Here is a 53,767-nt window from a genome sequence, read left to right on the forward strand (position 1 = left end):
TCTATGGAGTATGCTTTCATTAGTGACAAATTTTACTTCTTTGATCTCTATAGTACATTTGATTGTCTCTCACTCAAGTGAAAACCGCTATAGTAGTAGTAGTAAGGGACTGGATTGTTTGATACTGAGGATTTAGCATATAATATCTAGAGATTTTCATTTAGACAAAATATGCGTTCGTGGTCATTGCTTTAGCGATTAAGTACTTGGTTTTATATAAAACAACAAAATACTATAACTGCGATTACAACTAGAATTAATTACATGCCATTTACCAAAGCTGAGACCAGTTTTTTAGTGGTGTATGCATGTATTATATTCTTAATAATCGTCAAACCTACTCCTTCACCAAGAGTCATTATTGATTCTGGATGGAACTGAACACCTGCAATTGGCAGTTTTTGATGTTCGATACCCATAATCACACCATCGTCAGAGATGGCTGTAACTTCAAGTTCTTTAGGAAGGTTTTCAGGCAGAGCAAATAACGAGTGGTATCTACCAACTTCAAACGATGGCGGTAAATCTTTAAAAGCTTTAGAGTCTGGTGCTACAACAGAAACGCGAGATACTTTGCCATGTTGGGGATAGTCGAGAACTCCCAGTTTGCCTCCGAAAGCTTCAACAATTGACTGTAATCCCAAACAAACACCAAAGATGGGGATTCGCCGTCTTGTGCAAGCTGCAATTGTCTGTGCTATACGGAAGTCAGTAGGTCTACCTGGACCAGGAGATAAGACAACAAGGTCTGGACTTTCTGTATCAAACAATGATTCCGAAAAGCCATGTCGTAGCGTTTTGACTGTAGCACCAGTTTGACGGATATAGTTTGCTAATGTGTGTACAAAAGAGTCTTCATAATCAATTAATAAGATGCGTTTACCTTCCCCTAAATTGGTTGCCTGATGATTAATGTTGTAGTAGCTTGCAAAATTACTACTTCTGTGATTTGTCTGGTCAATTGTTTGAAACAGGGCAGCAGCTTTAGTGAGAGTTTCCTGGGCTTCAGCTGTTGGGTCAGAGTCATAAAGAACTGTTGCACCCACTCGCACTTCTGCAATGGAGTCCTGAAGTCGGATAGTCCGCAGGGTTAGACCCGTATTGAAATCGCCTTTAAAAGTTAAGTATCCAACTGCTCCACCATACCAACGTCGGGGGCTATGCTCATACTGCTCAATAAACTGGATTGCTGCCCGTTTTGGCGCACCTGTCACTGTAACCGCCCAAAGATGACTCAAAAATGCATCTAAGGCATCATACTCTGGTCGCAATAACCCTTCGACGTGATCTACTGTATGGATTAAGTGACTATATAACTCAATTTGGCGGCGACCGATTACTCTTACAGACCCAGGCTCACTAATCCGCGACTTATCGTTGCGGTCAACATCAGTACACATGGTTAACTCAGATTCATCCTTGCGTGAGTTGAGCAGCTTCAGGATTTGAGCAGCATCATCAATCGCATCCTTTCCCCGGCGAACTGTACCACTGATTGGGCAGGTTTCAATACGTCTGCCTTCAACACGCACAAACATTTCTGGAGATGCACCGATCAGATATTCACCACCTAAATTAAAGATGAATCCATAGGGGCTGGGATTAATTTCCTGTAGCGTTCGGAACAGTAGGCTAGGAGAGCTTTCGCAGGTTTTAAAGAAGTTTTGACTGGGAACAACTTCAAATAAATCACCACGACGGAAATAATTGAGTGCCTTGTTAACTTGTTCTTCATACTCACCAGGTGCATGGTCAGAGGCTTGAGTAGCGGTATGGCCCTTACCTTTGTAATCAATAATTTCCCCACTGCGAGGCAGACCCCTAGTGCTACCGTATTTGGTATCAAATTCATACTGCAAATGAAACGCCCGTTGTTGGTAGTAGTCAATAATTACCAGTTCATCAGGTAAATACAGCACTAAATCTCTCTGATTTTCTGCACGAGTAAGATACTTTGGCATTTGCTCGAACTGAAAAACTAAGTCGTAGCCAAATGCACCATAAAGTCCCAGATGCTCATCTTGTGAGCTTTCAAAAGCATATAGAATTTCGCGAACAATACTAAAGACAGATGGTTGCCTACTTCTTTCTTCTTCTGAAAATAAACGTTCTATTGGTCGGATAGAGCCAGTTACAGAAACATTCTCTAAGTTAACTGCAACTAGTTGTGGATGCTTGCATAGACGCTCTGCCAAATATACAAGCAGCACTATACCTCGTTCGTTATGTGCCTTGATTGTAAATGAGTTGGAGCTAGTAACAAGTTCTAGAGGTGGATTGACAAAACCTATTCCCCATCTCTTGTAACGTCCTGGATATTCGTAGCTGCTTTTTAGTAAACCTCCGCGTTGAAAATCCAACCGTGACAGAATATCCTCAATGGCAGTCTCTATCGAAGTCTTGGTCACGGTGCGAGACACAATAATTTCACCTTTAGTTGTGTAGTTATGATTATCTAAATACATTTGCTATTCCTCTCAAAATTCTCTAATGTGAATTCGACAGAGATAGAGCTGATTCGTAAAGAAAATCTTAAGGATACCCAATTCATTGTTGGGTATGACTTTCAGGGAATCAACGCTCTTATGGCTCAAATTCCTGAAACCCTGACGAGACAAAGACTTTACTTTAGTTTACAAATTAGCTCTTAAACCCGCAAAAGCTTGTTATTCAAATCCTCAATTAAGATGAAAATTCCTCAATTGAGGGTGTTAAGGATTAATTTTGGATGCCGCAAGTCGCCATTTTTTCTTGATTATTTTGGTTTGAATAGTTTTGTGTAGTTTTAGGGACAACTGTTGTAACCTTACTAACTGATTTGTGTTTGCGCTTCAAGATTGAAATTGCACAAAAAATACTAAATACTAACACGCCCCCTAGAGAAGAAGGTTCGGGTACTTGTCTAGTATCATTAGATAACAATGCTATTAATTCGTCAGCATGGTTGTCCTTAACCATTTCATCTGGATAATTAGAATCTACTGTCTGTACGAATTCATTAAAATTAGAACTAAGTGTTAATCCGTAATTAGGGCCTGTTGATATAGCTGAAGCAAGTTTGCTAGGGTCAAGGGCTGGCGGATTAGACGAGTCTGTAATTGGCAGACCTGCTGCCTGGAACCACTTGTCAGTATCAGCAGAAGGTGACAAAACCACCAGTTCTCTTGCTGGCGTCGTTCCAGTATTTTGGTGTGCATGGATGTGATCTCTAGGACCATAAAATAAAGTTCCAGGCTTTGCATTTATGGCGTGAATATTTGCTTTGGGAGTATCAATTCCAGGAATTACACCATCAGGATAAGTCTCATCCCCCATGTATAGCGTAAACCCCGGATCAATGAAGTAGAACCACTCATCTGACCTATGGTGGATGTGTGGGGGCGGACCGCCCCCCGGTGGAATTATAATATCCATTAAGACGTACTTTCCGCCAGTATCTTCACTTGTTTTTAGAAAGGAAATCTGTTCGCCCTCCGCAAACAATATCCGCTGCGGATTTGGATCTGATTTTACCTCTGGGAAATCAAAAGCTTCCCCACTAGGAGGCGATGTTATTTTTGGGAAATTAACAGCTGGGGCATCAACAGCTTCTCCTTTAGAAGTACTCACCAAAAGGGAAAACACTGCTCCAGTAACCGCCACAGATAACTTTTTTACAGTAGCCATAGACAAAGATGTTGCTATAGGTTTATTCTGGCTGATCATAAGCATTTCCTCCTGCAATACTTTATTTCAATTCAGTTAATTTTCACGGTAGACTTCGTTTCTAAAACTGTCCGGGAGTAGCGATTTAGACCTTAACCGCCTTGCCGATGTACATCACAGATGTATCTTCGTCTACTCTGACTCGGATTTCCCCCGTTTTTTTGTCTCTTCCTTTAAAATTGAAGCCTTTGATTGCAACATCAGTAAATCCATGCGTTTTTAGTAAATCAAGTAGCTCTTTTGGCTTAATAAACTTTCGCCAATCATGGCTTCCACAGGCAATATCCTTCGTGATATTTTCTAGAAGCCAAATCATTATAGCTCTAGACTTAAAATTCCTATTTATCGTATCAAACAAAAACAAACCGTTGGGTTTTAGAACCCGATTTATTTCCAAAATAACTTTGTTTAAATCGGCGACATGCTCTAGAACATCAACACATGTAACAATGTCAAATGAATTGTCATCATAGGGTAAATCCTCAGCGAAACCATGCTTGTAGTCAATTTTTAGCCCACTTTTGCTAGCGTGCTCTTGAGCTACTTGAATGGAGTTTAGAGATGGATCTATGCCTGATACAATCACACCTCTGTTTGCCATAAATTCACACGTAAAGCCTCCTCCACAACCAACATCCAATGCCTTCAAACCCTGCCAATTCGAGACATAACTGTCAAAGAAATCGAATCTGGGCTTGTTAAAATAGTATAGGGTGTGGAGATTTGTATCTTCTTTCCACCATTGATCGGCATTCAAGTTGTAGTCGTAGTAATCAAACCGTTTTTTCGGTATTTGCATGTCTTTATCCTCCTAGATTAATCTGTGAACTAGCTGAACCTTGTAGCATAGAAATAGAAAGTCACAAACAGATGACCGAATTGGAGCGACTTGACGAGAATGATAGATTGTAATCCTTACTTTGTGTAAATAGTAAAGTTCATCATGAAAGTAGTACAATGGTGGCGCATGTTTTGAAACCTCAACAGTGGAGCGAGACACGCGTATGGTCTCTGTCGACACCAACTGCTGCTGCACCGATGATGCGTTGGATGTTTTCAGGTGAATAAAAGTCTTGAAATGGCACGGTGCCCGCTTCGACACCCCAGAAGCGGTCTATATCTTTCTGGCTGCCTTGAAGAGCAGCTAATAACTGCATAGCCTCTGGAGACGGTGGCTCAAGAGTAGCACGTTCGCAGACAAGTTTATACAGTGGCATGACGGCTTGGTTACGCTGCCGTTCGTACTCGGCGAGCGCTTCTTTGAGTGGTCTACGTCCAGACAAACCGATATCAATTGCGTTTGCTAAAAGCTCAGCACTCAAGAAAGCATCCTTAATTCCCTGTGCGAGCATTGGGTCTCTGTAGTAGCCAGCATCGCCCACTAGCGCCCAGCCATTCCCGTATGGCTTACGGAAGAAGTTCGGAACGTGACTTGTGCCATAGTATGCTTCTTCGCGCTTGCCACTCCGGACACGTTCAGCTAGTTCGGGAATAAGATCAAGCGTTGCTAGGAAGTTTGCTTCGACGTCAGCGCGGAATGCCCGAAATTCCCTGTTAGGCCATCCAATAATGATGCTCAAGAGGTTGTCGTTTGTAGGACAAGTGACAACCATTCGATGGTCTCGAATGTAGGCTTCCGTCCCTTCCATGGAAACGCCACTCCAGTAGCTGTAGTAATAGCAGGCGAGGGAGGGTAGTGTGTTGTACTCAGGGGCATGAACACTACGAGCAACAAGCGAGTTAATTCCATCCGCTCCGATGACGATATGCGCCTTCTCGGTTACGGTTGATCCGCTACTTGTCCGACCACGGATGCCAGTAACCCGATCGCCATCCATGCAGACTTCCTGCAATATAAAACCTTCCCGTAGCTCGACCCCAGCTTCTACAGCAGCGTCAACGAGAATTTTGTCGAGTACGGTGCGCCTTGGGCTGTACCCCTCTGCGATGCCATCTACCGACAGTCCCCAAGCAGTAGAGACAATGGAACCGAAGTTGTAAGTGAGCTTTTGGATCGGTGGGCAGCCTGAATTCACGAGTTTGTCCAGGAGACCCCAGCGCTTGAGCTGAATAACGCCAGACTGCTGAATATAGTGGCTTGAGATGGTGTCCCTTGGGAAAGTGAATTTGTCCACTAGCAATACCCGATAGCCCTTGCGGGCGAGTAGCATGGCTGTTGGCGAACCGGCACAGCGAGCGCCAACCACAATAACATCGTACATAAGGCTCTTCCCGTCTAAGTACAGAACAAAACTGTTAAATGATTGAATGGAAACGATTGTGTGAGATTGAAACACTAAAGAATTTGGAAACTTTCAGCTAACTATTAGCAAAGCGATATTCCAAGATAGCTTTCAAGTTCTTTGCTTCGATTCGGTGGATTGCATCAAAATCTGGCCAAATATCGCCGACCCAACTCCGATCCGTGCGCTCACGAGCACTGGAGATATAGTCTGGAACATTAGTAACGTTACGGTCGTAATAAGGATGTTTGCAGTTAGTCCAGAGCATGACAGTTCCTGGCTTGCGAAGCGTGGGCATTGCATCAATGAAGCGGAAGTAGTATCGCATCCAAAGTTCTTCTCCCTGATCCCAAGCACAGGGGTAGTCAACCACTCGACTGTCGGGGTAAGCTTCGGCGCGAACGTAGATAGAGGTGTCCTTGGCTAAATACTCTATACCCTTGTAAAGACCACCGCCAATATGTTTGAGGTGGCGCATGCTGAATGTCCACTCCTCCAAGCTATAAACGTTCGCAGCGTATTCAAAAGCTATATCTACTGGACAATGAATGTACTCACCAAGGTGACAGTAGCTGCCGAATATATCCTCATGTGAATAAGTTTCCTTGGTCATCTCATTCAGCTTTGCCATGACCTCTGGGATATCATGATCTTCGCAGCTGTACAAACCTGGTATCTTTATTGACGGAATATCATTTGTGACAAGACTATCCTTATTCCAAGGTCCTAGATTATCACGTACTAACATGGTTGCCTCCTATGTGGTAAATGGTTTCAAATTTTGTAAATCTTGCTAACTTGACACATCTATTGCATAGTGCTATGCCCAACGTATGACCATAGAACTAACAAAATCTCCCCCATTTGAGAATGTTCCAAGAGCAAGCAAGTCACCAGATTGCACTTTGTTCTTCTCAATAGCATCAGCAAGGGTGATCGGAATCGATCCATGAAAAACGTTTCCATAGTATTCGAGAGTGTCATGAACTCGCGGCTCCCCGATTCCGATCCGGTCACGCCACTCTTTGATCAAGAAGGTATTGGGCTGATGAGTGATCAGCAATGAGACATCATCTGTCGATAACCCAGCTTTAAAGAGACATTTTGAAACCGCGTCAGGTACTAATTCAACAGCATTAGAACGTATAGCCGTGACCATATCTGGTGAGAAGTTGACAGTAATCGGTCCACACCCACGTTCCCAATAGTTCAAAAACCGACCATCAACCATATCGGGTTCAAAGACGAACAGCCCATAGTGTTCTCCATGAGAGCGTTCATAACTAGCCACGAAGCTAGACTTACCGTCAACTAACAGAGTTGCTGATGCTCCATCGCCAAGCACCCAAGACTTCTTCGACTTTTGAAATTCTGGGAGGCGCGAGACGAAGTTTGTTACGGTGACAATGGCAATTGTCTTGTACAGCCCTGACTCGATGAATGCCCGGGCAGTATTTAGCATCGACAGGTAGGAACTGCAACTTGTGTCCAGATTCAAAATCGTTGCCTGACTTGCCCCAACCTGATTTTGGATGGCAGATCCAATACCGGGCCAGAAATAATCGCTAAACATGCACGAACACAGAATCAGGTCAAGGGCTTCCGGTTTTGTACCAGTTCGTTGAAGCAGGAGCTTCAAAGCTTTGCTACCGAGATCTGAGGACTGGTATTCTGGTGAAGCAAAGCGTCTCTCCTTGACACCCTTGAAAAAAGCGTTTTCTTCTAATTCGTTATCGTCTTCGCCATCCAGTGCCAGCTTGGTATTATCGACGACACGTTCCGGCATAAAACTGACAACGTTTACAATCTGTGCACCAGGCATTGTTCTACCTCCTTTTAATATGCCGTGAGTGTTTAATATCAAGTCGCATCGTCAAATACAATGCTTAATGAGGAGAGGGAACTAAAAAAGGTAAGTTTTCTGGGAAATTAGATGGCAACTTGGTATGAGAGATTCCCTTTGACTTACCTTTACCAACAGGAATTGTTGGTGCATATTCGGGCAGAAAAGGTGTAAACGGTGGCACCTCTTCGTGCAAGAGGCGAAGTTCTAGAACGCCGGGAAGGTCTGGGTGGTTGCTATAGTCCTCAAGTTGGTAGCGCAATTCGTCAACCGTGCCAGCACTTCCCACCCAAAGCCGATCAGTCGTACCAAATCCCCGAGCGCTTAGAGCAATATTCACAGGTGCATAGCGTACACATTCCAATCGCGACTCAAAGAAAAGCTGTTGACGCGTTACACACATGCCATGCATGTTGTTATTGAACACGACAAAGAGGATTGGAAGTCCTAAGTCTACAGCTGTGTGGATTTCAAACCCGGTCATTAAGAAGGCTCCGTCACCAGCAAAAACCACTGTCCTTGCGCCTAGCGGTGAACCTAATTGGGCACCAATAGCTCCTGCGATCGCATAACCCATCCCTCCCATACCAAGAGCGATTGTCGAGCTTGAGCCTGGGGGCACTCTTGTCATGTGGAGTGAGGCGGCAGCGCAGTTGCCCGCGTCGTAGAGGAGATGTCCACTTTCTGGGAGGAAATCTTGCAGAATGGCAATAGCCTCACTTTGCAACAGAGGCGAACCATCAGCTTTCGGTTTCCGATCCTCTAGTGGAATAGGTGAAGCAAGAACCGGGTTGAATATCTGAGGTACGTAGCCTTGAAGTGGCTTAACCTTGAACGGCTTTTGCTTTAGTAGTTCCAAAAGCGCTTTGAAGACCATTCCAGGATCAGCTTCAATGACCAGAGCCGGAGAGATAATACGGGTGATCTCACCGACGTCTACATTTACTACTGCAATCTTCTTGTCAACGAGTGCACAACCGAGTGGCTGTCGTGTCATGATATTGAGATCTGATCCTACAACAATGAGCAGATCCGCTTGGTCTTTCAAGTAGGTGTGAACGGAGGGATGACCTGCAACACCCAGCATTCCCAAATAGAGCGGGTCATCGTTCGGAAACTCGCCACGTCCTGACAAGGTCGTAACAACTGGCAGACCGACAGAAAGCGCAAAGTTGACCACAGCCTGCGGATCGCTGCACCGTCTCACCCCATGTCCCATCAGGAGTACGGGGTTCTTAGCCCGACAAATCTCCTCGAAAAGAGGACGAATCATGTCTAATGTAACAGGTGTCGGACAGATGAGATTTCTCAAATCATCAGCCCAGTTTTCCGGGCATGGTTCGACTTCTTGCTCAAATATGTCCCGGGGAAACATAAGAACAACTGGCCCAGGACGACCTGAAATAGCGACTTTAACAGCCTCAGTCAAGTGATACCATAAGTCGTCCGGTTTTGAAATCTTCCCCACATACTTGGCAACCGCACCCCAAAGCTTCATGGCATCAACTGTAGAACCAATTCCCGAGGAGTCTTGAAAGGCTCCCCTTCCTTCAAGCGCTAACGGTGGCTGTCCGACTAAAGCCAGAACTGGCACTGACTCGGCATAGGACTCAGCGATCCCAGCAATTAGGTTCATCATTCCCCCACCAGACGTTGCGCAGCAGACACCCAACGTTCGGTGAACACGTGCGTGGCTGTCTGCCATGAAAGCCGCCCCATCCTCACTCTTAGCCATCACTGACTGTAACTTTCCCTTACCTAACCGATAGATGGCGTCATGAAGGTGTTCAATATTTGCACCGCTGACACCAAATACGTAGCGCACATTTAGGGATATTAAAGCTTTGACCAGTGCATCACTTAACTTCATACAAAGATACTCCTGCGTTAGTACTGACTAGCACTTGTCCTGAAGGCGGAGGCACTTAATAAACAACTATTTTTTGCTCTCATAATGCGCTCCTCGGCAAGATGTTTCGCAGCCTCGTGTGTAGTTATTCCCTCTTCTTTAGCCCTTATAAAAATATCAAGAAGAGAGTGGTAAATGTTATTAAGTTGTTTCAAAGTATTTTCTTCATCAGAGCCAATCATTTCATTGTAAACATTGATCAAGCCTCCTGCATTAATGACATAGTCTGGACAATAAAGTATTTCTTTTGATTCAAGGAGTCTACTATGTATCTGCTCGTTTTCAAGCTGATTATTTGCAGCACCTGCAATGATGGGAGCTTTGATAAGAGGAATAGTTGAACTGTTAAGAATTCCTCCTAAAGCACAAGGAGCAAAAACATCAACATCAAGGGAGTAAATTTCGTTCGGTTCTACAATCGTTGCCCCATATAAATGTTTAACTTCTTCTGTATTCTCACTTTTCAGATCGCTTACAAAAATTTTTACACCATACTCATGCAATTGTTTACAGAGATTCTTTCCTACATTTCCAATTCCTTGAACTGTAACTTTAAGTTCATGTAGCTCTTTTTGTGGCAACCGAAACTCTACAGCAGCTTTAATTCCTAAAAAAACTCCTAAAGCTGTTGTAACAGCTGGTCCACCTGCTTTTTCTGCTCCGCCCACAACGTAACTTGTTTCCTGACGAATTTTCCTCACATCTTCAGGGGAAATATTCACATCTTGACCTGTAATAAAACGTCCTTTGAGACTATCAACAAAACGTCCATACGCTTTAAGCAGCCCATCTGTTTTATTTTCAGGATTAGCAATAATTACTGCTTTTCCTCCACCAACAGGAATGTTCGCACAGGCTGCCTTGTAAGTCATACCGCGACTAAGACGAAGAACGTCTCGCAAAGCATCTTCCTCTCTAGCGTAAGCCCATAGACGTGTCGCACCCATAGCTGGGCCCAAGCTTGTATCATGAAGAGCGATAATGGCTTTCATATCTGACTCTTTGTGATGGCAGAAGAAAACTTGCTCATGACCCATTTCTCTAATAGTCTCAAAAAGCTTCATGGGGTTCTCCTTTATACGTAGTTTCATAACACACGTCAAAAATTGGGGATAATACCAATACCTTCGTAGTGGTCATTTGCACGCCTGTAATTAATTTGTTCCAACGCCTACACTACAGGAAACTTTTGGAGCAAACTTTGGCGTTGCTGTGGCGTGATTGTTTTGAGTCCAACGACCAAAGAATTTGCTTAAAGGCGCCAATTCAAGCATCAATTACTCAAATCGTTCTAGTGTCAGAGACTGAGTTCCATCTGATAGTGCTTTTGCCGGGTTGGGGTGAACCTCAATCATCAACGAATTGGTACCAGATGCGATCGCCAGCATTGCCATAGTAGGTACAAATTCTGATTTTGCCACTAATTGGAGGTTAATATCTTACAACCTTGTATATAATCTTTGTTTGACTAAGACAAATTTCAGTAAATTGCATGAGTTCCTTAATTCTTATAGCTAACTCAAGTTCCTTGGGTTGTGTATTTACTATTCCAAGTTTATCATTTTCTTGCGTTATTTATTTACGAATTAAAGGATTAAAAACATGTTGTTAACTTGATATTAGCACAATTATTAAAATTATGATAGTGGTCAAAGTAAAAAAATATAAAATTTTTAACTCAGCTATTTGCACATCCAAATATTTAGCCAACAACCCAATGTAGTAGTGCAGATGATCCATTCCTACACCGATATACTGCCCTAATAAATTACCGCCATGATAGCTAACTTGGTTCTCAATATCAATCAGTGGCTTGTCGGTGACAGAATTAATTTCTACTTTGATTTGTTCTTTAATCTGCTCGATCCCATCTACAATCGGCCCCATATATTGTGGTAAATAACGCAGTGAATAATGGTCCTGAATTGGATCTCCACCCCGATAGTTGTGAGAACCATCTAGTTCTTCGCAGACTAAGCGTGAATCTGCTAGTAAGTTCAGCATTTCATTACTAATGTAATCGCACGATGCTTGAACTCCTTGTACAACATCTCGATTATTGGTTAGGCGTACTTGAACACCATGACGAAATACACTAGCTACTTCGTCTATCGTTAGGTCTTGGTTGCCTACAAGTACAGTTTTACTGGAATTTACTAGGGAGGTTGCAGAAGATTGAAAGGTCTTGTTTTTGTTGAGTGATGTTGTATTCATTGAATTTCCAATTATTATTTAGATTGCACAGATGATGGACTGATTGGATGTCCTTGTTGAGAGGGTAATGGCACGCTTATAAAGCCCGACTAGTGGTCGCAGAAACTCGTGCTGCAAACTTGGGGGTAACGGTGGTGCTATGTTGTTTAGACCAACGACCAAAGAACTTACCTAAAGAGGCCATTTTTAGCATTAAGTCTTTAAATGCTTCCGGTGTTAAAGACTGAGGACCATCTGAAAGAGCCTTAGCTGGGTTAGGGTGAACTTCAATCATTAAGGAATCTGCACCAGCTGCGATCGCTGCCAAGGTCATTGGTTGGACAAACTCTGATTTCCCGGTGGCGTGGCTAGGGTCAATCATAATTGGTAAGTGAGTCAAAGTTCGCAAGACAGGGATTGCAGATATATCAAGGGTATTCCGTGTATACTGTCGGTCAAAGGTGCGAATTCCTCGCTCACACAAAATTACATTGGGATTACCTGCTGCCAAAATATATTCAGCTGACATCAACCAATCTTCAATTGTGGCTGACAGTCCCCGCTTCAATAAGACTGCTTTACCAGTAGCGCCTACTTTCTTCAATAGGGAGAAATTCTGCATATTGCGGGCACCAATTTGGATCACATCTGCTACTTCAACAATCTTGTCTAAATCAGCTGCATCCATGACTTCTGTGATAATACCCAAACCAGTAGCTTCACGAGCTTTTGCTAACAAACCTAATGCGCTTTCGCCATGTCCTTGGAATGCATAAGGTGAAGTCCGAGGTTTGTACGCCCCACCTCGTAGAAACTGTGCCCCTGCTGCTTTTACTATCTGTGCTGTTTCAACAATCATTTCCTCGTTTTCAACAGAACATGGCCCAGCAACTACAACTAAAGGATGGGTTTGTCCAAAGGTAACAGCTCCATTAGGTGTAAGTACAACCACTTCACTATGTTCTCCATAGCGGAATTCTAAAGAAGCACGTTTAAATGGTTTTTTTACTCGGATCACTTGCTCAATTAAAAGGCTAATATTTTGAATCTGCCTGGTGTCAATTTCTGCCGTTTCACCAACTAAGCCAATTACTGTTTTGTGTTGACCTTGACATACTTCTGGGGTGATTTCATAACGACTAAGTTCTTTAACAATATGTTCGATTTCTCTTAATGGCGTCCCTAATTTCATAACTATAATCATTGCTTAAAATCTCCTATTTACAACTAGGGATTGAATTATGATACCTAAACTTAAGAATCTTTTTTTTTAACCCTTCAAATAACAATCAGTCTATTATTTGAGTTTTATGCAATATATTAGAAACTTTTTCCTTGATTAGAACTTATCGAATTAATTACCCAAAAGTGTTTCTGATATTTGTTACTGAAATTTCAAAGTTTTTACCCGGATAAGCTTCTCGATTCGACGGCTAATTCTTGAAATTCATCTTGTGTTAATTTTTGCAGTATTATCTACCAAACTATTGGCAATACGCCTATATATAAAAATACTAAATTTTTCATTAGTGTGCTGCTTAGTTTTATATTTAGCATCCTTTTCAAAAAAAAACAAGCCTTATTTTTTTATTTGTATTTATTTCAGTGTATTGCATTATTTACTTAACTGACAACATCCTAAAAAATATTATTTAAATATTTTTCTTTTCTTACTTTATTTGAGTCTATTATTTTTTTATCCAAATATAAAACTTAAAAAATTATCCAGGTTAGGGATTTGCCAGAAATAGATTTTTAGAGAAAAATTAGATGTACAGAGGTTTGTTAAAGGCTAAATTGGTGTGAAAAAACACAACTATATTAAGAAAGATAAATGAGCTAAAATCGTCTTCCTTCCTGCCTTCTACCTCATTTTGACTACAAAAATTTACGCCACTCTACTTAACAATTGAATAGATTATAAAATCGTGAATGGCCGTTTAAAAGATATTTTAACATCCAAAAAATTATAGTTATATAAATTATAGGCTTACTCATTTATGGCAAATTTTATAATCGCAAGCTTCAAGGGATGATATTAGAAATATGAGTAAAAATGAATGTATAGACCTAGCAGTGCTAAGTCTCTACAAAGTTTATGGATAAACAAATTTAATTGTTGAAGATATCCATTGATTCTGCTAAATGAGATTTACTAAAGAATTCAGTGCTTAGGTAAGTATCAGAGACTCCCCTAACTACTGCTAGCTTTACTAGTTTGTAATGAAGTTAATTCTGAACGAAGTTTTGCAATATCTACTTTAAGTTCTTGATTCTTTATTTGTAGTGCTTTTAGTTGTGCTTTATAAGTATCACGCTCCACTACCAATTTTTGCAGTTCATTCTGTTGAAGTGGAGAAGAAAGTGGCAGATGATTAGTGGTTGTTTGTTCAATACTGGAAACCTCAGCCTTGGGTAAGACTAATGCCTCTACTTGATTTGTATCCCTCTGCTGACTAACTGAAGAGGCTTTTTGTTGCTGTTCTTTTATTGTTTTAGGAGTTTTATATTTTTTAATGATATTTTTAACAACCTCTGGATCAACTATCTCGCCTGTTTTCAAAATATTTATTGCTTCATCTATAGCAGCTTCAGATGTACTAGGAGCAGCTAGTTTATAGAGAGCAGTAGGAGTAATACCATTAATCAAATTTCCGATAATCGGAATTTTGGACTCAAATGCTTTAGCAACATGAATAAACTCATAGGCTGAAGTTTTTCCCATTCCGAACTCCTGTCGTAACCAAGGTAGAAACTCACCATGTTCAGTAATTTTTTGAGCTTCTAACAAATTGACACCAATACAATAAATGTCCATAGCACTTCGTTTCAGCCTACGTCGTGTGTCTTCTGCTAGAATGATTAGACGTTGTTGTTTTTCCTCTTTATTCTCAAAGTCTGACTTGCTCTTAAATACTGAAGGCGGATCAATAATTTTTTCTGACTGTGTAGGTATTACTTGGATTTCTATAGGAAAATCTGTTGACTCATGCTTACTAATTTTCATATAATTCATTCGTGCTAGCATTTGTATTTTTCCCAGAGATATTTTTGCAAAGCAGTTTTTTAGGCTTGTGATTTTATGTTTAAGAGACCATTTATAAAGTAAATCTTAAGTAGGGTGCGTTAGGCGCTCATCTTATATCATATTTTTAGTGACAAGTAATCTCAAAATATGCGCCTAACACACCCTACAATCATTTTATTTGTACTTTATAAATAGCCTCTAAGGGAACTTGTATTAAGTTACTCAAGTCAAGCTAATAACTTTACGCAACTTCTTGTTATATCTTTACAAAAGTACATAATCGATTGCTACCCCAAATACTGTTTTAAAAACACTAATGTGTTGTTATTCGTCAGTTTTGCAGCTTTTTTGCGATTGCAGAACTACTCGTACCAATTCACGATGAAGATGTACTTAATATTTCTTAAAGAATTGGCAAGTACGCCTTTTCTTAGAGAAGGGTATGGATGCGGGTGATTTTCCCAATTGGTAGACGCTTTACACCGACTTTCTTCACTGGTATAAGCGCGATCGCATCTTTATTCATAATTGAGCCATTTTGTAAAGTCGCCAAACTCCTACTTCACTATGGCGACAGCCTGATCAACAAATCGGGTAAATTAAGATAAGTAAAGAAAACGCTTTGAACTAAATGGCAGCTCTAAGCTTACAAGAAATTTCTACTCAGCTAGAAAGTCCGAATTTACGCGATCGCATGGTAGCCCTTGCTAATCTGCGTCACGTTGCAGCTGAGGATGCAGTACCTTTGATTAAAAAGGTACTAGACGACGAATCTTTGCAACTGCGATCGATGGCAATATTTGCTCTGGGAATCAAGCCAACACCAGAATGTTATTCTATTTTGGTAAAAATTCTCGAAAATGACCCTGATTATGGTATTCGTGCTGATGCCGCTGGTGCTTTAGGATACTTGGGTGATGCCAGAGCCTTTGAGGTACTTTCACGGGCATTTTATGAAGATACGGATTGGCTAGTACGTTTTAGTGCAGCTGTTTCTCTAGGTAATATTAAAGATCCTCGTGCCCGTCAAATTCTTCTTCAGGCATTGGATAGCAAAGAAGTAGTGTTACAACAAGCTGCAATCTCTGCACTGGGAGAAATTCAAGACATCGAGTCTGTAGACAAGATCCTGCGCTTTGCTGAATCAGATGATTGGTTAGTCAGGCAGCGTTTGGCAGAAGCCTTGGGAAATCTTCCCACTCCCAAGAGTGTCTCAGCTTTAAAATACCTGGAAAAAGATAATCATTTCAACGTTGCTGAGGCAGCCAGAATTGGCCTCAAAAAGCTTGAGGAAATAGGCAATCAAGCTTAATATTAAAGCTTCCTGCTACCTTTTAATAATAATTAAGTGGGAATTTTAGCATTTTGATGCAGGGTAATTTCATTCATGAATATTGAAGAGTTTTTTCACTTAAGTGCTGGTAAATGGTTTTCTCATCGTACTAGTCAACATTTGGCTTTTAACCAATCGGAACATAGCAAGTCAGATATTATCATTGAGGCGCTGGCAGTAGATCATCCAGAAGCAGTTAAGCTGTGTCAAAGTTACAACATTAATCCTAGTTCTGCTTCCTGTGCTACCAAAATTACCTGGAACGGCACAATGGACAAGGATCAAGCAAAACATAGTGGTTCAACTGTGTTAGTTTCGGTACCTGATGCGGATAATCCGGTCCAAGGCAGGTTACTCAGAGAAATAGTTGATGCCAATAAAACTCCAGTTGCCGGACGCTATAAAACTGACAGTGATGGTGCTTTGATCCTAACTATAGAGGATGAAACCATCTTCTCAGAGGAACGCCTGTGGTTTGCTAGCCCCAATTTGCGAATGCGGGTAAATGTCCTCAAGAGTTTTGGTGGATTTAGCATCACTTCCTTCACTTCTGAGATTCGTATGGGTGGCTTTCCACCAGCCGAGAAGGCTTCTGAGGCGGCTAATTCAGTATCTAGTTAAGTTCGATCGTAAAACATTCCCCCCAGAAACGGGGGGAATTAAGTAGAGATAGGTTAGGGTTAAGGAAAGTTTTGATTAAGCCTGTAATACCTTAAACCACTTATTCAAAACTGTGCTAATGGTTTTCTTAATTTGATGGTTACGACTCCACTTTTGGAATGCCATTTCATACTCTTCGCCTTTAATTTGAAAGGTATTCCAGACATCAAGCGCTACAGGCAATCCGCAGAATAGCAAAATGTACAGTGACCAAGAAATTCCGCCACCAGTGATTAAATCAAGCAGTATAAAAAAGCCATTGAAAATTGCATATTTGCTTAAACGCTTCTGAAATCTTCTGATGCGGTAGGCATCAAAAGCTTTTCGCTGTTGAACTTGGCCCTGTTGTAATACCCAATCGCGTTCTGCTAATTTTAAAGACTCAGGTGAAATTTCTAACTCAGCAGCAATTTCTAATATATGCTCATAAGAAAATTCTGTGTCTTTATCATCTGCTTGACGAGCGATCGCTAAGTGCAGAATTTGTTGGACATCTTCTTGGCTATACGAGCGGATGCTTTGAGGTTCAAACGCCGTCATAATTCTTTCTCTTATATAACTTTCAATAGAAATTTGCTGCCCGATAGATTTTAAGCAGCTATGCCAGTACTATCTCTATTATTCTTAGATTAACAAATCTAGATGCTGTCGGCATCGAATGTATGGGATTTTTAACTTTGGGCATTGGGCATGGGGTACAAGAGGCAGAGGGGCAGGGGAGCAGAGGGGCAGAGGGGATAAAACTTACTGCAACTTCTCCCTTGCTCCCCTCCTCCCCCATCTCCCCATCAATATAAAGACTCTCCAAACATCCAAGATATTATCAAATGCAGCAGATCATAATAACGAGATAACAAGCATTAACAAGGATGTAACTTAATGGTTAAACAAAATGGATCGATTCGTACCCTATCGGTTGATATTGGCGGTAGTGGTGTTAAGGCTATGGTTTTAGATATTACGGGGAATCCTATAACGGAAAGGGCACGTTTAGATACACCCCAACCTGCAACACCAGATGTTGTAATTAATGCAATTGTGGTGTTAGCAGCGGCTCAAAGTGAATTCGATCGCGTTTCGGTCGGTTTTCCTGGTGTGGTGCGGTCTGGAGTCACGGAAACAGCAGTAAACTTACATCCAGATTGGATCGGATTTGATTTGGAAACAGCATTATTAAAACACTTAAACAAGCCTGTACGGGTGATTAATGATGCAGATATGCAGGGTTTTGGTGCGATCGCAGGTAAAGGTGTCGAATTGGTGATTACTCTGGGTACGGGGTTTGGTTCGGCTTTATTTGTAGATGGTAAGCTAGTACCAAATATGGAAATGGGGCATCATCCGTTTCGCAAAGGGGAGACTTTTGAGCAGCAGTTGGGGCGTGCAGAGTTAGAAAAAATTGGTGAGAAAAGATGGAATAGGCGTTTAGAAAAAGCGATCGCATCTTTGCAACATCTGTTTAATTATGACTACCTTTACATTGGTGGTGGTGAAGCTGTGAGAGTGAATTTCCAGCTACCATTAAATGTCAAACTCATCCCCAATATCACTGGTTTATTAGGCGGTATTGCTTTGTGGCGAGATGAAAAAAGGTAAAAAGTTTTTCAATATCCACAACTGGGCGTACTAAGCGATATCTAAGGACGGCCTACGCCTACATCCTTTTTGATTAAGGTGCATCCTTTCTCAAAGTTTCAAAATGATATAAAAATTAACACAGATTAGACAAGAGAATTGCACAAACATTATGTTCAATGCCCCTGTGTAATTTTGTCATGTAGTATCTAAACTTTAACTCAAATTTAATACCGTGCAACAATGTTGTGCGGTTTCATTCTTTTGAGGTTAAAGTGTGCGCTTTCCGATAATAGGTTGAAAGAGCGGCATAAATTGTGATTGATAAAAAGTTTATAACCTCCTGTAAAATAGGAAAAAGTGTTTGAAATTAAGAGTTTTTAATCAATAGTTAAAAAACTGACTTGATGAATCCGGTAGTATTTTTACTGGCAGTATAAACTTGATAAAAGCAACATCAGCATACCAAGCACACTCCAAATATAACTAGGTAAATTTGTTTGATGGCATTCTCAGATGATCGTATAGTATGTTATTGTCTAAACCATTGATTTAGATAGTATGTCTGATAACTTGATGGCTTGATTAATGATATTAATCTGATTAAATGGAATCGGAGGTGAGTAAATATGAATATGAAAATATTATCTGGAAAAATTAGTACATGACTTTTTGATTTGGTCAGTATGTACTATCCCGAACAGCAACAATGTTGTTGGTTAAAAGAAATATTGGTTGAAGTAAAATAAACTAAAATGACTGAAATTGGCCTGATGATGACGGGCGTGTTAACAATAAGACAAGTATCTGGGAACAATTTGCCACAGCAGCAATTATTTCAAATGGAAAATGACGAAAACCAGTCAAAACAGAGTCAGTTAGAGATAACTGCTAAAGTTACACCACCTGAATTCATGCAGACAGATGGGATTTCCCAGGCTTCTCTCTCAGCGCTGAAACTAGAAAAAGAACACATACTTCAGAAAATCAGCAAAAAGAATCTGGGACTAGTTTCTTCTAACTTAGGTAAGCCTAAGAAGTCTTTTCAGTCTGGAGGTAAAGTCCGTACAAAGGCTACAGGAAAGTTCCAGAAGTTTAGTAGCCAACCTCTACCGACTCTTTATTTCGGTAGTTCTGGTATTGCTGTCAGAGCCTTACAACAGCTATTAGTGTCTAACGGTTATGCTGTGAGGGTGGATGGGATTTTTGGTGCACTAACAGAGACTGCTATCAAAGCCTTTCAAAACCAGCAGAATTTAGGAGTAGATGGAGTAGTTGGGCAACGAACTTGGAGTGCGTTGACAATTTAGTTATTTATTGATTGTCTTTAGTCATTTGTCTTTAGTCTTTAGCTAATGACAAATGACAAATGACAAACTAACGGTACTTATGCTGCTCTAATAACTGTTGCGCTCTTGGCTTATAAATTAAATAGAACAAAGCCTCGATATAGCGTAACAAATCTTCCCGATTTTCCTTTGAGGTAAAGTTCCAGAAGCCATAAATTCTTGCTAACGATAATAGCTTAGTAGTGTGAATTTTCCAAGTATAGGTACTGTAAACTCGGTCAATTCCTCGCTGGGAAATTTCATTCCAATAGTTAGGATTCTGTTCGCATTTAGTAAAGAACTCCACAACTTTTGTGGCTGTTTCTTCTAAATTTGTCGGGTTAATGTAAAATCCATTCACCTTATCTTTAATAATTTCCAATGGCCCACCAAACTGTGTGGCAAAAGTCGGTAATCCTGAAACCATCGCTTCTAAAATTGTCAAACCAAAAGCTTCAAATAAAGCTGGTTGTACAAAAATTCCCTGATGATCGGCAATGACTCGGTAAATTTCACCGGAATCAGTTTTGGTCAGGCGCACACCCAGCCACCGAATTTTACCGTGGAGATTGTACTGGTCAATAATTTGGTAGAGTTTAATAATTTCGTCACGTTCTTCATTATCACCTGATTCTTCGACGCGTAACTTACCTGCTACTAAAATTAAGTTGCAATGGTCTTGTAATTCTTTACTTTGACCGTAACATTCAGCTAAACCTGTGAGGTTTTTGATGTGGTCAAGACGCGCCATTGAGAAGAGAGGGCGTTTGTTCGGATCGTCGAGTTTGCCAAAGATTTGCGTGGGATCTTCCAGAGTAAAGAGCATTTCTGCAAGGCGTTGGCGATCGCTCTCTACTCGGTCTTTATTCTGGGTGTAGGGGAAGTAATTATTTTCGTTTACTCCCGGCGGTACAACATTAAATTTGGGACTAAATAATTCAATGCCATTGGTAACATGGTACAACTCCGGCATGGTGAAACATTTATAAGACTCGTACTGTCCCACACTATCCGGTGTTCCGACAATTTCTTGGTAGGTGCTGCTAATCACAAAATTAGCAGCATTCATCGCAATCAAATCAGCTGTGAATTGTAAAGAAAAATGATATTTATCTTCTAATTCTTGCCAGTAGAGGTTGCTGAACAAGTATTTAGATTTTTCTAAAGCATGGGCAACATTACATTGAGTAACTTTCAGCCGTCGCGCCAGCAAGAATGCAACTAAATTACCATCAGTATAGTTTCCGACTATTAAGTCAGGTGTGCCGTGAAATTCTGCCCGTAGTTCTCTTTCGGAATCAATGGCGAAAGTTTCTAGATAAGGCCAAAACTCAAACCGAGAAATCCAGTTTTGAGTCATGTTAGGGTTAAAATCCCGTAAAGGCACTCGCAAAATCCAGGCATTTTCAGTACCAAGGACTTTTTCTAGGCGTTGATTACAAAGGGTTCCATCACTATTGGGAATCAAGCGGGTGAGAATAATCACCTTTGGCTGGACATTCAATTTCTCTAAACCAGCCAGCAGAACATCTTCTTGTAGCTGCTTCTCTAGGCTCTTTGCCTGGTCAAGGACGTAAACTACCTGACCGCCGGTATCGGGACGCCCTAAAACTCCCTCTTGCCCAAACCAACCGTGAGCTGACACCAAGACGATTCTAAAAATCATCGGAACACGAGAAATGAAAGCTTCTAAAGTCTGGGGATCGGCAGAATCAATCAATTCATCGAGAATATTTAGGGTTTCCTGCACTCGCCCTGCGGTGTTACCCCAACCCGGCTCAAAACCCATTGTTTGCAATTGGAACCGGAATTTTTCGTAGGGTTCATCATCGGGGCGATCGCTAACAAAAGTGATGGCTTTTTTAACTTGCTGGGAAAGTTGCTGCTGTGATTGAATGCGATCGTTGAGCAGCAACTGAACACCGTTGTAGTGGTGTAGGCGCAAGAAATTCAACAAGCTATCCAGCAATTGTTTAGAGTCTTGAAATAGTTGGCTGGAAAGATAGCGGTTGAGGTATTGTACCCCTTTACCAATATTTTTGGGGTCGCGGATGACTGGGGAGTAGTCATAAAACGGGCCGAAGTCCAATTCTAGCAGGTCGCCCTCGTTAGGATGATATTTGTTCACCAAGCGATCGCGCAGATCCAACAAATCCTGCACCGTCATCGGCTCAATGCTTAAGTCTGATGTCAACCAATAAACTTCTTGGCTGGCAATCTTAGAACGGATGATAAAACAGAAGTTTGAGTCCTCCTGAATTATTTCCTGAGTATAGTAAATGAGTTTTCCTAACTCCGAGGAAGTGTAAAAAGCTTCAGGTTTCTGGGACTTGGAGCAATACTCACTATATACATTGAGTATGTCGTTCCGCAGCAAGTACTTCTTTTCTTGTTGGCGTAATTTACTAATAAAGGAACGTAAATCACTTCTTTCTTCACTATCTAAGACTGCTTGAAGCAATTCAGACATAGCAACTCCATTAAATGACGATGTTTGCATTGTTAACTTTTTAGGCGAGACAAATAAGCCTCCACCTTTTCTGAGATACATATAAACACGAAACAACACAGATAAATTATATTTATCTGTGTACCTATAAGTATCAACTTTTTAGTAGGCACTTATATCATGTTCTACTTTACTTAAAGTATCTATGACTCAGTATTTTTTGATCTCACTAAAGGAATACAATTTTTCTTTCTTTTGATAGATGTTAGTAAATAACTGCATCATGATCTTTTGGGCACAAATTATCACGCCCTCAACTGCTTGATTTAATCTTTACAATATTATTGATCATTCTTCTAGGCATTTTTTAACAGTTAAATGTGCGTTCAAGAACTTCTGACACTCAAATTCCCGACTTCTTTAAGAAATCGGGAATCTTAATATAAATAGCTCATGCTCCAGAGAAGTATGAGCATCTGCTTAGTTCGATAGCATAGTAACAGGTTATCTATCCTTAACCCGTCTCGTAGAGAAGTAGCTTATCATAAGACATTGCACACCTAATTTTCATTTAGAAAGTAGATTTGCTTATAAACATCAACTTATTGATAAAATAATGAATTGTCGTAGATTTGTAATCCTTCCAAGTCTATGAACTCGTAGACGACAGATCGTTGCTAAAGTAATGGTTATGAATGTTCAGAACCACAACCGCTCTTTATATAGGAATCTATATATCAATATGAAATTATCTAGGGCGAACGATGGGAATTGAACCCACGAATGGTGGTACCACAAACCACTGCCTTAACCACTTGGCTACGCTCGCCATTCAACAATTTGAATTATAGCAATAATTTGGCAATCGATCAAGAGTTTTTGTTCAAGGAACGGACTTAGTTGATTTAGAGTCTCTGGAATCTAACGATTACAATGAATTTTACTTGGGAAATATGAAACCATTGACCATCATCGCGTATACTGGAGCAGCAGTAGGCCTCGCCGCCTTGGGTGTGACAATGGCGAAAACCAATCCCGGTCAGGTTGAATATGAAGAATATGCAGTTCAACGCCTGACAAAATACTTAAAAACCGATGTATGTAAAAAAACTACGAATATTATAGAAAATTTAATCCGTTTTAATTGCGATAAATTGGTTGACTCGGCTAGCCCGCAAATCCAAGAAGTTATTGCCAAGACTACAGAAAGACAAAATTACGTTATTTTTAGTGTTTATCGTACAGATTTAAAAATAAATTCTTGGATACCTTCGTACAAATTTGAAACGGTAGGAGCTTTTAATCAATTTTATACTTACACTGCTGAAGAACAATAAGGTAAGCAGTAGGGGAAGAATATAAAACAGAATTCAGGAGCGGAGCCGGAGACTCCGAAGCTCCGGTCAAAATGGGCTACACCCCGTTGCGCTAACAGAAGAAAAACAGGCTTTATACCCGGTTTTGAAACGAATAGGTGTGTAGTTTACAACTTGTAATCCGCTGTCAAAGTGATTAAAAATACTTCTGTTTAGTAATTGATAATAGTTTCAATAATTACCAGAGTACTTATGAACCCCAGCTTAATGTTAAGTAAGATATAGTAACTGAGAGTTCAAGCTTTGCCGATGTCATCTGCCTATCTGCTATTATCTCACGGAAGTCGCGACCCGCGCCCAGAAATTGCTATGCAGCAACTAGCTAGGCTGGTATGTCACAAATTGCCAAAAAATCACAACTCAGTAAATAGCGAACATTTGGTTGGCATCGCTGCTTTAGAAATGAGTCCTCAGCCTTTACACGAGCAAATTCAACAATTTGCTAAAAGCGCTTTTGGCGATTGCCCACTGTTTCAAAATGAAAATCGCCTCAAAATTGTACCGCTATTTTTACTGCCGGGAGTGCATCTGATGACAGATATTCCCGCTGAAGTAGCACTAGCACAACAGGCTGCTGGTCAAGATATGATCATTGAGTTGCAACCATATTTAGGTTCTCATCCTAATTTAGAGAAATTGCTGGCAAAGCAAATAGCTGCTATAAAAGCAGAAGCATGGATTCTCTTAGCTCATGGTAGCCGTCGCCCAGGTTCGCAAAAAACTGTGGAAGCAATGGCGGCGAGTTTGGGAGCCGTGACTGCTTATTGGGCTGGGCCTCCTAGTTTAGAATTACGGGTGAAAGAATTGGTAACTGCTGGTTATCGGGAAATTGCAATTTTGCCATACTTTTTATTCGCTGGTGGAATAACCGATGCGATCGCCACCTCAATAGAGGAGCTAAAATTACAATTTTCTGCGGTGAATTTCCAATTGGCAGAGCCACTGGGAGCAAGTGCAGAATTAGCCGAGCTAATTTGGGATTTAACAGATAGATGAACCGCACAATAACAGAGAGGAACAAGTATTTGGGAAAGGTTTATTTAGTCGGTGCGGGACCTGGAGATCCAGGACTAATTACTCTGAAGGCGAAAGGTTTGTTGGAATGTGCAGATGTAGTCATCTATGATGCCTTGGTGAGTCCGGCAATTTTGGCAATGATTAATCCCCAAGCCGAGCAAATTAATGCTGGTAAGCGTGCGGGAAGACATTCGTTGTTGCAGTCAGAAACAACTCAATTGCTGATTGAGAAAGCGCAGGATCATGCAATTGTAGTGCGGCTAAAGGGTGGCGATCCTTTTATCTTTGGTCGCGGTGGCGAAGAGATGGAAGAATTAGTCAAAGCTGGAATATCAACGGAAGTAGTGCCAGGTATCACTTCGGGAATTGCAGCGGCAGCATACTCAGGTATTCCTTTGACGCATCGGCTGTATAGTTCGTCAGTAACATTTGTAACTGGTCATGAGGCGGCGGGTAAGTATAGACCGATTGTAAATTGGAGTGCGATCGCTCACGGTTCCGAAACCATTGTAATTTATATGGGAATTCACAATCTGCCTTATATTGTGGAAGAATTAAGTGCAGCTGGGTTGAATTTAGAAACGCCGATTGCTTTGGTGCGCTGGGGTACGCGGCCAGAACAAGAAGAATTGATTGGGACTTTAGAGACAATTGTCAAACAGGTAGAGGAAACTGGATTTAGTGCGCCTGCGATCGCAGTTATTGGACAAGTAGTAAATATGCACAGTATTTTATCTGGTTGTCACCCAGTTTGATGGTTAGCGCAAAGCCTATTGTTTCGTACTCTCCGATAACCCTAGTGTATGATCAATAAGGTTATTCGGTTCTGGTGGGAGTCAGCTACCAGAGGTAACGGGGAAAGTTCGGTGTAAATCCGGCGCTGTCCCGCAACTGTGAACCAATTTGAGATTAAGGAACTACATCGAAAATCCCAAATTGAGTGAGTCAGGATGCCCGCCGAAATAGATTTATTAGTTTCACATATCTGCGAGGTACAGATGACTACTAGTGTAAATATTTCCCCAACCAGTCCCTTGGATGTTGCTGAACATACTCTATTTGTTTGCAAAACCTGTGCCAGTGTTTGGCAAAATGGAAAACGCTTAGGTGAAAGTGGTGGTGAAAAACTTCTACACGAACTTCAGCAGCTTGCACAAGATTGGGACTTACGAGATCAATTCCCGATTCAGGAAGTTGAATGCATGAGTGCTTGTAATCGTTCTTGTGTAGTCGCTTTTGCTGCCAAAGGCAAATTAACATATTTATTTGGTGATTTAGGCGTTGATGGTAGTGCCTCTGCGGTACTCCAATGTGCTAGTCAATACTATGCTAAAGCAGATGGTTCACTGCCTTGGTCAGAGCGTCCAGAAGCAATGAAGAAAGGCATTTTAGCAAAGATTCCACCTTTATCTAAATGATGCGCGTTTTGATTCTGGGTGGGACAGGTGATGCAGCAGAATTAGCTGCCAAAGTTACGACTATCCAAGGGTTAGAAGTAATCACCTCTCTAGCTGGCCGCACCCGTGAACCGTCAGTACCGCTGGGCGATTTACGGGTTGGAGGCTTCGGTGGTGTGGCTGGATTGGCTAGCTATCTGCAAGTCATGCAAATCGACTTATTAATTGATGCAACCCATCCTTTTGCTACTCAAATTTCTTTTAATGCCGCAGATGCAGCAATGGAAGTTAGAGTACCCCGTCTGATGTTAATTCGTCCGCCTTGGGAAAAAGTAAGTGGCGATCGCTGGATTGAAGTTGACAGTGTTGCAGCCGCAGCAACAGCCCTGCAAAACCAGGCACAGCGGGTATTTTTGACAGTTGGTAGACAAGAACTCGCTGCTTTTGCTCACTTGGAGAAAATTTGGTTTTTGATGCGGATGATTGACCCTCCTGGCGATGATGCTTTAGTACCACCGGGGATGGTATTGTGCGATCGCGGGCCTTTTACCCTCAAGAATGAGAGACAAATTCTGATTCAGAATAACATTGATACTATCGTCAGTAAAAATAGCGGTGGCGATGCCACAAAGCCCAAGATTATTGCAGCGCGGGAACTGGGCGTAAAGGTTGTGATGGTCAATCGTCCAGCTATACCGCCAGGGGAACAGGTTAGTAATGTTGATGCTGCTTTGGCGTGGTTATTAGATCGCTGCTAAGTAAATAGCCAAGATTGATAATACTATCTTTGTTAATTTCCGTATAATACACCGGAACCTTCTACAAGAACCGCGATCGCACTAACGAGTTCCATGAAAAATCTAGCTTTATCTGCCATAGCCCTCGCCACCACATCTGGATTAGTTTTCGGGACAATGCCAGCCGCTTCTGCTTTAAGTTGGAACTGGAATTATTCTGGTACTGGCATAGAGGCGAACGGTACTTTCACCACTAATGACACCCCTAACGATTTGGGTTTTTACTTGATTACTGGAATTACTGGTACACGAAATGGTGAAACAATTACTGGTCTGCAAGCCACTGGGACTCTTATACCAGGAAACGAACCTTTTAATGTTGATAATTTAATTAGTCTTAATACTCAGCAGTTAACAGGTGATGGTTTTGGGTATTCCACTTCGGAAGGAAACTATTCTAGTCCATTTTTCGCGAGTTTTTTGGCGACACCAGGTTATTTAGAGGTTTTTTCTGCACCGCCAATCACACCAGGTTTTGAAAATTTGGGATTGGAAGATAGTGAGTTACCCATTAATTTTTCTGCAACCATAATCACCACCGTTCCTGAACCCACTTCTATCCTAAGCTTACTCATCCTTTGCACTCTTGGCGCATTTTCAGTACTCAAACGTAACAAGCTATCTAAATTTACTCAGAAGAAGCTCGAAAAAGTTTCCTAAAACCATCAATAATAATTCAAAATTCAAAATTTTACCCTTACAGGGAAGCAAGCTACGCGTAGCGTCTTGTAGAAAAGAGAGTTTCAGATGGGAATTTAAAGCCTAATTGTAGCTTGCTTTTTGTAGGGTAACTTTAGCTAAGTACAGTTTTGCGTAAAAGCGTAGCGTTTTTAATGCAGGGGAACGCGTTAACAATGTAAGCCGACGCATTGGCATTGTAGAGTATTGCCAAATTTAATTCGCGATGAATTAATGAAATGCTGTACTAAGTGTTGACGTTCGGTCTTAAACTCTTAAATTTACGAGAAAACTTGCGATCTCTCTATAGGCTCTTTAAGATATAGCAGTTCCCAACCTTGTGAGGTACGTTTTAAAAGCTACTAACTTTGGCAAAAAAGATTTGGGTGTAGGGGCACGGCAGTGCCCAGTGGTGTCAACTTAACGTGAAATGGGCGGTTAGAAACCGCACGCCAGGTGCTTCAAGTCGGGCATTGCCCGCCCAACACACTGGCTCATCTACACAAACAAAACCCACCTCGGTGGGTTTCAAAACTTTGATTTTCCGTTAGTTTGGGGCGGCGGACGAGAGCCTGTGTAGCCGCGAATGGAATGAGTCTTGGCTTAAGTTGACATCAATGGGCACTGCCGTGCCCTACAGGTGTACCTCACGCAAACCAGAAGCGCTATATACAGATTAAAGTAATATAGCAACGGTGGTATCATTGCATCAAAATGATACCGTAATTTTGTCTAGATATAGAATTCTATTGCCCCGCCAAGGGTAGATTATTTCTAAAAGGAGTTTGCTGCAATGTCCACAACGCCAACTACTCGATTAATTTTAGAGACTTTACTCCCCCATCTCAAAGTAGCAGCAGCCTATGCCCATTTTTTACAACCAAAAATTGCTGCACTTCCTGCCAAAGAACAAGCAAAAAACTTTTTTGCTGCCGCCCTCACTGATGCAGATGTGGCTATTCAAAATCTGGTAGAAGTAGTATTACTAGGAACTTTCCCAGATATTCGCTTTTATGGTGAAGAATATGAAAGTTCTAATAACACCAAGTATTTTCGGGCTACCGAACTCGGTTCAAAAGGTGATTATTTAGTCACACTCGACCCGATTGATGGCACAAAGTTTTACATGGATGGACATTCTAATTACCAAATTATTCTCAGTATTCTAAATTCGGATGACTTTGAAGCAGTAATTGCCATTTCTCCTGCCCAAAACATTTATTTTTATGCCCTTCGAGGTGAAGGTGCTTTTAAAGGGACACTGGAAATGAACTTAGCAGCTTGTGCCCCTTTAGATATAACATCCGCCAAACCTGCTGTTTTGTTGGGATGGGGAATGAATTCCATCGCACATTTTTTAAAAGACCGATATAAAGTAATCGATATAGCAACTGATTACTCTAATGATATTCAAATTCCCAATCTCAATGGTATTCTCAGTGGCGACTTGAGTGGAGCAGTCATCAAATCGGGCAAATTTCTTGATAGTGCTGCACTCGCTTTTATTGCAAAAGAGGCTGGCTGGATTGTAACTACTCTGGACGGTTCGACTTTACCGCCACTGCATACTTGTCAAAACTATAGTCTGCCTGGATTGCTCGTAGCTGCCTCAAAATCTGTTCATCAAGATTTATTAGAAGCGATGCAAAGTATAGCTGTTTAAAGTAAAAGCAACTGGATACCGTTTTCTACGACTCATATTCTTTTGACAAAATGAAAATCTGTATTGTTGGCGCTGGTGCAATTGGTGGATATTTAGGGGCAAAACTGGCACTGGCAGGTGAAGAGGTGACACTAATCGCGCGTGGTTCTCATTTGGAGGCAATTCAAAAAAATGGGCTGAAGTTGCTCATGGCAGAGGGTTATAGCCAAATTGCTAGTCCGACTTTGGCAACGAGTGATATTCAAGAAGCTGGGCCACAAGATGTAGTAATTTTAACTGTGAAGGCTCACAGTGTGCCTGCGATCGCACCTTTTCTCCCAGCACTCTACAATCCTCATACGATGGTGGTGACAGCCCAAAATGGCGTTCCTTGGTGGTACTTTCGCAAGTATGGCGGTGAGTATGAAGGTACGCGGATTCAATCTGTCGATCCAGATGGGATTATTGAAGCTAGTATCGGTGCTGAACGTGCTATTGGTTGTGTGGTTTATCCGGCAACTGAGATAATTGAACCAGGTGTAATTAAACATATTGAAGGTGATCGCTTTACTCTTGGTGAAATCGACGGCACTAAAACAGAACGCATCCAATTATTGGCACAGACTTTCAAACACGCAGGATTCAAAGCGCCAATCCGCAATCAAATTCGCACAGAAATTTGGATTAAGTTGTGGGGAAATGTGGCGTTTAATCCCATTAGTGCCCTGACTGGTGCGACTTTAGAGGATATTTGCCGCTATCCTCTCACCCGTGAACTAGCGCGACAAATGATGTCTGAAACTCAAGCGATCGCAGAAAATTTGGGTATAAAGTTTGGCATCACTTTAGAACAGCGAATTAATGGGGCAGAAAATGTTGGCGCTCATAAAACCTCAATGCTACAAGATATTGAAGCCGGACGTGCTACGGAGATAGATGCTATTGTTGGCGCGGTGGCAGAATTGGGAAAACTTACTCAAATTCCTACACCTTATATTGATGCTATTTATGCTAGCGTCAAGTTGCTGGAGGCGACCAAATTAAAGGTTTGATTTGGCTTTTCTTGACTTTTGATAGCATCTGCAAAGCAGCGGACGGGGAGGAAAGTTTGTCTTCACCAGAGTCTTTCAGTTCCTCACCAAAACTCTGGTTTTTAGCATTATATGCGTAAAGCAGGATAAGTCTATTTGATGAAAGGTAAAAGGTCAAAATCTTATAGAGTTAGTTAATCAAAAAATGAAGTGGGGATGAGATATTTCGTATTCTATCCCTATTTAGGTTTAACTTTCCTTGATTTCTAACAGATTTAAAACTAAAACTGATGAAACATTAAACCAAAATTAATGTTTCATTTACTACAGTAATTCCTGATATCCACATAAGTATAGCAAAGATAAAACAAGTTTACTGACCGCTCAGGGAACTAAGGCAAAAGGAAGATGCAGTTTATTTGCTGTTTGTTTCAATATATCGAACATAAAACTATATCATATAAAAATACAAAAAAATTCTTATTGCTGATAGTAAGGGCATTTGATAATATGGATAAAAAATTGTCTCTTGTGAATGAAATCGATAATATGGTTGATACCGATAGAGCAGGTAGATACATAGAACAGCTTACTGGATACAAAGCTTTTATACCTAATCCTTTACCGCCTATACCCAAATTATATATTGATGATGAAATGTTAGAACTTTTATCACAAGCAGATAGAGCATTAGGTCGTTTAGATGGATCAACAGACGCTTTACCTAATCCCGACTTATTCGTGTTTATGTATGTTCGTAAAGAGGCAGTGTTGTCAAGTCAAATAGAAGGAACACAAGCTTCTTTAATAGATGTCCTTGAGTTTGAATCGCGTACAGTGGAACCAGACAACCCGCAAGATGTAACCGAAGTTGTCAACTATATTGCTGCAATTAATCACGGACTTGAAAGATTAGAAAATAATTTTCCTTTATCATTGCGATTGATCCGTGAAATTCATAAAGAATTATTGAGAGAAGGTCGAGGTTCTGAAAAGGGTGCAGGAGAATTTCGCCGCAGCCAAAATTGGATTGGTAAGGGAAGATGTAATTTGAAGGAAGCTACTTATGTTCCACCTCCACCCCATGATATGCAAGAAGCTTTAAGTAATTTTGAGAAGTTTTTACATGACTCTGCTCCAATGCCAGCTTTAATTAAAATTGGATTAGCTCATGCTCAGTTTGAGACAATTCACCCTTTTGAAGACGGCAATGGAAGAACAGGACGCTTACTAATTACTCTCTTATTATGTGAAAAAAATATATTAAAACGTCCTCTCCTGTATATATCTTATTACTTTAAAAAGTATCGGTTTCAATATTACGATCATCTCCAATCTATCAGGGATAATGGTGATTGGGAAAGCTGGCTTAAGTTTTTTCTAAAAGGTGTATATGAAGTTTCCCAGGAGGCATCTACTGTTGCTCGTCAAATAGTTAATTTAAAAGAAGATCATCGTAAAATAGTAATGGAACGAATGGGAAATCGGAAGGCAGTGAATGCTATAGCTTTACTCGAAAAGCTCTATTATAAGCCAGTTTTTAATATAGAAATGGCTCAAGAATTTACCCAATTATCATACACTAACGCTAACATTCTAGTGAGAGAATTATGTAGTATAGGAATCGTGGAAGAAATTACTGGAAATAAACGTAATCGAGCTTTTATTTATGAACCCTACCTATCTATTTTTAAGGAGTCTTAACAGCAAGGATGGAATTTTAAAATATTTTTAATTTTCGGTAACAGAGTAAAAAATACTAAAAACGGTAATTTTTAAGATGAAAAATAAAGGAGTCTTCAAGAAATATTACTTCAGTCGCCTTCATATCGTTGAAAAAATTTTGTAATAGTGACCAGTAAGGGCTATTTCGATTTATATCATCCCAAAAATAGTTACTGACTAGCTGAAGTTATATAATTATCAAGTCCATGAAGAAGAAAAAATTATGGCTATTAACGATACTGGTTGTAGCAGTAGTAATCAGCATCATCGGACATAGTAATTCTCTAAAAGCTGCTTCACCTTTAGGGAAAGACACGCTGACGATGATTACTTCGCCAGATTATCCTCCTTATGAGTTTTATGATACTAAAGGAGGCGATCGCCAAATCGTTGGCTTTGATATAGATATTGCCAAAACCCTTGCTGAAAAACTAGGGTTTAAACTTCAAATAATGGAATCTGATTTTAATGGATTAATTCCTGCACTCCAAGCAAATCGTGCTGACTTTGTAATGGCTGGGATGACTCCGACTCCAGAACGTCAGAAAAATATTGATTTTTCAATTATTTATTACGAAGCCAAAGATACAATTGTCGCTCCTAAAGGTAGCAATCTGAAGCAGCCTCAAGACTTATCAGGAAAAAAGGTTGGGGTACAACTAGGAACTATACAAGAACAAAATGCTGAGAAAATTGCGAAAAAAGTTGCAGGTATTCAGCTAAAGCAACTCAACAAAGTGCCGGAAGTAGTTCAAGAAATCAAATCTGGGCGAATTGATGCAGCAATTGTTGAGGATACCGTTGCTAAGGGATTTGCCCAAGCTAACCCAGATTTAGAATTTAATACTATTCCGTCAGAGGAGGCAAGTGGATCGGCGATCGCTTTTCCTAAAAGTTCTTCTTTTGTAGAACCGTTTAACAAAGTCCTTCAACAAATGAAAGACGATGGCACATTGAATAAACTTGTTGCCAAATGGTTTTCAGAGAACATTACCGCCAATCCTGCATCCTCAACTCCTGCCAAAGGCGGATTGAATCTTGACTTCACTAGAATTCTTCCAGATATTCCCTTTATTCTTCGGGGAATCCCTTTAACTTTGTTGTTCACGCTATTATCCGTATCCTTGGGGTTAATCTGGGGAACAATACTATCTCTATTAAAAATTCTCGGCATCAAGCCGCTTACCTGGGTTGCTAACGCCTACACCTCTGTTTTCCGAGGTACACCTTTGTTATTACAGTTGGCGTTGGTTTACTACGCAACACCCCAGCTTACAGGCTATGACATTTCAGCATTGCAGGCAGGGGTGCTAACTTTTACCCTGAATTCTGGTGCTTATATGTCGGAAACCATCAGAGGTGGGATTCAGGCGGTAGATAAAGGACAAAGTGAAGCGGCGATGTCTATGGGTGTTCCCTATTGGTTGATGATGTGGGATGTGATTTTGCCCCAAGCATTAAAGAACATTCTCCCTGCATTGGTAAATGAAACTATCGGATTGCTCAAAGATTCTGCGTTGGTGTCAACGATTGGGGTGGTGGAAATATTACGCAGTGCCCAAATTGTTGGTGCAAATAAGTATATTTATTTTGAACCACTGCTATTTGCAGGGTTAATCTACTATGTTTTGGTAATGGGTATGACTTTGGGTGCATCCGCTTTAGAAAGGAGGTTACGGGAAAGTGAGTAATGTAGTAATTCGCACGGAATTCTTATGTAAATCCTTTGGCAAACTCGACGTACTCAAAGATATTTCCACTGAGTTTTACCAGGGAGAAGTGGTTGCCATATTAGGTCCTTCTGGTTCAGGTAAGTCTACCTTTTTGCGATGCATAAACTTACTAGAACAACCCACCAGAGGCAGAATCTACTTTCATGATCAAGAAATTACCAAGCCTAAAGCAAACATCGCTAAAGTACGTCAGCATTTGGTGATGGTATTTCAACATTTTAATTTGTTTCCCCACATGAATGTGCTGCAAAATGTCACCTACGCACCCATCAAGGTGAAAGGAGTAAACAAGCAAAAAGCAGAAGAACATGGCTTAGAATTGCTTGCTAAGGTAGGTTTAGAATCAAAAGTGTCTGTCTATCCGTCCAAACTATCTGGGGGACAGAAACAGCGAGTAGCGATCGCTCGGGCATTAGCAATGGAACCTGAGATGATTTTGTTTGATGAACCCACCTCTGCCCTAGATCCAGAAATGGTTAAAGATGTGTTGGAAGTGATGAAAGCTTTAGCACTATCTGGAATGACAATGGCGATTGTGACCCATGAAATGGGCTTTGCAAGAGAAGTTGCCAATCGGATTATGTTCCTCGACCAGGGTAGTTTAGCAGAAGATACTACTCCTGACGAGTTTTTTCAAAATCCTCAGTGCGATCGCGCCAAACAATTCTTAGAAAAAATGCTTTAGAACATCAGAAATTCGCCGCTTTTTTTGTATTCCTGAAACTTTTCCAAAACGGGGCGATCGTTTGGCATTAACGTAGGTAAGTTAGCCAAATCAAAAAATTCCAGTGCCAGCGATTCTCCATCTAAGCAAGCGAGACTGCCTGACCATTTAACGGCTCGCAAAATCAAAATGAAATTTTGGACGCGATCGCCATTGGGATAAGTTACAGTTTCAAAGGCTGGGTTGGAAGAAAGCCCTACAGCTGCAAAACGCTTAACCGTTAAACCAGTTTCTTCAAAAACCTCTCGTGCTGAACATTCTTCAGCAGATTCACCAACTTCAGGACAACCGCCAGGTAGCCCCCAAAGTTTGAAATCACTCCGCTTTTGCAACAAAACGCGCCCTAAGCTATCTTCAATAATCACACGTGCACCAAATAATAGAAGTTAGGCGATCGCCCACAACTTGTCGTAACCTGCCAAGATAAGAGTCTGACCAATTCGCCATAATCGGAGAGAAAGTTTGTAAAGAAACTCTAAAGGTAGCAAATAGCGATCGCTTGAAAACAGGATAATGCATCTGAACAGGTTAATCCTTCCCATTCAACCTAGAACTATGGCATCTACACCTAAAATCCTCGCCTTTGCAGGCAGCACCCGGATTGATTCTTACAACAAAAAATTGGTAAAAATTGCGGCGGCTGGCGCTAAGGCAGCAGGCGCAGAAGTGACTTATCTAGACCTCCGCGATTTGCCTTTACCTCTGTATGATGAAGATTTGGAAGCTCAAGAAGGACTACCTGCCAACGCCCGCACTTTTAAAGACTTAATGATTTCTCATCAAGGATTGCTGATTGCTTCGCCGGAATATAACAGTTCACTCACAGCAGTTTTGAAGAACGCCATCGACTGGGCATCCCGTCCATCTCCAAATGAAGCACCTTTGGCTTTGGCTGCTTTTGCAGGTAAGGTTGCTAGTATTATGAGCGCTTCTCCAGGCGGTTTTGGTGGTTTGCGGGGATTGGTTCACCTGCGGTCTATTTTGGGAAACATCAAAGTTTTGGTACTTCCCAACCAAGTAGTAGTATCCAAAGCTTATGAAGCCTTTAATGCTGATGGCACGTTAAAAGATCCGAAACAGCAAGAATCTATTGAGCAGTTAGGCGATGGCTTAACAAAGATATTGCTGAAGCTTAACTAACTGAGTACAACGAGAAGAAACTTTTTGTTGAGTATCGTCTGAATGGTGTTGAAAGTCTGATTAAGCACAAGTTTGACAGACTTGCAAACTGGATTAAACAGATAGCCGATTTTCTCAACAAACAATCTAACTTTCAAATCCGAGATGACAAGTTCTAGTCACTGGGAGTTCACACTGTGGCTGTAAATCTCTTGTCAAAGAGCCAAGCCATCTGTCAAGCCATTTATTCATACTTATTTTCTCCAGTGTAAGAAGTAGAACGGCGTTAATAATTAAAGGTTTACATTAAGCGGATCTAGCCCTACTTTGAAGGCTTTCGCTTCAAAGTAGAGAAAAAATTTGTTTTTTACATTACTTAACATACTTTAATTTATTCCTGCCTACTTACTTAAATATTTTTGGTACTTCAGCTAATTTTTAATAAAATGAAAAGTCAGTGTTGACGCGATCGCAGAAACTTTAAACTTTAAGTTCATATCCTAAAATTGCCTTGTTCTTTACCCTGTTAGTATATTAATCAGCATAAGATAGTCGGTTAAGTTTTAATTATAAAGTTTGATGATTAATATTACTAAATTCAATAAGATTGACTTTCTTGTTTTGATTGCAATTGTGATTATTGGTCTTATACATTTGCCTTTCCCATTTGACGGAGATCAAGCATTTTTTAGGCTCGGTGCTTTGGAGATGCAACAAGGAAAGTTACTATATCGTGATTTTTGGGATGTGAAGCAACCAGGGATTTTTTACTTTTACTTTTTAGCGGGAACTTTATTTGGTTTTAACGAGATTGGCATCCATCTCTTTGAACTTATTTACATGGTGTTTTTGTCTATAGTATTGTTGCTGAGTCTAAAAAGCTATTTTCGGCATCCGATAATCGCCAGTCTAGTACCTTTGTTAACGGTTGGCGTTTACTATACTGTTTCACAGCCTTGGCATCTTACTCAAGTGGAAGCACTGGTTAGTTTTCCTTTATTCATTTGTCTTTGGCTGACTTCTGAATCTTTTAAATATGAAGGAAAGCAAAGATTTTTTCTACTTTTACTGTCAGGTTTTATTGGTGGAATTGTCCTTATTTTTAAATTAATACTTTTGCTAATATTAATTTCATTTTGGCTAACTCTTGTAATATATTCTGTACTAATCAAGCGACAGCAAATTCAAAAAGTTTTTCTAGAAATATTTATTCCAATTTTGATGGGGATTATATTTCCTATTTTATTTATTGTTAGCTATTTTGCCTGGTTTAATAGTTTACCAATTTTGTATGAAACATTCTTTTTATATCCACCTCGAATTGTTGCTAATTCCCAATTTGACCCAAGTGGGCTTTTTGCAGGAATAAAATGGTTCTTAAATAGTTTTTACCCTCTACTTTTAGCCGCTACTGTTGCAGTAGATGTATCATTACGTAAGTCTAAGAATATATTGACTTTGCTACTTGTGATTTGGTGTATTTTTGCTTGGGGTGTAATTGTTCTACAACGTGGGGCATTTTGGGAATACCATTATTTATTATTGTTTGTACCTTTAGGTATTTTAGCAACTAAAGGATTAGATGTTTTATGGGAGTCTTTAAAAAAATTGAGTTCCCCATTTACTACAATCCTGCTAATATTTTTGTTTTTCTTGCCTTTATCGAACACTCTTATAAAAAAGAGTGTTGTTCTGGTTAATAATAACTTTGCTTTAGCTGAAGATACACGATTTAAATATCAGACTGTTTTTAGAGCAAAATATCCATCTCTTCGTTCAGAGGCTGAATTTATCTCCCAACCAGGAAGTCTTCCTGGTAAGATTTATGTAGCTGGCGATCCATCTATTTACTACTTCTCCAATCGGACTCAGGCAACATCACTACGTGGTTGGGCACTTGAATATTTTCTGCCTGAGCAATGGACAAAACTTCTAAAAGAGTTAGATTCATCTAAGCCTCCTTATATCTTTATTGATTATATTCAGCAGCCTACTATCAACAAAAATTTTCCCAGAATGCTAGAATTTCTTGAGGGAAGATACCGTATTTTACGTCAAAATGATAACGGTATTTGGTATATTATTTTGTAGACAAACCACTACAGCAATCCTGAATCATTCATGAGAAACAAGATCCCCGACAACTTTTACGAAGTCGGGGATCTGCGGGTTGCAATTCTCTTAAAACCAGATAAATAAACTGTTTGTATTGCTATAACCCTTACCAATCGGTTGCTTTAGTATCATCCCAGACTTCCAATTCCAAATCGCGGAGATAAGTTAACCCGCTTTGAATTTGTGCATCTGTTCCTTGTAGTTCAAGGTCAAACCAACCATCTCCGATAGCATTGGCTCCCAAAATCGCTGCCGTGATATTCACAATCAGTCCGTAGTCAGACACCAGGCGAGAAATGACAGGTTCCTGGTGATAATCTTTAGGAATTCTGAGTCGAATCCGTTTATTGGTAAGTGTATTGTCAGTAGCCATATCTGAATTATTTCAATCCCTAATCGGGATTGGTACAGAACTACTCTTAACCCTAACGGTAATTTCCTGATAGGTACTAGGTAGATCGTACCATCTCCCATGATTTGCTTGTATCCTATTCAAAAGATAACCATAATCACTTGATTTTTCTATTCAACATCTTTAATGCGGGTTTTCCGTTCTAGAATCTCCTTCAGCAACAAGGTTACTACTGCTAACAACGCTAACAGTACAGCTGCAGAGAAAGCCGCTTCAGTTTCGTATTGTTTGTAAGCGTCTTCTACAAACAGTGGTAGGCTCTGAGTTTGGTCAGCAATGTTGCCAGATACTACTGAAACTGCTCCGAATTCACCCATTGCTCTGGCATTGGTCAAAATTAAACCGTAGAGTAAACCCCAACGGATACTGGGTAGGGTGACACGCAAAAATATCTGCCAATCTTTAGCACCTAGAGTTCTAGCAGCTTCTTCTTGATCCTTACCAAATTCTTCTAAAACCGGAATCACTTCCCGCGCCACAAAGGGCATACTCACGAAGGCTGTAGCTAGCACCATACCTGGAAAGGCAAAGATAACTTTGATATCATAGGCCTGGAGCCAAGGGCCAAACCACCCATTCCGGCCGTAAAGTAGCACAATCATTAATCCTGCAACTACGGGCGAAATCGAAAAAGGCAGGTCAATAATGCTCAAAACTATGGCGCGTCCAGGAAATTTATGACGAGCGATCGCCCAAGCTGCACATAGTCCAAACACTGTATTCACAGGCAAAGCAATCACAGCCAACAACAGTGTCAGCCAAGCTGCATGGATAAAAGCTGGTCGCGTCAGGTTGGACAGAAACGGCCCAACTCCCTTGCTGAAGGCTTGAACAAAAACGTTAATTGCCGGGATATATTGAACTAGGGCTAAATAGGCGATCGCTATACCAATTAAAACTATTGGCACCCAACTCTTCTGCTCTTTAGGCTTGGCTGTATCTGTATCAGACCCAGATGATGAGTGAAAACTTGGCTTATCTACTGTCATATCGCCTTGCCCATGCTTGTAAGAAATTAATTGCCAATAGCAGTACCAACGAAATTGATAGTAAAACTATGCCAATTACTGTTGCACCAGAATAGTCATACTGCTCTAATCGCTGGAAAATCAGCACAGGAGCAATCAAATCTTTGAATGGCGTATTGGAAGAGATAATCACAGTTGACCCATATTCCCCAACTGCACGAGAAAAACCCAAGGCAACACCAGTTAAAATTGTTGGAAATAAAGGTGGCAAAATCACTTTCCAGAAGGTCTGCCATTGAGAAGCACCCAGACACCAGGCGGCTTCTTCAATCTCATGTTCCATTTCCTGAAGTACGGGTTGCACAGTTCTCACAATAAAAGGTAGTGAGATAAATATCATTGCTACCGCTACTCCCGTGCGGGTAAAAGACACCTTAATTCCCAGTGGTGCTAGTAGTGAACCTAGCCATCCGTTATCGCTGTAAACTGTTGCCAAGGTTAAACCTGCTACCGCTGTTGGTAATGCAAAGGGTAAATCTACTGTGGCGTCAATCAAGCGCTTAAAGGGAAAGTCGTAGCGAACCAGAACCCAAGCAATCAGAGTTCCAAATACGCCATTGAGTAAGGCAGCAAATATTGCCGTAACAAAAGTTACGTTGTATGTTGCTAGTGCGATATCACTGGTTGCGATCGCCCAAAACCTAGATGGGGGTTCTGTAGCTGCTTTCAGGAACATAGCAGCTATGGGGACAAACAACATCACCGTCAGATATGCAATGGTGATTCGCCAAGTCCAAGGAACTCGCCCTAATCTCTTCCAGAATGGCGTTTTGCGTTCAACTTCCACAGAAGGAGATACAGATGTCATAGTGAAAAATTCAAAATTTAAAATTCACAAGGAGCTTTTTGCCAATGTTCGTAATTGCTAATTCGTAATTCAACCACAGACCAACTACTTTTAATTCTGGAGAAAAGAAAGTTGTGGGGTCATAATTACGAATTACGAATTACGAATTATTTTTTGGCTTGAATCTTGTCAAACACGCCCCCATCTGCGAAGAACTTCTTATCAATTGCTTCCCAACCGCCTAAGTCTGCAACTGTACCCAGAGTTTTCAGCTTAGGAAATTTGTCTGTGACTTCCTTGTTTTGAGCTAAAGTCTCATCCACAGGACGGAATCCCAATTTAACAAACTCTTGCTGTGCTTCTGGGCTATAGAGATATTTCACAAAACCTTCAGCAACTTCACGGGTTCCGTGCTTATCGACGTTTTTATCTACCACAGCGATCGGATTGTCAATGGATATATTCACATCGGGAACGACATAATCAACCTTCTCACCCTTTTGCTGTGCCAAAATAACTTCGTTTTCGTAGTTGATTAAGACATCTCCCTGCCCTTGCTTGGCAAATGTATCAGTAGCTTCCCGCGCATCTTTAGGCAAGATTGGCACATTTTTGTAAACTTTAGTCACAAATTCAGTAGCTTTAGCCTCATCGCCACCTGTTTTAATCACAGAATCCCATAGTGCTAAGAAATTCCACTTAGCACCGCCAGAAGTTTTGGGGTTAGCAGTAATCAATTTCACACCGTCTTTGGCTAAATCTGCCCAGTTCTTGATGCCTTTAGGATTGCCGGAACGAGTGACTATTGCTGCAACAGATTTGGATACAATACCATTGTTGGGAACTTCTTTCTCCCATCCTGGCTGAATCAACCCAGCCTTCTCAATCTTTGTGGTGTCTCCAGCTAGTGCCAAGTGAACAACATCTGCTTCCAAACCATCGATAACAGCACGAGTTTGGGAACCAGATCCGCCATAGCTTTGCTTGAAGGTGACAGTTTGGTTATGATCTTTCTTCCACTGTTCTACAAACTTAGGAATAATTGCTTCGTGAGCTGCTTTGGTGACAGCAAAGGAAACTAGAGTTAATTCAACATTATCTTTGCTTGCAGCCACAGGAGTAGCACTAGCACTAGGAGTTTCAGAAGCAGAATTATTCCCAGTTCCTCCACCTGAGCAGGCAGCAAGGGTTACACTCAATACAGTACCTACCAAAAAGAGTGATACAAAGCCTTTGAGCGAATTTAGTCTGAACCGATAGGTTCTATGTTCAGCGATCGCTTGTAATCTTTTCAGTGGGCGTTGCCACAAACTCATTCTATTTCCTCCACTAAATCTACAAATAATTGATGGGAATACAGTTATATAGTGTTTATCATACTGGATGATTCCATGTATCTAGTACAAACACCAAAAAACCTCATATTCTTTATCAAGAATATGGTGATTTTACCAGTTCTGTGAGGAATTAAAAATGCTTTGACTTTAAAGTATCGTTTGCAATCAAGCAACTTGCTAGGGAATTGGGCATTGATGATTTCTCCCTGCTCTGATGCTCCAATGAAAGAGTAATCAGATACTTTATACCAATTCTTTCTGACGCTGTATAAAATCAACCCTGGTAAGACAATAGGCTTAAGCAACTGGTTCTATATAAATTCACAGATAATCGGTATCACATGTTTTTAGTACGAGTTTTCCGAGTGTAAATGAAAATTTTTAGTATAAAAATTTGAATTTCGAGAATTAATCTGATAATCTCTTTCTAAAGACAAACAACGGTAATGCTATCAAATTACCGTTGTTTAATCAAGCAACTATACAACATTCAGTTTCCATGACACATCTGCAAGCCAAAAAGTTACAAGTTTCCCGCCCAGCCAAACAGCTATTTCTGCAATTAAAACTCACCTCAACTAAAACCTCTGCGTTATTATTAGCAACTGGCTTGAGCTTAAGTGTCCTTATTCCTGCTTATGCTGTGGAGAGTGCTGATAAAACTATTTCTGTTAACCAGAAGCCTCAATTGATTAGTCAAGGCGGTAAGACAGTTGAAATAACTCTAGTTTCCTACGCAGTCACCAAAGCTGCTTACCAGAAAATCATTCCTGAATTTGTAGCGAAATGGAAACGCGAAAAAGGTCAAAATATAGTGATTCGGGAAAGCTATGGTGGTTCTGGCTCTCAAACCCGTGCAGTAATTGACGGATTAGAAGCAGATGTTGTAGCTTTGGCGCTGGCTTTGGATACCAAAAAAATTGAAAAAGCCGGACTGATTCAATCAGGTTGGGAGAAGGAAGCACCAAATAACTCAATTGTGACTCACTCAGTAGTTGCCCTAGAAACGCGTGAAGGTAATCCGAAAAAGATCCAAAATTGGAGTGATTTAAGCAAACCAGGGGTCAAGGTAATTACAGCCAACCCCAAGACTTCAGGAGGTGCGCGGTGGAACTTTCTGGCTTTGTGGGGTGCAATAACCAAAAATGGTGGAAGTGAAGCCCAAGCTCTTAACTATGTTACCCAAGTCTTTCGCAATGTCCCTGTGTTACCTAAAGATGCACGAGAATCAAGCGATGTCTTTTATAAAAAAGGTCAAGGGGATGTTCTGCTTAACTACGAAAACGAGATTATCTTAGCAGCACAACAAGCAAAAACTTCACCTTCTTATGTGGTTCCCCAGGTAAACATTTCTATAGATGCTCCAGTAGCAGTTGTGGATAAGAATGTTGACAAGCACCGTACCCGCGAGGTTTCGGAAAGTTTCGTCAAGTTTCTTTTTACACCACAAGCTCAACGTGAGTTTGCCAAAGTTGGTTTTCGACCTGTTAACTCTACTGTAACAAAGGAAGTACAGAATAAATTTCCTAAGATTTCTAAGCTTTACAACGTTCAGAGTTTGGGAGGTTGGGATACTATTCAGAAGAAGTTTTTTGATGACGGCGCAATCTTCGACAAAATACAAAGTGGGCAACGCTAATATAGCCTTTTTGATTTAGATTTGTATTCAACAGCTGTTCATGAGTGCAATTTTTATGAACAGCTTGTTAAGTGTTTAGATTTTTGGTGAATATGCAACAAAATCAAATAATGTCTTGAGTGCAAGAGCAATTACTGTAATGAGAAATATACGTCGTAACCAGAGGTTGCTTAGTCTGAGGGCAACCCGCGATCCGACAATTCCTCCAATGAACATAGTAATACTCAAAATAATACCTAGTTTGTAATCAACTATTCCTTGTGTAAAGAAAATAATAGTGGCAATTAGGGAAGAAAAAATGTTGATAAACTTTGTGTTTGCTACTGCCTGCACAAATGTCATCCGAAATAGGCTGACATAAGCTGCTGTGAGTATAGTGACATAGCCACCACTAAAAAAACCACCATAAACACCAAGCGCAAAAGTTGCCAAATATCCACCAATTTCTGCTACTGGTGATGGTTTTCCTATTCTTGAAACGATTCCAGCATTCCGATTGGTGATTGAAAACACGGCAACCAAAATCATCAAAATCGAGATAATTAGAGGCATCGATTTTGAAGGTACAACTAAAACAAGTAATGCACCGATGATTGAGCCTAAAAGCGTTAGGAAAATCATTATTGGCAAGCGGTTGCGGTCAATTGCTTTTTTACCAATAAAAGGCAACGTACCACCAACACTCATAAAGGTTAATGCCAGCATATTAGTGGCAAGAGCAATACGCGGTTCTATACTCAATTGCAACATTACAGGGACGGTAATTAAAGAAGTGCTTCCTGTAATGACGCTTATAACACTTGTTAGAAAGAAAACTGTGATGAGTAAAAGTAATTGGGTAGCAGTCATTAGAGATTTGATTTTTATGTTGTTATCAATACATTTTTTCAATGTTTATTGCAGGAGACAAAAGACATTTAAAGCCGCATTTTTAAAAGAGATACGGTTTTTTTAAACTATATTAATATAAATAAAATTCAGTGTAAACTTATATTTTTATACCAATAAAAACGGTAAATTTTATATATGTTGGTAACAACTAAGTTGGATGAATTTATATAAATTGGTAAATTAACAGTGAATCGTATCCAATACTGTTCGGTTAAAGCAAAAGACGTGATGAATCGCCGTCTCTACATCATGATTTTTGGCTTATCTAAACTGTATGTATTGCAATATAGATAGCATGAAAAACAAAACCCATCTAGAAATCATCTAAATGGGCAAAATTGAACAACTATTTATTATTAACTGATTGCATATTTCAGAGGTAGTCCATCCTGAAAAACTAGTAATTCCCCTGGTTGGATTTGTGTCCAAACTTCGTTGTCAGTCAGGGGTGTGGTAGCAATGACAGCAACGCGATCGCGTTCAGTAGTCACTTCCCGAAAATCTACGGTCATGTCTTGGTCAATTAAATGGGCAGCAGCAAAGGGCGCTTGACGAACAATGTAGCTGAGATTAGTTGAGCAATAAGCAAAAAAGTGTTCTCCATCTGACAATAAATAATTAAATATACCCACTTTCGCAATTACAGCAGTAATTTCTTGCAGCACAGAGTACAGTTCCTTTATATCGGGCTTACCTTTAGGAAAGCGCGATCGCAATGTTTCTAGGATCATACAGAATGCTTTTTCACTATCGGTATCACCTACGGCTTGATAAAAGCCCAAATTTTCTGGATCAAAATCTGGCAAATTACCGTTGTGGGCAAATACCCAATACTGACCCCACAATTCTCTGCGGAAAGGATGGCAGTTGTGTAGGGCAACTTCACCCTGAGTAGCTTTGCGGATATGGGCTATGACATGGGTTGAGTGGATGGGATAACTCCGCACAAACTCTGCTACCGGAGAAGCAACAGAAGGTTGAGCATCTAAAAACATTCGACATCCCTTTCCTTCAAAGAAAGCAATGCCCCAACCATCGCTATGGTCATCCGTTTTTCCTCCCCGTGCAGAAAACCCTTCAAAAGAAAAGCAAATATCCGTTGGAACATTGCAATTCATTCCGAGCAGTTGGCACATGGATGTTGCAGCTCTCAATTTTTGACTAAGGCCTCAGGATCAAGATACTTCAGAATGCTGCATGATTCTGGAGCGATCGCTTCAATCTTAGAATTTAAGGCTGAGATATTCCAAACACTCCCCAACAATAAAGAGTCTGTTTCAAGTTAGCAACATGATACTATGCCAAAAGATGGTAGCGGCGGATATCTGGTGCAGCAGTCACTAAACCTTCGAGTTTAGCTGCTGCCGCTTGGAAATGGGGTGAATCTAGATGAGTATTCAGGGCTTCTGATGAAGCCCACTCCTCTACAAAAGTAAAGTCTGTTGGATCATATTGGTTTTGCAAAAGTTTATACTCGATCGTACCTACTTCCTGACGAGTTGGCTCAATGAGTTCCAACAATACAGCTTTTAGTTCTTCTACTTTGTTAGGTAAAGCAATAATACGGGCAACAATGCGAATAGTTTGGTTTGTCATTTATTATTTGTCATTTGTCATGGGGTAAAACAGTTCTGTTAGCGGATAGCTAGGGTTTAGCCCGTTCTTAGCAAAGACATGATAATTCCCTACTCAGCACTATTGTCGGACAGAGGGAAAAGACTTTCTCCTTCTCTGCTCCCCTGTTGCTCTGGTATTAATATTTATTAAAACATCTGCTGTAAATATTGCTCATAGCCTAGTTGTTCTAATTTTGCTTGCTTTGCAATTACTGATTCACAAAGGTTTTGCCGATATTGTTGCACTTTTTCTAGCAATTCTGGTTGATGAGTTGCGAGGATTTGTACTGCTAAAAGTCCGGCATTTTTGGCATTACCAATCGCTACTGTTGCCACAGGAATACCACCAGGCATCTGTAAAATAGAATACAAAGAATCTACACCTTGTAAGTTCCGAGTGGGTACAGGAACGCCGATCACAGGAAGGGGAGTTAAAGACGCTACCATTCCAGGTAGATGGGCAGCACCACCGGCACCTGCAATAATTACCTTAATACCCCGTTGGTGTGCAAGTTGAGCATATTGCACCATACGTTCTGGAGTACGGTGAGCAGAAACGATCGCCACTTCGCTCTCAACACCAAATTCTTCACAAACTGCGATCGCATCTTTCATAGTGGGCAAATCGGAATCGCTGCCCATGATGATACCAACTAAAGGAGTCATAATAATTCAAAATTCAAAATTTAAAATTCAAAATTATTTGAGCTAGCTTATGGAAGCTAGGTAATGCGGATCATCATCTCATCTATTGGCGTTGTTTGAATTGATTCATTGATGTTGGTTGCATTTAAAATCAGATTTAGCTCTCTTCTCGTCAGTGTGATGACCCAAGCAACACAAAATCCTGTAGATATTATCAATGCTAGAGTACCTGGTTACAAAGATTTGCAGATGCTCTTGGTTAATCAAGAGGGCATAATTGAGCAAATCTTGCCAATGGGTACAGTAGGGAAGGACATCTGTGCATCCGTGATAGATGTTGCAGGCAACTGGATTTCATTGGGTGGTGTTGATTTGCAAATTAACGGTGCGTTGGGTTTGGCATTTCCTGATTTAACGGCTGAAAATGCTCATGTACTCCAGAAAATAACGCAATTTTTGTGGGATGTCGGGGTAGATGGATTTTTGCCGACACTTGTGACAACTTCAGTAGAAAAGATTCAGCGATCGCTTGCAGTCATTGCTAATTTTACTCCCCTCTCTGTTGATGCAGAGGGGTTGGGGGTGAGGTCATCTGCCAAGATTCTTGGAGTACATCTAGAAGGCCCATTTTTGAGTTACCAAAAGCGCGGCGCACACCCGGCAGAGTACTTGTTACCCTTAACAATTGACGAGGTGAAGCGGGTTTTGGGTGATTATGCCCATGTTGTGAAAGTCATTACCTTAGCGCCGGAGTTAGATCCCACTGGTGAAGTAATTCCATATTTGCGTTCTTTGGGAATTACCGTTAGTTTAGGACATTCTCAGGCAACATCAGCCCTAGCGCAACTTGCTTTTGAACTCGGTGCAACGATGGTAACTCATGCTTTCAACACCATGCCACCGTTACATCACCGTGAATCAGGATTATTAGGGGCAGCAATTACCCATCCTGATGTGATGTGTGGTTTTATTGCTGATGGTGAACACGTTTCACCCACGATGCTACAAATATTACTTCGCGCTAGCTATCAAGAAAAAGGGCTGTTCCTCGTTAGCGATGCCCTTTCACCTCTGGGGCTACCCGATGGCGTCTATCCTTGGGACAGTCGGCAAATTGAAGTTCAAAACGGTACAGCACGACTAGCCGATGGCACTTTATCGGGGACGACTTTACCCTTACTAGTGGGAGTGCAGAATTTGGTAAAGTGGGGGATTTGTGATGTAGAGACTGCTATTTTACTAGCTACAGATGCACCTAGACAAGCGATTGGTTTGCCTGGAATTGCCAAGAGTCAACCCGCTAATTTATTGTGCTGGCATTGGGATGAAGCGACAAAAGAATTAGCTTGGCAGCGATTATTGGGCAAATTTCGCATCTAGGTAAAAGAATCAAGGTGATAGGGGAAGAAGCGTTAATATACTCAGTAAAAATGTACATTTACATTACCGAAGATGATACCTTCGGTTGGTTCAACCACTGTGGTCTATTTACCTGAAAATTGCTGTAAGATGTAGACATAAAAGTTTATTTATGATCTATTTCGAACCTTGCAAAAGGTCATTAATTGAACTTATACTCTGTTTTATTTGTTCTGTCAGATAAGTTCTTAATAAATCTAGGTTTACTGTTGAAAAATTGAGTAGTTCTAAAGCATATAGTAGGAGCGAAATACCAATAAGTAAAGCCAAAATTCTCCCAAAACAACCAGGATTTATTTCAATAAAAGCTAATTTAGATTGCCCGATGACAGCAATCGTTATAAAAACAATTCCTACTATTAAAAAGGTGCTGTTTGGAGTTAAATCTGTCATTTTTCGATTAAGATATCTCAGCACTTTTATTGTAGCTATTATTAGTTTAAATTTCTGCTCCTGCTATATGCAAAAACATAAAAATTTTGCAACTCAACATTCACCCCAACCTAATAAGGCTCTGGCTATTGCAGTATCGGTGTTGGAACTCATCGTATGCTATGATTTAGGAAGATATATATTTATTTTGAAACTTATTTAGCAATAAATAGCGTTGATTGTCTCAATTGTGTATAAATTGTTCTATTTCACTCAGATATTCAAGGAAAAACCTAAATTCTGCAAGAAGCTAACTAACTGATGTGTCTCTAGCAGAAATTCAGATATCGTGAAGTTGCAGTTGATTTAAACTCAATTTTACTTTTTACGATTTTACTGAGACTATTTAGTGGTCAAACTTTCAGCATTAAAAAGCCAAAATGTCATCACTCGTGTACTAGACGTTAATTTAGTTTATATATTAAACTACACTAAGACGATAGGAATAGTGGTTTTTTATGGAAAGCGTCCAAAACGTTAGTCAAGAGTTGAATGTAACAAGAGACACAGCACTAGAGCAATTACAACAGTCTACTCCAGTAGAGTTCAAAAAAGACATTTTCACAAAACTCAGAGGTGGATTTTTCTTAGTAGTAGGATATTTATTATCACCACTATGTTGGTGGAATGACTTACTATTCAATTTGCCAATAGCTTATGGTTTTGGATATGCATGTAGTTTACTTTCCCCAAAATTGCTTTTACCTTGTTCAATTATCGGATACTGGCTCTCTAATATTGTGGGAATTCTCTTGATGCAATTCGGTTCTAAGGACATTTTTAAAAAAGAACCTCAAGAGCATAACCTCAAAAAAGAATTGTTCACAGGTTTAATTTCTTCGACAGTTTATACCCTGTTGATTATGCTGTTGATCCAGTTGAAAATTCTTGATTCTCCTATTTTATTCTCCAACAGTTAATTTAGTTTATCACCTTTTTACAAGGAATCGATAGTATGGGTGCATATCTATACACCCATACTATGTATAGGCGTTGCATAATTGAAGTATGAATTTGAGCGATCGCGATGAAATGTCCAAGGTGTGCATCCACTCATATCCACAAGAATGGTAAAAAGTATGGTAAACAAAATCATATATGTGTTCATTGTGGTTGTCAGTTTATAGATTCCTATGAACAGTAGGGCTACCCTGAAGAAATAAAAAAAGAGTGTATAGAGATGTATGTGAATGGTTCATGATTTCGTACAATTAAGCGAGTTAAGAAAGTCCATCATACAACTGTAAGAAATTGGGTTAGAGAGCTTGGAAATACCCTACCTAATTCACCTGAATATAATGAGATACCAGAAATTAGTCAAATTGATGAGCTTGAAACTTTTGTAGGTAAAAAACAAAATTTAGTTGTGGACAGCAGTAAATAAATATGTTCCAGGAGTTATAGCTTGGGTTTTAGGAGACCGCAGTTCTGAAACTTTTAAGCTTTTGTGGCAGATAATAAACTGCTGGCATTCTTATTTTTACGTCACAGATGGTTATCCAGTTTACTCTTGTTTTATTAGGAATGAGGATCATATCGTTAGTAAAACTTATATGACACTCGTGATGTGTGAAAATAGTCGTTTTAGACATTATTTAGCTAGGCTACATCGTAAAACTTTTTGTTACTCTAAGTCTGAGGAAATGCTTAAACTCTCTATTCGATTGGTTATACATTATCTCAAGTATGGTTCCGTGGCGCTGCAGGCGCGTAGCGCCCGCAAGCTTGAGGCGATCGCATGATTCATATTTGGATTCAGGAACACCTTATGTATATATAGCAATAGGTGGAGGAGTTACGAACAAAAAAAACTGACTTATTCAAGAAGTCTGGGTTTTAAGTCTCTGGATGGAGAGCAAATCAGCTAGCAAGAAGATCAATTTTCGTCAAATTTTAAAAATTCACTTAAATTCAACAATTTTGGAGGCTCCTTACTTACAATTAATGGCAACTTACCATTCCATTTTTCTATTGCTTGCCTTTGCAGAATTTCTGGAGTTAAGCCATCACGTAATAATCTGTGTGCCTCAGCCTCTCCTTTAGCTAAATTAACTTTTGCCTCAGCCTCTTTTGTTGCTTTCAGTGCGATAAACTCTGCTCGTTTTGCTTCTTGTTCAGCAATCTGCTTTGCCTCCACCGCCTCACCAAATCGTTCTGAAAAATGCACATGAACTAGAGAAATATCATCAACAGCAACGTGATAGCTACCCAATCGTGTGGACAAGGCATCATCTACTCCACTTTTGACTTCTCCACGGTTGGTAATAATTTCTTCAGCAGTATATTTTGCTATTACTGCTTTGAGTACTTCTTCAACAGCTGGGTTAATAATCCGAATAACTACATTTTGTTCATCTCCAATTTCCTGAAAAATGGCATTTGCTTCTTGAGGGATAATATGCCAATTGAGAGCTACATCAGCGAAAACATTTTGTAAATCTTTGGAAGAAGCCTCAGCAGAAATTTCCTGTTTTTGGACTCTAATACTCAGCTTTGTCACAGTATTGACTACAGGAATAATTAAGTGAAGTCCTTCTCCTAATATCTGGTTTTGTACTTCGCCAAATTTCATTAATACACCACGTTCTCCTGCATTTACAATCACACAAGGTGAGAGGAAGAGAGTTATCAGGAACAAAAGAGCGGTCAGTTTACCGGCACTGTTGAAATTTGTAAATTTTATCATCTGTGTGAACCATGTATGCATCTTGTATAGAGATACATATTTAGGAGTTATAGGCTTCTTTCCGTCATGATTTTAGCTCGACTTGATCCAAAATTAAGAATATTCTTGACTTAATAGCAACTGCCCATTATCAAGCCGATATACACCAGTAGGTTCAATAATCGGATCACTTTTCTTCCAAAGACGGGATATAGTTTCGATACCTATCACCTCACCAGTTGTATAGGTAGAAACCAAAACACCAGGACGATTAGTGGTTAAAGCACCAGAACCTGTAATTGTAAAAGAGTTTTCTTGTCGCTTTGTGCCGCGTGAAATCCAACTATTGGCGATGCGTGCATTAGTATCGATGACTGGGTATAATCCAGTGAAGCTATTTTGAATGGAACTGGTATCAGGTACGTTAATGTTGATCGTACCTGAAACGCCTAGTTCGGAACTAGTAGTAATATCGTTTTTTTCAGTTGGCTTTGGACGCGCTTCGATACCGAAGATACCTTGCGAGTTAATTTCGACATTTCCACTGCCCCCTTGAAAGGTGTTGGCACTATATCTTGCTGTTTTCTTTGGGAATGGCGACGATGAATTTTGAGTTGATATTGACGTTACCACTATTACCACCTTTTTTATCAATACCCACGCTGGTGGAGATTTGACTACCATGGCGTAGTAATAACAAGTCTCTTGCTTGTAAGTTAATATTGCCGCCATTTCCTGAAAAAGATTCGGCGATGAATCTTCCTTTGTTGTCTAAGGTAATTGTGGGTGAGGTTACTTCGATATCACCTGCAATACCGGAACTGGAAGCAAGGACAAAAAAGCCACTAGCAGAGCCAAAATTAGTAAATCTTGCAGGAAATTTGTCAAGGCGTTCATTAAACTTTGCATCAGTACCGTTGACAAGCACTCTGTCTGTAGCATTAACTGTTATTTTACCTGCGCGTCCACTGCCTGAAGAAGCGCTAATAATTTGTCCGCCATTTAGCACTTCAACCAAGCCTGCATTAGATTGTAATATTGCCTGCATCGCTACTATTTAAAGTACGTGCATCTATAGTTGCGCCATCTATGACGCGGAGAAGATTGGTGTATACGGTAATATTTCCGCCTTTGCCTGTAAAATTAGTTTCTGTATTTACACTGCTAAAAGCGGCACTTGAAAATCTTCCACTTGGAGTAGTGCCGTCAAAGGAAACGCGATCACTAGTGTTAATAATTATATTGCCAGCTGAACCCCGCCCAACAGTATTTGTTAGCAGTTGCGCTCCCCCAGTAACACTCAAGGAACCTGTTGTAATTTCAATATTTCCACCTTTACCAGTTCTGTCAGACTGAACGCTGTTAATTATGGCGATCGCTAGATTCATATTCATCCTGAAAAACCCGACATGCAAGCTCATCACGCTTGAGATGTGACCACTCATCTTCAATGCGATTCATTTGAGGACTGTAAGGTGGTAGAAAAAAGACGTATAAACCTTGCTCTTGCCAACGTTGGTGGTGCTGGCGTGCTAAATGACTTTTATAAACAGAGGCATTATAGTGAATAATGACAGTGATTTGTCCGGTTGTCAGTAAATGATGTGCTGCACGTATTGCTTGCCAATTTATCAGCTGCACATAAGTTGGTGTTTTGAGTGTTCTAACCATCAAGGCATAGTCAAAACGGACTTTTGGTTCCCAAATACCAAAAATGTTGATACGTCTACCTCGTCACCGACTTTGCCGAATACGTTTTTGTTCTCCCTTTCGCCTATAAGTGTAATCTGTTAGGGACTTCCAGAAAATAAACTATGCCATTAATAATAATGATAATCATTTTAAGGTAGGTAAAGGGGCTGCTGACGGCAGCCCCTTTACCCCCTTTTTTGTAGTAATTTGAATAATGACGTTTGTTTTTGAATATGGCAAACGATGTCTGTGTCTATAGTATTAACTGATTGTCAGAAAAAGTTGTTGATTGAAACTGCATTTCAACTCAAAGGTTCGGCTAGACGTAAATTTATAGCACAAACTTTTACACAACTGGGTCGTGGAGGGCAACGTCTAGTCCAGAGGGAGCTAGGATGGAATCGAGACACTATTCGCAAAGGAACAAGAGAGTTACCAACTGGCATTACTTGCGTTGATAACATGAGTGGGAAAGGACGCTATAAAGCAGAAGTTCACTTGCCAAATCTCTTAAATGATATAAAAAATATAGTTGACTCCCAAAGTCAAACTGACCCTAGTTTTAAAAGTAATAAATTATATAGCAAACTCAGCGCCACTAAAGTCAGAAAGCAATTAATAGAAAAATATGGTTACAGTGAAGAAAATTTATTTACATCAGAAACAATTAGAGTTAAATTAAATGATTTAGGATACAAATTAAAAAGAGTGAAGAAAATTCAACCTCAAAAAAAATTCCTCAAACCGACGCAATCTTTGAGCAATTAGAGATAGTAAACCAAGTTGCACTACAGCTTGAGTAACTCCCAATCCTGACGCTTAACTTGTAGGTATTTTTGGTTTCGATTGAGCGCTGGACTGTAGCGTATGCGTTTCCAACACCACCCCTTTGAGCAGTTGCCGTATTTGTTCGGCTCCTAGCTCTACGTTTCGTTCCTCCAACAGCTTTTGACTTAACTGACGGGCACGCTCATCGACGATTTTGTGACAACCATTTTTTACTATTGCCTGCCAGTTTGACTCCTGCCAACTTCGTTTTTTGCCACGTCCAGGCGCTTCCCACAAACCTCCTATCCCAAGAAAATTGCCAGCGTCGAATCGTCTGCCTTACCGTCTGTTCTGCCCAATCCAAATACTCTGCTATTTGTGGTACATTCCATCCGTGTGCATTTAGGTATCCCGTTTGCAGTTGTCCCCACAAATGAACCCTGCACATCTAAACTGGCATCTTTTCCAAGCAAAATCCCATTAGGATTTATTAAAAACAAATTAGGATTAGAATTACCAAATGTGCCAAATATCCCCAAAATTTCTGAAGGGTTATTACCTGTCACCGATGCCAAAATATTTTGAATACCTGCGCTAAGACTGAAGAAATACGCCCCCCGCCCCTCGCTGATATTAAATTCTTCAAAACTGTGAAAAAGATTTATTTATTTGGCGAATTGCACCACCTGTAATTACTTCCCTCAGTTGTCCCTGAAAGTTGCTTATAGCGGTTTTCACTTGAGTGAGAGACAATCAAATGTACTATAGAGATCAAAGAAGTAAAATTTGTCACTAATGAAAGCATACTCCATAGAT

Annotated in this window: 52 protein-coding genes, 1 tRNA gene, 4 pseudogenes and 1 riboswitch; of the genes and pseudogenes, 22 read left to right on the top strand and 35 right to left on the bottom strand. The window is 40.4% G+C overall.

Annotated features, from left to right (window positions below):
* Nucleotides 1-260 precede the first annotated feature (260 nt).
* The 13 genes and pseudogenes from V7K60_RS33300 to V7K60_RS33360 all read right to left on the bottom strand — a co-directional run bounded on the left by V7K60_RS33300 (nt 261) and on the right by V7K60_RS33360 (nt 15,474).
* A complete protein-coding gene (locus tag V7K60_RS33300) occupies nt 261-2,465 on the bottom strand; it encodes an anthranilate synthase (protein ID WP_334932270.1) in 2,205 nt (734 codons plus the stop codon).
* A 253-nt stretch (nt 2,466-2,718) separates the two neighbouring features.
* Complete coding sequence (locus tag V7K60_RS33305) at nt 2,719-3,705, bottom strand: cupin domain-containing protein (protein WP_334932272.1); 987 nt, start codon at nt 3,703-3,705, stop codon at nt 2,719-2,721.
* 85 nt (nt 3,706-3,790) lie between these two features.
* Nucleotides 3,791-4,504 carry a bifunctional 2-polyprenyl-6-hydroxyphenol methylase/3-demethylubiquinol 3-O-methyltransferase UbiG gene (gene ubiG, locus V7K60_RS33310; RefSeq protein WP_334932274.1) on the bottom strand — a complete coding sequence of 238 codons (714 nt, stop codon included), beginning with the start codon at nt 4,502-4,504 and terminating at the stop codon, nt 3,791-3,793.
* Between the two features lie 181 nt (nt 4,505-4,685).
* The gene (locus tag V7K60_RS33315; RefSeq protein ID WP_334932276.1) at nt 4,686-5,927 is read right to left on the bottom strand and encodes an NAD(P)/FAD-dependent oxidoreductase; all 1,242 of its coding nucleotides are present in this window, start codon (nt 5,925-5,927) and stop codon (nt 4,686-4,688) included.
* A gap of 97 nt (nt 5,928-6,024) precedes the next feature.
* Nucleotides 6,025-6,426: a hypothetical protein gene (locus V7K60_RS33320; protein ID WP_334932278.1), complete on the bottom strand. Its 402-nt coding sequence runs from the start codon at nt 6,424-6,426 to the stop codon at nt 6,025-6,027.
* 342 nt (nt 6,427-6,768) lie between these two features.
* Nucleotides 6,769-7,770, bottom strand: a complete 1,002-nt coding sequence (locus V7K60_RS33325; RefSeq protein ID WP_334932280.1) for a 3-oxoacyl-ACP synthase III family protein — start codon at nt 7,768-7,770, stop codon at nt 6,769-6,771.
* A 64-nt stretch (nt 7,771-7,834) separates the two neighbouring features.
* A complete protein-coding gene (locus V7K60_RS33330; RefSeq protein ID WP_334932282.1) occupies nt 7,835-9,661 on the bottom strand; it encodes a thiamine pyrophosphate-binding protein in 1,827 nt (608 codons plus the stop codon).
* A 17-nt stretch (nt 9,662-9,678) separates the two neighbouring features.
* A complete protein-coding gene (gene scyB, locus V7K60_RS33335; RefSeq protein WP_334932284.1) occupies nt 9,679-10,764 on the bottom strand; it encodes a tryptophan dehydrogenase ScyB in 1,086 nt (361 codons plus the stop codon).
* Nucleotides 10,765-10,854: 90 nt separating this feature from the next.
* Nucleotides 10,855-11,115: pseudogene (locus V7K60_RS35505) on the bottom strand (3-deoxy-7-phosphoheptulonate synthase); the annotation flags it as partial.
* Between the two features lie 193 nt (nt 11,116-11,308).
* The gene (locus V7K60_RS33345; protein ID WP_334932286.1) at nt 11,309-11,914 is read right to left on the bottom strand and encodes an aromatic amino acid lyase; all 606 of its coding nucleotides are present in this window, start codon (nt 11,912-11,914) and stop codon (nt 11,309-11,311) included.
* 76 nt (nt 11,915-11,990) lie between these two features.
* Nucleotides 11,991-13,097 carry a 3-deoxy-7-phosphoheptulonate synthase gene (gene aroF / locus V7K60_RS33350; RefSeq protein ID WP_334932288.1) on the bottom strand — a complete coding sequence of 369 codons (1,107 nt, stop codon included), beginning with the start codon at nt 13,095-13,097 and terminating at the stop codon, nt 11,991-11,993.
* A 990-nt stretch (nt 13,098-14,087) separates the two neighbouring features.
* The gene (locus tag V7K60_RS33355; RefSeq protein WP_334932290.1) at nt 14,088-14,921 is read right to left on the bottom strand and encodes a DUF3102 domain-containing protein; all 834 of its coding nucleotides are present in this window, start codon (nt 14,919-14,921) and stop codon (nt 14,088-14,090) included.
* Nucleotides 14,922-15,351: 430 nt separating this feature from the next.
* A complete protein-coding gene (locus tag V7K60_RS33360; protein ID WP_334932291.1) occupies nt 15,352-15,474 on the bottom strand; it encodes a hypothetical protein in 123 nt (40 codons plus the stop codon).
* A 78-nt stretch (nt 15,475-15,552) separates the two neighbouring features.
* Here V7K60_RS33360 and V7K60_RS33365 point away from each other — a divergent pair, with 78 nt between their 5' ends.
* A complete protein-coding gene (locus V7K60_RS33365; RefSeq protein ID WP_099104155.1) occupies nt 15,553-16,233 on the top strand; it encodes a HEAT repeat domain-containing protein in 681 nt (226 codons plus the stop codon).
* Nucleotides 16,234-16,308: 75 nt separating this feature from the next.
* On the top strand, nt 16,309-16,875 hold the full coding sequence (locus V7K60_RS33370) for a phycobiliprotein lyase (protein ID WP_334932293.1): 567 nt from the start codon (nt 16,309-16,311) through the stop codon (nt 16,873-16,875).
* A 75-nt stretch (nt 16,876-16,950) separates the two neighbouring features.
* Here V7K60_RS33370 and V7K60_RS33375 read toward each other — a convergent pair whose 3' ends face one another.
* Nucleotides 16,951-17,454: a 2TM domain-containing protein gene (locus V7K60_RS33375; protein WP_104905232.1), complete on the bottom strand. Its 504-nt coding sequence runs from the start codon at nt 17,452-17,454 to the stop codon at nt 16,951-16,953.
* A gap of 339 nt (nt 17,455-17,793) precedes the next feature.
* Here V7K60_RS33375 and V7K60_RS33380 point away from each other — a divergent pair, with 339 nt between their 5' ends.
* Together V7K60_RS33380 and V7K60_RS33385 are read left to right on the top strand one after the other, a co-directional pair.
* Nucleotides 17,794-18,510, top strand: coding sequence for an ROK family protein (locus V7K60_RS33380; protein ID WP_334932295.1), 717 nt, complete (start codon nt 17,794-17,796; stop codon nt 18,508-18,510).
* A 734-nt stretch (nt 18,511-19,244) separates the two neighbouring features.
* Entirely contained in the window at nt 19,245-19,799 is a 555-nt protein-coding gene (locus tag V7K60_RS33385) for a peptidoglycan-binding domain-containing protein (RefSeq protein ID WP_334932297.1), read from the top strand.
* A 67-nt stretch (nt 19,800-19,866) separates the two neighbouring features.
* Here the strand turns inward: V7K60_RS33385 and V7K60_RS33390 are convergent, their stop codons facing one another.
* Together V7K60_RS33390 and V7K60_RS33395 are read right to left on the bottom strand one after the other, a co-directional pair.
* A complete protein-coding gene (locus V7K60_RS33390; RefSeq protein ID WP_334932299.1) occupies nt 19,867-22,287 on the bottom strand; it encodes a sucrose synthase in 2,421 nt (806 codons plus the stop codon).
* Between the two features lie 735 nt (nt 22,288-23,022).
* Nucleotides 23,023-23,095: transfer RNA gene (locus tag V7K60_RS33395), tRNA-His, on the bottom strand.
* 124 nt (nt 23,096-23,219) lie between these two features.
* On the opposite strand from V7K60_RS33395, the gene V7K60_RS33400 reads away from it, so the two are divergent.
* The 11 genes from V7K60_RS33400 to V7K60_RS33450 all read left to right on the top strand — a co-directional run bounded on the left by V7K60_RS33400 (nt 23,220) and on the right by V7K60_RS33450 (nt 34,347).
* Nucleotides 23,220-23,603: a DUF4359 domain-containing protein gene (locus V7K60_RS33400; protein WP_292786681.1), complete on the top strand. Its 384-nt coding sequence runs from the start codon at nt 23,220-23,222 to the stop codon at nt 23,601-23,603.
* Between the two features lie 288 nt (nt 23,604-23,891).
* Nucleotides 23,892-24,638 (top strand): sirohydrochlorin chelatase, encoded by a 747-nt coding sequence (locus V7K60_RS33405; RefSeq protein ID WP_334932301.1) that lies wholly within the window; start codon nt 23,892-23,894, stop codon nt 24,636-24,638.
* Entirely contained in the window at nt 24,635-25,414 is a 780-nt protein-coding gene (cobA, locus tag V7K60_RS33410) for a uroporphyrinogen-III C-methyltransferase (protein ID WP_334932303.1), read from the top strand. The genes V7K60_RS33405 and cobA overlap by 4 nt, the downstream gene beginning before the upstream one ends.
* A gap of 49 nt (nt 25,415-25,463) precedes the next feature.
* Nucleotides 25,464-25,635: riboswitch (cobalamin riboswitch) on the top strand.
* Nucleotides 25,636-25,657: 22 nt separating this feature from the next.
* Nucleotides 25,658-26,077: a DUF1636 domain-containing protein gene (locus V7K60_RS33415; RefSeq protein ID WP_334932305.1), complete on the top strand. Its 420-nt coding sequence runs from the start codon at nt 25,658-25,660 to the stop codon at nt 26,075-26,077.
* Nucleotides 26,077-26,814, top strand: coding sequence for a cobalt-precorrin-6A reductase (locus V7K60_RS33420; protein WP_334932361.1), 738 nt, complete (start codon nt 26,077-26,079; stop codon nt 26,812-26,814). The genes V7K60_RS33415 and V7K60_RS33420 overlap by 1 nt, the downstream gene beginning before the upstream one ends.
* 93 nt (nt 26,815-26,907) lie before the next feature.
* Nucleotides 26,908-27,513, top strand: a complete 606-nt coding sequence (locus V7K60_RS33425) for a PEP-CTERM sorting domain-containing protein (RefSeq protein WP_334932307.1) — start codon at nt 26,908-26,910, stop codon at nt 27,511-27,513.
* Between the two features lie 811 nt (nt 27,514-28,324).
* The gene (locus V7K60_RS33430; RefSeq protein WP_334932309.1) at nt 28,325-29,194 is read left to right on the top strand and encodes an inositol monophosphatase family protein; all 870 of its coding nucleotides are present in this window, start codon (nt 28,325-28,327) and stop codon (nt 29,192-29,194) included.
* Nucleotides 29,195-29,244: 50 nt separating this feature from the next.
* Nucleotides 29,245-30,225, top strand: a complete 981-nt coding sequence (locus tag V7K60_RS33435; protein WP_334932310.1) for a 2-dehydropantoate 2-reductase — start codon at nt 29,245-29,247, stop codon at nt 30,223-30,225.
* 387 nt (nt 30,226-30,612) lie between these two features.
* On the top strand, nt 30,613-31,908 hold the full coding sequence (locus V7K60_RS33440) for a Fic family protein (RefSeq protein WP_334932312.1): 1,296 nt from the start codon (nt 30,613-30,615) through the stop codon (nt 31,906-31,908).
* A gap of 227 nt (nt 31,909-32,135) precedes the next feature.
* Nucleotides 32,136-33,620 carry an ABC transporter permease subunit gene (locus V7K60_RS33445; protein ID WP_334932314.1) on the top strand — a complete coding sequence of 495 codons (1,485 nt, stop codon included), beginning with the start codon at nt 32,136-32,138 and terminating at the stop codon, nt 33,618-33,620.
* The gene (locus V7K60_RS33450; protein WP_334932316.1) at nt 33,613-34,347 is read left to right on the top strand and encodes an amino acid ABC transporter ATP-binding protein; all 735 of its coding nucleotides are present in this window, start codon (nt 33,613-33,615) and stop codon (nt 34,345-34,347) included. Before V7K60_RS33445 ends, V7K60_RS33450 begins: the two co-directional genes overlap by 8 nt.
* On the opposite strand, the gene V7K60_RS33455 is transcribed toward V7K60_RS33450, so the two are convergent.
* Both V7K60_RS33455 and V7K60_RS33460 read right to left on the bottom strand, forming a co-directional pair.
* Nucleotides 34,344-34,751, bottom strand: a complete 408-nt coding sequence (locus V7K60_RS33455) for an NUDIX domain-containing protein (RefSeq protein ID WP_334932318.1) — start codon at nt 34,749-34,751, stop codon at nt 34,344-34,346. The genes V7K60_RS33450 and V7K60_RS33455 overlap by 4 nt on opposite strands.
* A gap of 21 nt (nt 34,752-34,772) precedes the next feature.
* Nucleotides 34,773-34,928 (bottom strand): hypothetical protein, encoded by a 156-nt coding sequence (locus tag V7K60_RS33460; RefSeq protein WP_334932320.1) that lies wholly within the window; start codon nt 34,926-34,928, stop codon nt 34,773-34,775.
* A 13-nt stretch (nt 34,929-34,941) separates the two neighbouring features.
* Between V7K60_RS33460 and V7K60_RS33465 the strand changes: the two genes are divergently transcribed.
* Nucleotides 34,942-35,526 (top strand): NADPH-dependent FMN reductase, encoded by a 585-nt coding sequence (locus V7K60_RS33465; RefSeq protein WP_334932322.1) that lies wholly within the window; start codon nt 34,942-34,944, stop codon nt 35,524-35,526.
* Nucleotides 35,527-36,084: 558 nt separating this feature from the next.
* Nucleotides 36,085-37,596, top strand: a complete 1,512-nt coding sequence (locus V7K60_RS33470) for a hypothetical protein (RefSeq protein ID WP_334932324.1) — start codon at nt 36,085-36,087, stop codon at nt 37,594-37,596.
* 130 nt (nt 37,597-37,726) lie between these two features.
* On the opposite strand, the gene V7K60_RS33475 is transcribed toward V7K60_RS33470, so the two are convergent.
* The 4 genes from V7K60_RS33475 to V7K60_RS33490 all read right to left on the bottom strand — a co-directional run bounded on the left by V7K60_RS33475 (nt 37,727) and on the right by V7K60_RS33490 (nt 41,163).
* Nucleotides 37,727-37,993 carry an NIL domain-containing protein gene (locus V7K60_RS33475; RefSeq protein ID WP_334932326.1) on the bottom strand — a complete coding sequence of 89 codons (267 nt, stop codon included), beginning with the start codon at nt 37,991-37,993 and terminating at the stop codon, nt 37,727-37,729.
* A gap of 149 nt (nt 37,994-38,142) precedes the next feature.
* Nucleotides 38,143-39,021 (bottom strand): sulfate ABC transporter permease subunit CysW, encoded by an 879-nt coding sequence (cysW, locus tag V7K60_RS33480; protein ID WP_334932328.1) that lies wholly within the window; start codon nt 39,019-39,021, stop codon nt 38,143-38,145.
* A complete protein-coding gene (gene cysT / locus V7K60_RS33485; RefSeq protein WP_334932330.1) occupies nt 39,008-39,868 on the bottom strand; it encodes a sulfate ABC transporter permease subunit CysT in 861 nt (286 codons plus the stop codon). Before cysT ends, cysW begins: the two co-directional genes overlap by 14 nt.
* A 146-nt stretch (nt 39,869-40,014) precedes the next feature.
* A complete protein-coding gene (locus V7K60_RS33490; protein ID WP_334932332.1) occupies nt 40,015-41,163 on the bottom strand; it encodes a sulfate ABC transporter substrate-binding protein in 1,149 nt (382 codons plus the stop codon).
* A gap of 520 nt (nt 41,164-41,683) precedes the next feature.
* Here V7K60_RS33490 and V7K60_RS33495 point away from each other — a divergent pair.
* Nucleotides 41,684-42,823 carry a sulfate ABC transporter substrate-binding protein gene (locus V7K60_RS33495; RefSeq protein WP_334932334.1) on the top strand — a complete coding sequence of 380 codons (1,140 nt, stop codon included), beginning with the start codon at nt 41,684-41,686 and terminating at the stop codon, nt 42,821-42,823.
* Between the two features lie 75 nt (nt 42,824-42,898).
* Here V7K60_RS33495 and V7K60_RS33500 read toward each other — a convergent pair whose 3' ends face one another.
* The 4 genes from V7K60_RS33500 to purE all read right to left on the bottom strand — a co-directional run bounded on the left by V7K60_RS33500 (nt 42,899) and on the right by purE (nt 45,996).
* Nucleotides 42,899-43,672, bottom strand: a complete 774-nt coding sequence (locus V7K60_RS33500) for a sulfite exporter TauE/SafE family protein (protein WP_334932336.1) — start codon at nt 43,670-43,672, stop codon at nt 42,899-42,901.
* 398 nt (nt 43,673-44,070) lie between these two features.
* A complete protein-coding gene (locus V7K60_RS33505) occupies nt 44,071-44,850 on the bottom strand; it encodes a class II glutamine amidotransferase (RefSeq protein ID WP_334932338.1) in 780 nt (259 codons plus the stop codon).
* 160 nt (nt 44,851-45,010) lie between these two features.
* The gene (locus V7K60_RS33510) at nt 45,011-45,310 is read right to left on the bottom strand and encodes a putative quinol monooxygenase (RefSeq protein ID WP_334932340.1); all 300 of its coding nucleotides are present in this window, start codon (nt 45,308-45,310) and stop codon (nt 45,011-45,013) included.
* A gap of 167 nt (nt 45,311-45,477) precedes the next feature.
* Nucleotides 45,478-45,996 (bottom strand): 5-(carboxyamino)imidazole ribonucleotide mutase, encoded by a 519-nt coding sequence (purE, locus tag V7K60_RS33515; RefSeq protein WP_334932343.1) that lies wholly within the window; start codon nt 45,994-45,996, stop codon nt 45,478-45,480.
* Between the two features lie 159 nt (nt 45,997-46,155).
* Here purE and nagA point away from each other — a divergent pair, with 159 nt between their 5' ends.
* Nucleotides 46,156-47,355 (top strand): N-acetylglucosamine-6-phosphate deacetylase, encoded by a 1,200-nt coding sequence (gene nagA / locus V7K60_RS33520; protein ID WP_334932344.1) that lies wholly within the window; start codon nt 46,156-46,158, stop codon nt 47,353-47,355.
* Nucleotides 47,356-47,511: 156 nt separating this feature from the next.
* Here nagA and V7K60_RS33525 read toward each other — a convergent pair whose 3' ends face one another.
* A complete protein-coding gene (locus tag V7K60_RS33525) occupies nt 47,512-47,787 on the bottom strand; it encodes a hypothetical protein (RefSeq protein WP_334932346.1) in 276 nt (91 codons plus the stop codon).
* 497 nt (nt 47,788-48,284) lie between these two features.
* On the opposite strand from V7K60_RS33525, the gene V7K60_RS33530 reads away from it, so the two are divergent.
* Both V7K60_RS33530 and V7K60_RS33535 read left to right on the top strand, forming a co-directional pair.
* Entirely contained in the window at nt 48,285-48,746 is a 462-nt protein-coding gene (locus V7K60_RS33530) for a hypothetical protein (RefSeq protein ID WP_334932348.1), read from the top strand.
* Nucleotides 48,747-48,853: 107 nt separating this feature from the next.
* Nucleotides 48,854-49,568, top strand: a pseudogene (locus tag V7K60_RS33535) (IS1 family transposase).
* 134 nt (nt 49,569-49,702) lie between these two features.
* On the opposite strand, the gene V7K60_RS33540 reads toward V7K60_RS33535, so the two are convergent.
* The 5 genes from V7K60_RS33540 to V7K60_RS33560 form a co-directional block, all read right to left on the bottom strand.
* Nucleotides 49,703-50,512: a prohibitin family protein gene (locus tag V7K60_RS33540; protein WP_334932350.1), complete on the bottom strand. Its 810-nt coding sequence runs from the start codon at nt 50,510-50,512 to the stop codon at nt 49,703-49,705.
* A gap of 93 nt (nt 50,513-50,605) precedes the next feature.
* Nucleotides 50,606-51,124, bottom strand: coding sequence for a hypothetical protein (locus V7K60_RS33545; RefSeq protein ID WP_334932352.1), 519 nt, complete (start codon nt 51,122-51,124; stop codon nt 50,606-50,608).
* Complete coding sequence (locus V7K60_RS33550; RefSeq protein ID WP_334932354.1) at nt 51,060-51,539, bottom strand: hypothetical protein; 480 nt, start codon at nt 51,537-51,539, stop codon at nt 51,060-51,062. The genes V7K60_RS33545 and V7K60_RS33550 overlap by 65 nt, the downstream gene beginning before the upstream one ends.
* Nucleotides 51,517-51,885, bottom strand: a complete 369-nt coding sequence (locus tag V7K60_RS33555; protein ID WP_334932355.1) for a hypothetical protein — start codon at nt 51,883-51,885, stop codon at nt 51,517-51,519. Before V7K60_RS33555 ends, V7K60_RS33550 begins: the two co-directional genes overlap by 23 nt.
* Complete coding sequence (locus V7K60_RS33560) at nt 51,854-52,162, bottom strand: transposase (protein ID WP_334932357.1); 309 nt, start codon at nt 52,160-52,162, stop codon at nt 51,854-51,856. Before V7K60_RS33560 ends, V7K60_RS33555 begins: the two co-directional genes overlap by 32 nt.
* A 276-nt stretch (nt 52,163-52,438) precedes the next feature.
* Between V7K60_RS33560 and V7K60_RS33565 the strand changes: the two are divergent.
* A pseudogene (locus V7K60_RS33565) lies at nt 52,439-52,971 on the top strand (ISAzo13-like element transposase-related protein); the annotation flags it as partial.
* Between the two features lie 31 nt (nt 52,972-53,002).
* Here the strand turns inward: V7K60_RS33565 and V7K60_RS33570 are convergent.
* The 3 genes and pseudogenes from V7K60_RS33570 to V7K60_RS33575 all read right to left on the bottom strand — a co-directional run.
* A complete protein-coding gene (locus V7K60_RS33570) occupies nt 53,003-53,248 on the bottom strand; it encodes a hypothetical protein (RefSeq protein ID WP_334932359.1) in 246 nt (81 codons plus the stop codon).
* Entirely contained in the window at nt 53,154-53,399 is a 246-nt protein-coding gene (locus V7K60_RS35510) for a helix-turn-helix domain-containing protein (protein WP_442944509.1), read from the bottom strand. Before V7K60_RS35510 ends, V7K60_RS33570 begins: the two co-directional genes overlap by 95 nt.
* Nucleotides 53,359-53,613, bottom strand: a pseudogene (locus V7K60_RS33575) (two-partner secretion domain-containing protein); the annotation flags it as partial. The gene V7K60_RS35510 and the pseudogene V7K60_RS33575, both read right to left, overlap by 41 nt.
* Nucleotides 53,614-53,767: the final 154 nt, after the last annotated feature.

This window comes from Nostoc sp., from assembly GCF_036917555.1.
Lineage (GTDB): Bacteria > Cyanobacteriota > Cyanobacteriia > Cyanobacteriales > Nostocaceae > Nostoc.

What these genes read in the sequence shown, in the direction of transcription:
- V7K60_RS33465 (WP_334932322.1), top strand. Translation starts at nt 34,942, where the DNA reads ATGGCATCTACACCTAAAATCCTCGCCTTTGCAGGCAGCACCCGGATT.
- V7K60_RS33530 (WP_334932348.1), top strand. Translation starts at nt 48,285, where the DNA reads ATGGAAAGCGTCCAAAACGTTAGTCAAGAGTTGAATGTAACAAGAGAC.
- V7K60_RS33385 (WP_334932297.1), top strand. Translation starts at nt 19,245, where the DNA reads ATGACTGAAATTGGCCTGATGATGACGGGCGTGTTAACAATAAGACAA.
- V7K60_RS33490 (WP_334932332.1), bottom strand. Translation starts at nt 41,163, where the DNA reads ATGAGTTTGTGGCAACGCCCACTGAAAAGATTACAAGCGATCGCTGAA.
- V7K60_RS33320 (WP_334932278.1), bottom strand. Translation starts at nt 6,426, where the DNA reads ATGCGCCACCTCAAACATATTGGCGGTGGTCTTTACAAGGGTATAGAG.
- ubiG (WP_334932274.1), bottom strand. Translation starts at nt 4,504, where the DNA reads ATGCAAATACCGAAAAAACGGTTTGATTACTACGACTACAACTTGAAT.
- V7K60_RS33330 (WP_334932282.1), bottom strand. Translation starts at nt 9,661, where the DNA reads ATGAAGTTAAGTGATGCACTGGTCAAAGCTTTAATATCCCTAAATGTG.
- V7K60_RS33405 (WP_334932301.1), top strand. Translation starts at nt 23,892, where the DNA reads ATGTCATCTGCCTATCTGCTATTATCTCACGGAAGTCGCGACCCGCGC.
- V7K60_RS33355 (WP_334932290.1), bottom strand. Translation starts at nt 14,921, where the DNA reads ATGCTAGCACGAATGAATTATATGAAAATTAGTAAGCATGAGTCAACA.
- purE (WP_334932343.1), bottom strand. Translation starts at nt 45,996, where the DNA reads ATGACTCCTTTAGTTGGTATCATCATGGGCAGCGATTCCGATTTGCCC.
- V7K60_RS33550 (WP_334932354.1), bottom strand. Translation starts at nt 51,539, where the DNA reads ATGCAGGCAATATTACAATCTAATGCAGGCTTGGTTGAAGTGCTAAAT.
- V7K60_RS33390 (WP_334932299.1), bottom strand. Translation starts at nt 22,287, where the DNA reads ATGTCTGAATTGCTTCAAGCAGTCTTAGATAGTGAAGAAAGAAGTGAT.
- V7K60_RS33345 (WP_334932286.1), bottom strand. Translation starts at nt 11,914, where the DNA reads ATGAATACAACATCACTCAACAAAAACAAGACCTTTCAATCTTCTGCA.
- V7K60_RS33510 (WP_334932340.1), bottom strand. Translation starts at nt 45,310, where the DNA reads ATGACAAACCAAACTATTCGCATTGTTGCCCGTATTATTGCTTTACCT.
- V7K60_RS33380 (WP_334932295.1), top strand. Translation starts at nt 17,794, where the DNA reads ATGGTTAAACAAAATGGATCGATTCGTACCCTATCGGTTGATATTGGC.
- cobA (WP_334932303.1), top strand. Translation starts at nt 24,635, where the DNA reads ATGAACCGCACAATAACAGAGAGGAACAAGTATTTGGGAAAGGTTTAT.
- V7K60_RS33495 (WP_334932334.1), top strand. Translation starts at nt 41,684, where the DNA reads ATGACACATCTGCAAGCCAAAAAGTTACAAGTTTCCCGCCCAGCCAAA.
- V7K60_RS33315 (WP_334932276.1), bottom strand. Translation starts at nt 5,927, where the DNA reads ATGTACGATGTTATTGTGGTTGGCGCTCGCTGTGCCGGTTCGCCAACA.
- cysW (WP_334932328.1), bottom strand. Translation starts at nt 39,021, where the DNA reads ATGACAGTAGATAAGCCAAGTTTTCACTCATCATCTGGGTCTGATACA.
- V7K60_RS33430 (WP_334932309.1), top strand. Translation starts at nt 28,325, where the DNA reads ATGTCCACAACGCCAACTACTCGATTAATTTTAGAGACTTTACTCCCC.
- V7K60_RS33540 (WP_334932350.1), bottom strand. Translation starts at nt 50,512, where the DNA reads ATGATAAAATTTACAAATTTCAACAGTGCCGGTAAACTGACCGCTCTT.
- V7K60_RS33500 (WP_334932336.1), bottom strand. Translation starts at nt 43,672, where the DNA reads ATGACTGCTACCCAATTACTTTTACTCATCACAGTTTTCTTTCTAACA.
- V7K60_RS33425 (WP_334932307.1), top strand. Translation starts at nt 26,908, where the DNA reads ATGAAAAATCTAGCTTTATCTGCCATAGCCCTCGCCACCACATCTGGA.
- V7K60_RS35510 (WP_442944509.1), bottom strand. Translation starts at nt 53,399, where the DNA reads ATGTGCAGGGTTCATTTGTGGGGACAACTGCAAACGGGATACCTAAAT.
- V7K60_RS33435 (WP_334932310.1), top strand. Translation starts at nt 29,245, where the DNA reads ATGAAAATCTGTATTGTTGGCGCTGGTGCAATTGGTGGATATTTAGGG.
- V7K60_RS33525 (WP_334932346.1), bottom strand. Translation starts at nt 47,787, where the DNA reads ATGACAGATTTAACTCCAAACAGCACCTTTTTAATAGTAGGAATTGTT.
- scyB (WP_334932284.1), bottom strand. Translation starts at nt 10,764, where the DNA reads ATGAAGCTTTTTGAGACTATTAGAGAAATGGGTCATGAGCAAGTTTTC.
- V7K60_RS33325 (WP_334932280.1), bottom strand. Translation starts at nt 7,770, where the DNA reads ATGCCTGGTGCACAGATTGTAAACGTTGTCAGTTTTATGCCGGAACGT.
- V7K60_RS33415 (WP_334932305.1), top strand. Translation starts at nt 25,658, where the DNA reads ATGACTACTAGTGTAAATATTTCCCCAACCAGTCCCTTGGATGTTGCT.
- V7K60_RS33370 (WP_334932293.1), top strand. Translation starts at nt 16,309, where the DNA reads ATGAATATTGAAGAGTTTTTTCACTTAAGTGCTGGTAAATGGTTTTCT.
- V7K60_RS33300 (WP_334932270.1), bottom strand. Translation starts at nt 2,465, where the DNA reads ATGTATTTAGATAATCATAACTACACAACTAAAGGTGAAATTATTGTG.
- cysT (WP_334932330.1), bottom strand. Translation starts at nt 39,868, where the DNA reads ATGACATCTGTATCTCCTTCTGTGGAAGTTGAACGCAAAACGCCATTC.
- V7K60_RS33460 (WP_334932320.1), bottom strand. Translation starts at nt 34,928, where the DNA reads ATGGGAAGGATTAACCTGTTCAGATGCATTATCCTGTTTTCAAGCGAT.
- V7K60_RS33375 (WP_104905232.1), bottom strand. Translation starts at nt 17,454, where the DNA reads ATGACGGCGTTTGAACCTCAAAGCATCCGCTCGTATAGCCAAGAAGAT.
- aroF (WP_334932288.1), bottom strand. Translation starts at nt 13,097, where the DNA reads ATGATTATAGTTATGAAATTAGGGACGCCATTAAGAGAAATCGAACAT.
- V7K60_RS33420 (WP_334932361.1), top strand. Translation starts at nt 26,077, where the DNA reads ATGCGCGTTTTGATTCTGGGTGGGACAGGTGATGCAGCAGAATTAGCT.
- V7K60_RS33560 (WP_334932357.1), bottom strand. Translation starts at nt 52,162, where the DNA reads ATGGTTAGAACACTCAAAACACCAACTTATGTGCAGCTGATAAATTGG.
- V7K60_RS33505 (WP_334932338.1), bottom strand. Translation starts at nt 44,850, where the DNA reads ATGTGCCAACTGCTCGGAATGAATTGCAATGTTCCAACGGATATTTGC.
- V7K60_RS33365 (WP_099104155.1), top strand. Translation starts at nt 15,553, where the DNA reads ATGGCAGCTCTAAGCTTACAAGAAATTTCTACTCAGCTAGAAAGTCCG.
- V7K60_RS33440 (WP_334932312.1), top strand. Translation starts at nt 30,613, where the DNA reads ATGCAGTTTATTTGCTGTTTGTTTCAATATATCGAACATAAAACTATA.
- V7K60_RS33555 (WP_334932355.1), bottom strand. Translation starts at nt 51,885, where the DNA reads ATGAATATGAATCTAGCGATCGCCATAATTAACAGCGTTCAGTCTGAC.
- V7K60_RS33445 (WP_334932314.1), top strand. Translation starts at nt 32,136, where the DNA reads ATGAAGAAGAAAAAATTATGGCTATTAACGATACTGGTTGTAGCAGTA.
- V7K60_RS33400 (WP_292786681.1), top strand. Translation starts at nt 23,220, where the DNA reads ATGAAACCATTGACCATCATCGCGTATACTGGAGCAGCAGTAGGCCTC.
- V7K60_RS33475 (WP_334932326.1), bottom strand. Translation starts at nt 37,993, where the DNA reads ATGGCTACTGACAATACACTTACCAATAAACGGATTCGACTCAGAATT.
- V7K60_RS33305 (WP_334932272.1), bottom strand. Translation starts at nt 3,705, where the DNA reads ATGATCAGCCAGAATAAACCTATAGCAACATCTTTGTCTATGGCTACT.
- nagA (WP_334932344.1), top strand. Translation starts at nt 46,156, where the DNA reads ATGACCCAAGCAACACAAAATCCTGTAGATATTATCAATGCTAGAGTA.
- V7K60_RS33470 (WP_334932324.1), top strand. Translation starts at nt 36,085, where the DNA reads ATGATTAATATTACTAAATTCAATAAGATTGACTTTCTTGTTTTGATT.